The 41,337-nt window shown below is 42.9% G+C and carries 40 protein-coding genes; 8 read left to right on the top strand and 32 right to left on the bottom strand.

Annotation, left to right across the window (positions count from 1 at the left end; translation table 11 throughout):
- Nucleotides 1–412: 412 nt before the first annotated feature.
- From BW716_RS18295 to BW716_RS18260, 8 genes are all read right to left on the bottom strand, one after another.
- Complete coding sequence (locus BW716_RS18295; RefSeq protein ID WP_083724600.1) at nt 413–1,222, bottom strand: SDR family NAD(P)-dependent oxidoreductase; 810 nt, start codon at nt 1,220–1,222, stop codon at nt 413–415.
- A gap of 149 nt (nt 1,223–1,371) precedes the next feature.
- The gene (locus BW716_RS18290) at nt 1,372–2,205 is read right to left on the bottom strand and encodes an SDR family NAD(P)-dependent oxidoreductase (protein WP_083724598.1); all 834 of its coding nucleotides are present in this window, start codon (nt 2,203–2,205) and stop codon (nt 1,372–1,374) included.
- A 382-nt stretch (nt 2,206–2,587) separates the two neighbouring features.
- On the bottom strand, nt 2,588–3,490 hold the full coding sequence (locus BW716_RS18285) for an AraC family transcriptional regulator (protein ID WP_083724596.1): 903 nt from the start codon (nt 3,488–3,490) through the stop codon (nt 2,588–2,590).
- Entirely contained in the window at nt 3,450–3,902 is a 453-nt protein-coding gene (locus BW716_RS18280) for an ADP-ribosylglycohydrolase family protein (protein WP_083724594.1), read from the bottom strand. Before BW716_RS18280 ends, BW716_RS18285 begins: the two co-directional genes overlap by 41 nt.
- Nucleotides 3,903–4,061: 159 nt before the next feature.
- A complete protein-coding gene (locus tag BW716_RS18275; protein ID WP_083724592.1) occupies nt 4,062–6,605 on the bottom strand; it encodes a polynucleotide kinase-phosphatase in 2,544 nt (847 codons plus the stop codon).
- A gap of 6 nt (nt 6,606–6,611) precedes the next feature.
- The gene (locus tag BW716_RS18270; protein ID WP_083724590.1) at nt 6,612–7,970 is read right to left on the bottom strand and encodes a 3' terminal RNA ribose 2'-O-methyltransferase Hen1; all 1,359 of its coding nucleotides are present in this window, start codon (nt 7,968–7,970) and stop codon (nt 6,612–6,614) included.
- Nucleotides 7,971–8,126: 156 nt separating this feature from the next.
- The gene (locus BW716_RS18265) at nt 8,127–10,808 is read right to left on the bottom strand and encodes a glycosyl hydrolase (protein ID WP_083724588.1); all 2,682 of its coding nucleotides are present in this window, start codon (nt 10,806–10,808) and stop codon (nt 8,127–8,129) included.
- 7 nt (nt 10,809–10,815) lie between these two features.
- Nucleotides 10,816–12,234, bottom strand: a complete 1,419-nt coding sequence (locus BW716_RS18260) for an arylsulfatase (RefSeq protein ID WP_235643831.1) — start codon at nt 12,232–12,234, stop codon at nt 10,816–10,818.
- A gap of 224 nt (nt 12,235–12,458) precedes the next feature.
- On the opposite strand from BW716_RS18260, the gene BW716_RS18255 reads away from it, so the two are divergent.
- A complete protein-coding gene (locus tag BW716_RS18255) occupies nt 12,459–12,929 on the top strand; it encodes a hypothetical protein (protein WP_083724586.1) in 471 nt (156 codons plus the stop codon).
- 17 nt (nt 12,930–12,946) lie between these two features.
- On the opposite strand, the gene BW716_RS18250 is transcribed toward BW716_RS18255, so the two are convergent.
- The 5 genes from BW716_RS18250 to BW716_RS18230 all read right to left on the bottom strand — a co-directional run bounded on the left by BW716_RS18250 (nt 12,947) and on the right by BW716_RS18230 (nt 17,399).
- Entirely contained in the window at nt 12,947–14,482 is a 1,536-nt protein-coding gene (locus tag BW716_RS18250; RefSeq protein WP_083724584.1) for a M1 family metallopeptidase, read from the bottom strand.
- 10 nt (nt 14,483–14,492) lie between these two features.
- Entirely contained in the window at nt 14,493–14,909 is a 417-nt protein-coding gene (locus tag BW716_RS18245; RefSeq protein WP_368677499.1) for a secondary thiamine-phosphate synthase enzyme YjbQ, read from the bottom strand.
- Nucleotides 14,910–14,935: 26 nt separating this feature from the next.
- Entirely contained in the window at nt 14,936–15,352 is a 417-nt protein-coding gene (locus BW716_RS18240) for a hypothetical protein (protein WP_083724580.1), read from the bottom strand.
- A 61-nt stretch (nt 15,353–15,413) separates the two neighbouring features.
- Nucleotides 15,414–16,355 carry a glycosyl hydrolase family 18 protein gene (locus tag BW716_RS18235; protein WP_083724578.1) on the bottom strand — a complete coding sequence of 314 codons (942 nt, stop codon included), beginning with the start codon at nt 16,353–16,355 and terminating at the stop codon, nt 15,414–15,416.
- Nucleotides 16,356–16,493: 138 nt separating this feature from the next.
- Entirely contained in the window at nt 16,494–17,399 is a 906-nt protein-coding gene (locus tag BW716_RS18230; protein WP_143708896.1) for a hypothetical protein, read from the bottom strand.
- 204 nt (nt 17,400–17,603) lie between these two features.
- Here BW716_RS18230 and BW716_RS18225 point away from each other — a divergent pair, with 204 nt between their 5' ends.
- Nucleotides 17,604–19,100 carry a S8 family serine peptidase gene (locus BW716_RS18225; protein WP_083724574.1) on the top strand — a complete coding sequence of 499 codons (1,497 nt, stop codon included), beginning with the start codon at nt 17,604–17,606 and terminating at the stop codon, nt 19,098–19,100.
- Between the two features lie 154 nt (nt 19,101–19,254).
- Complete coding sequence (locus tag BW716_RS18220; RefSeq protein WP_083724572.1) at nt 19,255–20,670, top strand: alpha-L-fucosidase; 1,416 nt, start codon at nt 19,255–19,257, stop codon at nt 20,668–20,670.
- A gap of 66 nt (nt 20,671–20,736) precedes the next feature.
- Here BW716_RS18220 and BW716_RS18215 read toward each other — a convergent pair whose 3' ends face one another.
- Nucleotides 20,737–21,168 carry a response regulator transcription factor gene (locus tag BW716_RS18215; RefSeq protein ID WP_083724570.1) on the bottom strand — a complete coding sequence of 144 codons (432 nt, stop codon included), beginning with the start codon at nt 21,166–21,168 and terminating at the stop codon, nt 20,737–20,739.
- A 208-nt stretch (nt 21,169–21,376) separates the two neighbouring features.
- On the opposite strand from BW716_RS18215, the gene BW716_RS18210 reads away from it, so the two are divergent.
- Nucleotides 21,377–23,386, top strand: coding sequence for an OmpA family protein (locus BW716_RS18210; protein ID WP_083724568.1), 2,010 nt, complete (start codon nt 21,377–21,379; stop codon nt 23,384–23,386).
- 502 nt (nt 23,387–23,888) lie between these two features.
- Nucleotides 23,889–24,578, top strand: a complete 690-nt coding sequence (gpmA, locus tag BW716_RS18205; RefSeq protein WP_083724566.1) for a 2,3-diphosphoglycerate-dependent phosphoglycerate mutase — start codon at nt 23,889–23,891, stop codon at nt 24,576–24,578.
- Here gpmA and BW716_RS18200 read toward each other — a convergent pair.
- The 18 genes from BW716_RS18200 to BW716_RS18115 all read right to left on the bottom strand — a co-directional run bounded on the left by BW716_RS18200 (nt 24,556) and on the right by BW716_RS18115 (nt 38,426).
- Complete coding sequence (locus BW716_RS18200) at nt 24,556–25,176, bottom strand: hypothetical protein (RefSeq protein WP_083724564.1); 621 nt, start codon at nt 25,174–25,176, stop codon at nt 24,556–24,558. The two genes, gpmA and BW716_RS18200, sit on opposite strands and share 23 nt — an antisense overlap.
- Nucleotides 25,177–25,181: 5 nt before the next feature.
- A complete protein-coding gene (locus BW716_RS18195; RefSeq protein WP_083724562.1) occupies nt 25,182–26,165 on the bottom strand; it encodes a hypothetical protein in 984 nt (327 codons plus the stop codon).
- 28 nt (nt 26,166–26,193) lie between these two features.
- The gene (locus BW716_RS18190; RefSeq protein ID WP_235643829.1) at nt 26,194–26,736 is read right to left on the bottom strand and encodes an HAD-IIIA family hydrolase; all 543 of its coding nucleotides are present in this window, start codon (nt 26,734–26,736) and stop codon (nt 26,194–26,196) included.
- Nucleotides 26,733–27,425, bottom strand: a complete 693-nt coding sequence (locus BW716_RS18185; RefSeq protein ID WP_179091176.1) for a nucleotidyltransferase family protein — start codon at nt 27,423–27,425, stop codon at nt 26,733–26,735. The genes BW716_RS18190 and BW716_RS18185 overlap by 4 nt, the downstream gene beginning before the upstream one ends.
- Nucleotides 27,422–28,000, bottom strand: a complete 579-nt coding sequence (locus BW716_RS18180; RefSeq protein ID WP_083724560.1) for an SIS domain-containing protein — start codon at nt 27,998–28,000, stop codon at nt 27,422–27,424. Before BW716_RS18180 ends, BW716_RS18185 begins: the two co-directional genes overlap by 4 nt.
- Before the next feature lie 11 nt (nt 28,001–28,011).
- The gene (locus BW716_RS18175) at nt 28,012–29,028 is read right to left on the bottom strand and encodes a dehydrogenase (protein WP_083724558.1); all 1,017 of its coding nucleotides are present in this window, start codon (nt 29,026–29,028) and stop codon (nt 28,012–28,014) included.
- A 70-nt stretch (nt 29,029–29,098) separates the two neighbouring features.
- Entirely contained in the window at nt 29,099–30,229 is a 1,131-nt protein-coding gene (locus BW716_RS18170; RefSeq protein WP_083724556.1) for a glycosyltransferase, read from the bottom strand.
- A 6-nt stretch (nt 30,230–30,235) separates the two neighbouring features.
- Nucleotides 30,236–31,183, bottom strand: a complete 948-nt coding sequence (locus BW716_RS18165; RefSeq protein WP_083724555.1) for a glycosyltransferase family 2 protein — start codon at nt 31,181–31,183, stop codon at nt 30,236–30,238.
- A gap of 24 nt (nt 31,184–31,207) precedes the next feature.
- Entirely contained in the window at nt 31,208–31,738 is a 531-nt protein-coding gene (locus BW716_RS18160) for a DUF4199 domain-containing protein (protein WP_083724553.1), read from the bottom strand.
- Nucleotides 31,739–31,755: 17 nt separating this feature from the next.
- The gene (locus tag BW716_RS18155; protein WP_083724551.1) at nt 31,756–33,057 is read right to left on the bottom strand and encodes a dihydroorotase; all 1,302 of its coding nucleotides are present in this window, start codon (nt 33,055–33,057) and stop codon (nt 31,756–31,758) included.
- Nucleotides 33,058–33,549: 492 nt separating this feature from the next.
- On the bottom strand, nt 33,550–33,930 hold the full coding sequence (locus tag BW716_RS18150; RefSeq protein WP_083724549.1) for a hypothetical protein: 381 nt from the start codon (nt 33,928–33,930) through the stop codon (nt 33,550–33,552).
- The gene (locus tag BW716_RS18145; protein WP_083724547.1) at nt 33,912–34,136 is read right to left on the bottom strand and encodes a hypothetical protein; all 225 of its coding nucleotides are present in this window, start codon (nt 34,134–34,136) and stop codon (nt 33,912–33,914) included. The genes BW716_RS18150 and BW716_RS18145 overlap by 19 nt, the downstream gene beginning before the upstream one ends.
- Nucleotides 34,137–34,239: 103 nt before the next feature.
- A complete protein-coding gene (locus BW716_RS18140) occupies nt 34,240–35,001 on the bottom strand; it encodes an SDR family NAD(P)-dependent oxidoreductase (protein WP_083724545.1) in 762 nt (253 codons plus the stop codon).
- 286 nt (nt 35,002–35,287) lie between these two features.
- Nucleotides 35,288–35,959 (bottom strand): BON domain-containing protein, encoded by a 672-nt coding sequence (locus BW716_RS18135; RefSeq protein ID WP_083724543.1) that lies wholly within the window; start codon nt 35,957–35,959, stop codon nt 35,288–35,290.
- A gap of 203 nt (nt 35,960–36,162) precedes the next feature.
- The gene (locus tag BW716_RS18130; RefSeq protein ID WP_083724541.1) at nt 36,163–36,546 is read right to left on the bottom strand and encodes a hypothetical protein; all 384 of its coding nucleotides are present in this window, start codon (nt 36,544–36,546) and stop codon (nt 36,163–36,165) included.
- A 142-nt stretch (nt 36,547–36,688) separates the two neighbouring features.
- The gene (locus BW716_RS18125) at nt 36,689–37,402 is read right to left on the bottom strand and encodes a DUF6629 family protein (protein ID WP_083724539.1); all 714 of its coding nucleotides are present in this window, start codon (nt 37,400–37,402) and stop codon (nt 36,689–36,691) included.
- Between the two features lie 98 nt (nt 37,403–37,500).
- On the bottom strand, nt 37,501–37,656 hold the full coding sequence (locus tag BW716_RS36795; RefSeq protein WP_179091175.1) for a hypothetical protein: 156 nt from the start codon (nt 37,654–37,656) through the stop codon (nt 37,501–37,503).
- Between the two features lie 92 nt (nt 37,657–37,748).
- Nucleotides 37,749–38,426, bottom strand: coding sequence for a BON domain-containing protein (locus tag BW716_RS18115; RefSeq protein ID WP_083724535.1), 678 nt, complete (start codon nt 38,424–38,426; stop codon nt 37,749–37,751).
- A gap of 335 nt (nt 38,427–38,761) precedes the next feature.
- Here BW716_RS18115 and BW716_RS18110 point away from each other — a divergent pair, with 335 nt between their 5' ends.
- The 3 genes from BW716_RS18110 to BW716_RS18100 all read left to right on the top strand — a co-directional run.
- Nucleotides 38,762–39,586 carry an ABC transporter permease gene (locus BW716_RS18110; protein WP_235643827.1) on the top strand — a complete coding sequence of 275 codons (825 nt, stop codon included), beginning with the start codon at nt 38,762–38,764 and terminating at the stop codon, nt 39,584–39,586.
- Between the two features lie 15 nt (nt 39,587–39,601).
- Entirely contained in the window at nt 39,602–40,375 is a 774-nt protein-coding gene (locus tag BW716_RS18105) for an ABC transporter ATP-binding protein (RefSeq protein ID WP_083724531.1), read from the top strand.
- Nucleotides 40,372–41,337: MlaD family protein (locus tag BW716_RS18100; RefSeq protein WP_143708895.1), on the top strand; the 966-nt coding region annotated here is incomplete at its 3' end. The genes BW716_RS18105 and BW716_RS18100, both read left to right, overlap by 4 nt.

Below are 41,337 nucleotides of genomic sequence, written 5' to 3'. Positions count from 1 at the left end.
TTTTGGAGGGGAGGTTGAGGAGGAGGTTTTTGGTGGTAAAAAAAATGCTCCGGGTGTTTTGCCCGGAGCTTTAATTTGACGCGTCCGCGTCACAGCTATTTTTGATGGAGCAACCCAGTTAGGCGATACTAACTGAAGGTTTCCATGAATATACTGTAGATTCCATGAATACCTCCTTTTCTTTGATGAGTTATGAAGTTAAGTAATTTTTACGTTTCAACAAAGCCCCACTTTTGTGTCATTTTAATACAAAGAAGGCGCTTTTACTTTTGGTAAATTCGGTAAAAGCGTCTCTCTTTTAATCAATAACTAAAAACCTTTTAGTAATCAAATATTAAAAACTTTTCAGTAATCAATAATTAAAAAAAGGGGTTAGTAATCAACAATTTAAAGTCTTTTTAGTAATCAATTATTAAAAGGTTGTATTTATAGTGAGCTCCTTCCATTCACTGATCTCATCGAGAATGCTTTGCAACTTCTCTGGTACTAGCTCTGCAGCATCTTTACCAATTAAGAAATTCAATGGTGGATGATCACTCTTTGCCATTTCAATAATAGCTGCTACCCCTTTTTCAGGATCGCCGGGTTGCTTACCATCGAGGTCTGCATGCCATTGAATAGAATCCTTTACAGATTGGTATTTACTTTCTGTTACACTCAGATCAGCACCCAGGAAGTTGGTTCTGAAATAACCTGGTAATACAACGGTGGCTTTCACACCAAATTCTTTGATCTCTTCTCGCAGGCCTTCTGTCAATCCAACTACTGCGAATTTAGTAGAGCAGTAGATCGCCCATCCTGGGAAACCTCCAAGCATACCGGCTACAGACGCGATATTGATAATATGGCCAGAGCGTTGCTCACGCAAATGCGGCATTACCTGTCTGATTACATTCAGTAAACCAAAGACGTTTATATTGAAATTTTCTCTGGCGTCTTTATCACTTACTTCTTCTAATGCACCTACTTGCCCGTATCCGGCATTGTTTACGACTACATCTATTTTACCAAATGTGCTGATCGTCTTTTCTATTGCGGCCTTTACACTTTCTTCTGAAGTAAGTGATACCGTGAGCGGCAGGAAATCATTTCCAGAAAATTCGCCTAAGGAAGCTGCATCACGTGAGGTGGCTGCTACTTTATAGCCTTTTGCTAATAACTGGGAGACTAAGATGCGGCCAAAACCTTTGGAGGCACCTGTTACAAACCATACTCTATTCATATAATAATAGGTTGATTGTGTTAAAGATTCGGGGATTTGAAAGCGGATGTTAATAATCTGTTGATTGTGTTAAGGATTCAGTGGCTTTGAAAGCTGCTGTCAGTAATCAGTTGACTTCGCTAATGATTCAGCCCTTTTGAAAGCTCCTATCAATAATCTGTTGACTTCGTTAAGGATTCAGTGGCTTTGAAAGCTGCTGTCAATTGTTCCATCTTATTCAGGCCCCGCTGATAAGCATCACTGCCTAATAAAAGGTACACTGGCGGTTCCGGCATATTTACCAATTGCATCATTGTTGCCGCAGCCTTTTCCGGATCACCAGCCTGTTCTCCATCCATGCCGGCATACTTTGCATGAGAATTCCTGATCGCAGTATAATCAGCAATTGGCGTATCTGTCATCACTAATGACTCAGCAGTGAGGAAACTGGTGCGGAATGCACCTGGTGCTACAAGGGTAACATGTATGCCGAACTCTTTTACATCTTGTGCCAAAACATCTGTCAAACCTGTAATGGCATATTTAGTTGCTGCATAAACAGACCAACCGGTATTCCCTGTTATACCAGCAATAGAAGATATATTAATGATATGCCCGCTTCTTTTTTGACGCATGAAAGGCAATACATGCCTGATCACATTCAGCGTACCAAATACATTGATATCAAAGCTGGTGCGCGTCACCGCATCAGATAATTCTTCTATACTGCCACCGATGCCATAACCGGCATTGTTTACAGCTACATCTATCTGTCCGAATTTGTCAACGGTAGATTGAATAGCGCTTGCTACGCTCCTGTCATCAGACAGATCTACCTCTAAAGGGAGGAAGTTACTATTATCATTGCCCACAGCTGCTGCTAAAGCCGCAGCATTGCGGGAGGTAGCTGCCACAGACTGGCCAGCCGCAAGTAATTGCTTTACCAAACTTAGGCCTAATCCTTTGGAGGCTCCTGTTACAAACCAGGTCTTTTTGTTGTCCATATCTTGCTCGTTTTGATAGGACAAAATTAGATTATGCAGGGTTGCTGATTATTACAAGGTTCAAACCATTGGTTACAAAATTCAAACAACGAGGCATGAGGTGGTTAAAAGCATCAAATAGTGCGGTAACGAGAAGACGTATTTATGGAATACTTTTTAAAGATATTCTATAAAACATGATATCAGGAGGATGTACTGCTGGCATACCTCTTAAAGATATTTTATACAAACCGGGTAAGAAGAAAAGGTAAATTATATTTATATTTCTTAAAGGTGTTTTATACCACCCGATAAGAAGACAAAACTACGGTTATGCCTCTTAAAGGTGTTTTATACAACCCGATAAGAAGACAAAACTACGGTTATGCCTCTTAAAGCTGCTTTATACAACCCGATAAGAAGAAGGCGTACTACTTGTATGTTTTTTAAAGAAATTATTAAAGTGTGCCGGTTCCTCAAAGCCAAGACTATAACTAATCTCCGCAATGTTCCAGTTAGTATGTTTCAGCAGCGCTTTAGCTTCGCCCAGTAATCGTTCTGCAATATGATCAGTAGTCGTCTTGCCAGTAGTCTCCCGGATGGCCCTATTCAGGTGGTTTACATGGACCGCCAGTTTATCAGCAAAATCCCGGGCAGAGCGCAAAGTGAAGCGTTGGTGAGGTGTTTCTATTGGAAATTGTCTTTCCAACAGTTCGGTGAAGATCGCTGTAATGCGGGCATTTGCATCTGTATGCTGGTAAAGCATTTCTGATGGCTGCATTTTCAGGGCATAATGAATCATCTCTGTAACATAGTTGCGCAGCAGGTCGTACTTATATTTATAATCAGAGTTGATTTCTTCCAGCATCTTTTTAAAGATGGCGCTCACATGCTTATCCTGGGTTTTGTTTAGCATGTAGGCAGGTTTACTGCCCAGCGCAAACATAGGAAGTTCATTGATATTGGTACGTAATGATTCCGTGAAAAAGGATTCTTTGAAGATGCAAAAGTAGCCAGCCCTTTCATTCTGTAAGGATTCGTAAGTATAAGGTACATTGGGATTGAAGAACATCAATGCGGTCCCGTCTGCTTCGATACTTTTATCTGCGTAATGATAGACGGTACGGCCCCTGATCAGGCTGATTTTATAAAAATCCCTGCGGGCGTAGTGGATGGGTGTAGCGCCTGGGCTTAAGGTATCTTCTATCCGGAATACATTAAAATGCCCGATATCCTGTTTCAGGTTATCAGGTAGCCAGTTAAATTTATGCTGGTAGAATTCTTCGAGTGTTTCCCTGTTTGCCATGGGGCGAAGTTACGAAATTCAAACAGATTCGATGATACTTTGCATTTAGGGGTATTCTGGTAAGGTTTGAAGCTTTGACAAAAGCGAAACCGGGAATACCGGCTTCCAGGTCTTTGAGAGCTTTTAATGTACTGGCGCCAAGGCCACTTAATCTTCCTTGTTTGTAATATAATAGAAAATGAGCCGCCAATACGGCAGGCTCAATTTTCCTGTACATCCCTAAAATCTCACACGTTGCTAGTGTGAGTTGTGTATCGTCTGTCAACTTCCAACTTCGATCAGGTTCTGGCTTTTTGCCCCAGTACCAGGTTGTTTTGTCATCTTTTAAATTGTCAAACTCCCAGGCACTCCCCCATGCATCGCCGATGGCTCCTCCGATAATACAGGCTTTAAATCGATCTGCTATTTGCATAGTTTATAATCTCGGATCTACTGGTTCAATTTTCAGTGTCAATACACTAAATATTTATTGATATTCTTTGCGCAACAGTCCTTATAACCTAAGATCTACTAATTCACTGTAAAAGGACAATACTCCAAATACGTATTGCCCCTCATTGCTCAGTGGTCCTTACAATCTTGGATCTACTGGTTCACTCTCCAACGCCAACACCCCAAACACACATTGATGCACTTTCGTCAACGGTGCCTTCGCCACAAACCTTTCCAACGCTTCTACCCCAAGTGCAAACTCCTTCTGCGCTAATATACGCTTCGTACTCAACCCCCTTTCTTTCAATCGGGTCAGGTTCTTCTCCAACGTATACTCAGGACCATAAATAATTCGCAAATACTCCCTTCCTCTTACCTTGACTGCCGGCTGCACAAAGAACTTATCATTCATAGTGATGAAATTATATGGTTTTACAACCATCCCCTCTCCTCCATTATTCGTCATTCCTTCCCACCATTTGATCACCTCTGCCAAACTGCTATCATCCCCCAATTCTACCACTCTATATTTAGTAGCAATGATAGGATTCCCCTCACCACCTGCAAACGCCGCCAACTGCTCCATATGCCACTCATGGTCCTTGTCAAAATAGGTATTGCCTTCTGTCGCCAACAAATGGAATGGCGCCAGCTGGTAATCTTCCATACCATTTACTTCCCAGCAATATTGTCTATAGGCCGTAGCAAACTGATCGACCATCACCGCCCTCTCCCTATACTCTCTCAGCAAAGGCAATGCAGCAGGATTAGTAGCTGCTTTTTCCAAACTCGCTACTGCTCCTTCCATCGCATATCTGCCGGCAGCACCTGTCGCTCCATATTGATTACGAAGTAACTGCTGCGCCTTGAGGTTCCATGGCATGAGCTCACAATCCAGCACCATCCAGTCCGTATTGAAAGCTTCCCATCCACCACGCGCTGTGATCACATCAGCGATCTTTTTCAGAAAAGCCTGCTCTATGACCTCATCATCAAAAAATACACGACCAGTACGGGTATAGACAATCCCAATGCTATCCTCCTGTATACCAAAGCGTCGTTTTACCACTTCCGGCTCCTTACACACCACCACCACCGCACGTGATCCCATGTGTTTCTCTTCGCAAATGACCTTGCTTACCCCTTCACCTATAAAATACTTAAACGCCTCACCAGGATGTTCCAGATAATCAGGCAAAGGACTGGTGGCAGTTGGAGACATTGTAGGAGGCAGGTACACCAGCCACTTAGGATTCACTCCCCAACGGCTTATGATCTCCAACGCTGATGCGGCATTGCCTTCACGGATCCCGATCCTTTTCATCAATCGGGTGTCCACTAATTGTTTGCCAATGACATCACTGATATCAAGTACATTATCATGCTCCTGCTGTAAGCTCAACTCATTCATTGACTCCTGGATCGGCCTTGATGGCACCGCATATTCCTGCGCTGCAGGTACGCTCACCAATTCCCTTTCAGGATAACGCAAAGCCGTGAGACTTCCGCCGAATACACAACCCGAATCTATATCTATTGTATTGTTAAACCATTCAGGACGTATCACTGGTGTATGCCCATACACCACGGCTGCTTTACCATTGTAATTAGCCGCCCAGTTATACCGCACAGGCAATCCAAATTCATCTGTTTCGCCGGTGGTCTCACCGTACAGACAAAATTCTCTCACTGCCCCGGAACCTCTGCCCTGCATGGTCTCCTTGAGACCCGCATGCGCTACCACCAGGTTACCATGATCGAGGACGTAGTGACTCACCAATCCATCCAGGAACACTTTTACTTTTTCTATCCATTCAGGATCGGCGCCTTCCAGCTGTGCCGCCGTACGTTCCAATCCATGCTGCAACTGTACATTTTTACCATTCAGGTATTTGAGCAGTTTGTTGTCGTGGTTACCCGGTACACAGAGTGCCCCCATTTCTGCTGTCGCCTGCATCACCAATTTCAATACTGCTGGTGAAGCAGGCCCTCTATCGACCAGATCACCAAGGAATACGATCTTTCTACCATTGGTCGCTGTGATGCGATGAGCTTCTTTATCGACGCTGTGACCAAGGTTAGTGAGCAGTGTACACAGCTCGTCATAACAACCATGTACGTCACCGATAATATCGAAAGGCCCTTCCTCCTGCTTCAGGTCATTGTAGAGTGGTTCTCTTATTATTTCGGTAATGCTGTCTACCGATTCCGGGGTACGGAATTCAAAATGCCTCCTGAATCCTTCTTCCCTGATTTTGTGAACACCGCTTTTCAGGGCAGCCATCTGGCTCTTGATCACACGGGGTGGCAGGTTTCTGTCAGTACGGGTTCTATTCCTGTCCTGACATACCCGGTCTGACATATTCAATATGATCGCAACGGGCAGTATGTGGTATTCTCTTGCCAGTGCCACCAGTTGCTTTCTGTATTGTGCATTTACATTGGTCGCATCTACGACCGTGAGCAGGCCTCTCTTCAGCCTTTTGGCAATGATGAAGTGCAACAGTTCAAATGCATCTTCGGATATATCGGGTGTATTTTCATCATTGCTGAGCATCAACCTGCAGGCGTCACTGCTGACGATCTCTGAAGGCCTGAACCATTTTTTTGCAAAAAAACTTTTCCCTGATCCTGATGCGCCTACTAATACTACCAGGGAGAGTTCCGGAAAATTTAATGTCATAATTCGTTATTGTTTAGAGAATACAACCATCTGGCTGGGTGCGCCTACTGCTTCGATCTCCTCTCCCAGTGGCTTTATTTCATAAGTATATTTATATGCGTCACGGATGTGCTCACACCATGCCTGGAATTCCTCGCGGGTCCATTCAAATCGGTGATCACTGTGTCGCTTCATTGTTTCATCTTCTGTAAAGGTGATGTTCCAATCCTTGTTGGGCGTGGTAAGCACGATGGTATCAGGTAGTATCTCATTGAATACATTCTTTTCCAATGCCAGCAGCCTATCTTCGTCCAGGTGTTCGATCACCTCTACCAGCGTTGCTACTTCGTAACCCTGTAAACGCCTGTCCCTGTAAGTGAGGGAGCCATGCAGCAGGTTAATACGTTTACGCTGTGTGTCGATCATCTTGTCCAGCTTGAGTCTTCTGGCAGCAACTTCAAGACTACGTGAAGATACGTCCATACCTGTGATGCGTTGCAGCTGTTTATTTTCCAGCAACAGTTTTATGAGACGACCTTCCCCACAACCCAGATCTACGACAGATCTGACCTGTAGACGGGCGATTTCGTCGCTGACAGCTTTCAATCTTATATCATGTAGGGTTTGTTTGGATTCTTTTTCAACTACAGGAGTATCTTCCGATACGGTGATTGCTGCCAATGCTTCGTTGGAGAGTTTTTGCTGATAACGGAGGTAACGGCGAACAATCAGTTCTTTGGCAGGATGCTCTTCCAGCCAGCCTTTCCCTTTGTTCATGAGTTTTGTGATCTCTTCCTCATTTACCCAGTAGTGCTTTTCATTGTCCATTACAGGAATGAGCACGTATAAGTGGGAGAGCAATGCCTGCAGGGTAACGGTATTTTTCAGGGTGACTGTAAAATACCGGCTTTCGCCCCATTCGGGAAAATGCGGATCCAGCGGGTGTTGGATAGCAGTCAGTTCATAGCCCAGCGGAAGAAAGAGTTGTTGCAATACTTCTTCGCCACCTTTTACTGAGAGGACGGAAAGTTGTACTTCGAGTTGCAGGGGGATGCTCACCAGTTCTGGTTTTGCTTTACAATTTCCGTTCAATGCGGAGCTAAATCCCTTAGAGATGGCACTGGTCATGAAAGAAGAGGCAACATAGGGGCGGTCATTTACATATTGATCCAATGCAAAGGGGTTGCCATCACTGTTCCTGACTAGTCCGACGGGGTCCATATCCAGCAATATTGCGCAGGTACATCTTTCATCGCTAACTTCCGGGTAGAAGACGTGGGCTTTACCGTTTACTACCTCGACAGATTGTACTTTGCCGGGGTGCTTGTGTAACAGAAACCCAAGGTCAGTGGCGGGGTAGCGTGAGTTGGTGATAGTTAATAACATATTTGCAATATAAATTATGTTGGCAAATATCTGAAGGATGTGTGAAGGGTATTTGCGCAGGAGAGAAAAATTTGAAGGAGATAAAAAAGCGGGCATTTCAATGAATGCTTCACATTCATTGAAATGCCCGCTGAATAATCCTGAATTAACCTAAGTTTAGTTATAAGGCGTGATCGTCACCTTGCCTTCTAACCCGGAAGGCTGTATACTCCAATTAGAAGCATCAAAATCTTTATAATTAATATTGACGAAATTAATTTCATGATATTGCCGCCATGGTATATGATGCCGATCCATATACCTGATATGATTAGCCATGAGGTTCGCCACTTCTATACGAATATCATTTTTTCCTGCACGCAGGTATTTGCCGATCCTAAGTGTAAATGGAATGCTCCACATGATACCCGCATCCTGTCCATTGATCCAGATATGCGCACTTTCATTCACTTTGTCAAATTGCAAAAGATATTCTCTGGAATTTTTTGCCGGTAACAGAAGACTTGTTGTGTATATCCCTATTCCGGAGAATGAAGTAACAGCAGTATCTGGTAATGTAGTCCAGTCCACTAAGCTATCCAATTTTACAGCAGGCGGAATGAACGGTCCGCCATCTTTGAATTCCAATTGCCATGGACCTTGCAGCGTAAGCGGTTTGCCAGCATTTTCAAGGTATCTCCATGCCGCATAGCTTCCCTTGGAAGCCCCACCTTCTGCCTTTAGGATAATTGATTCTCCCGATGCCAGTTGTAATTTCAAATGAGTAGTACTATCTGTATTCTCTATCTGCGCAAGACCAGTATCACCATGCAATGGATCCAGCATAAAGACACGTGATACACGGCGATTGACAGGAATAGACCGGTCAATTTTATTAGCCGTATGATTCACGATATAATAATAAGTATCCTCCCCATCCTTCCTGCGAATGAATTTCAATCCTGCATCTGTAAGCGCTTCACGGCGAATTCCAATTGAATGTAAGGCCCCTTCTACATCAGCAGTAATAATGATATTCTTCCTGCCTGCTAATGACTTCAACAATAATTGAAATTCTTTTCTACGCGTACCCAGCTCATTCATACCCGGTACATCCTCTGGCAATGCCAGAAAGATCACAGGAGTTCCATGCTGCGCAAGCGCAATAATCTTTTGCAATGTAGTCAGGGGCATCAAATGCGCCTTCGGAATTATCAATGCTTTGTAACCATTGGTTTTGGCTATCCAATTATCCGACACAAAATCCAGTGTATACCCTCTGCCATGCAAATTCATTACCTGTTTATAAAAATCCGTCGGATACAACCACTTATCTATATGATGTACTGACAATGGCATTTCCATCCCCTCCGCATCATTCCATATGTCATACACCGGCCAGTACACCAACAAATCATTATCCGGCTTGCCTGCCTGTAGTACTGACTGCACGCGGGTTATATACTCATTCAATCCGGGCAGATGCGACCACCAGCTATTAGCAGGTACAAAATTCACAGATGCATAAAACAACCACCCGGGAAAAGGCACCTTCTTCGGAGAATACGTAGTACCATGATAAAATACATGATTTACGCCAGCCAGAAAAGCCTGCTCCACTTCTGGTTTACATTGTGACAACGATGTTTTGAAATGCTCTGTCAACCATGTAAATGTCTCGCTTGAAATAAGCGGATGACCCGCTATATGACCCGCTGATGTAGCAAACTGCATCATTATCGGATCAGGACTTACATTTCTGATATCCGCACTATCCCTCCGTAAACCCGGAATTGGAAAATAGGTAGAGCCAAATGTCTCACACTCCGGAATATCCACTGTTGCATATAAATCAATCAGATTACCCGGTGATCCATGGGCCTGGTTTTTAGTGATACGATGATAATCATGCGCCCACTGTGTCCATGGCTTTGTAAAATTATCCAACAGCAACTCCGCCATCGTTTCCCTGTAATCTGATTTGATCCGGGCAATGGTATCTGAGCTCCTATTATCTGTGAACTCACGAATAAAACGAGTTAAATCGTACCCCCTTCGACGCTTAAACTCTGGTAAAAATGAAGGCGTCCAGTCAGCCCCATATACCTCATAACTATCATTATAAAATGCCCGAATATCGGGGACCTCTTGTTGGAAAGCATTATCAAAACGATGCAGGTATAATTGAACTGCCTCCCCCGATAAATGGTCAAGGGTATAACCCTCCCCTCCGGGCGCCGCACGTTTTACTTTCTGTTTCGTATGACTGCTGTACAATGCATAGACCGTGAGATTGCCTGCGGGATGCTCCCAATGGAGATGCCCATCCTGCACTTTGTCTATAATAGGAACAGGTGTAACTCCTTGATAAGCTACCAAGGCCTGCAAAGTACCGATACCCGTATCGATTTTTTCAGGAACCGTTGATAACACCCGCACCTCCATCTTCGCCGCTGCATGCGCCAAATCTATCTGTGGCCCGCCAAAAGGCCAGCCAGTGCCAGTAGTGAGGTCTACTCCCATATGTAACCGGGTCGCCTGCGTAGTCGTTATTTTCAATAAATGTATCCATTGCGGAGACAAAAAATCCACATACTTTGACTCAAACCCTTTCGCCCCATAGATAGGTGCGATTTCCACCCCACCAAAACCTACCTGATTATAAGTTGTCAATGCATTCGTCAGCCCCACACTATCTACAGCACTCCCCATCCACCACCAGCGGGTCCAGGGTTTGGTTTCCTTGTGAACAGAAGGCCATACAGGGTAAGTCCCCTTAAAATCCGGGTGTTGCGCAGTTGCCTTTAAGCCGCAAAGAAGCAGGCCAATGGTAGCCAGCCGGTAAATACGTGGATGCATATATAGTTTATTTCTCGGTATCAGACCAGTCAAATTCCTTGTTTTCGGCCGGGGTTTTCGCCTTTGCCATGATAGCTTTCAGGCTCTTTACTTTTGCCGGGTTTTCGGCAGCAAGGTCTTTTGTCTCTCCAATATCGTCAACTATATTGTACAATTCAAATCTTTCCCCCTTTCCTTTATATTTAAACCGGATTAATTTCCAGTCCCCCTGCAATACGGCTTCCTGGATATACCCTTCGTTAAACTGCCAGTATAAATAATCATGCACTTTGTCCGGCTTTTTATCTTCCAGTGCCGAAGCGTAGTTCAGGCCATCTATACCATGCAGGGTCTTTGACTTTGTCAATGCGCTGAATGTAGGCAGGATATCCCAAAACGCCCATTCCTCATCACTCACCTTCCCGGCAGGAATATGCCCCGGCGCACGCACCAGCAAAGGCACCCGGATCCCTCCTTCGTACAGATCACGCTTCAGCCCCTTCAACGGACCATTGCTGTTAAAGTACTCAGGATCAGCACCTCCCTCTTTGTGAGGACCATTATCACTGGTAAAGAAGATGTAAGTATTGTCATCCAACCCTAATTGTTTGATAAGTGCCTGAATCTGACCCACATTCTGATCCAGTTTGGTAACCATGGCTGCAAATGCAGCATGCGGATTTTGCTGACTACGATAAGTGCCCCCATTCTGTGCATACGGTGTTTCAGGCCCCAGTTTAGAGCTACCATCTGGGTTCAGCCATTGCTGCAGGTCCTTTTTGGGAGGATCCAGTTCGGCATGCGGCACTGTAATAGAAAGATATAAAAAGAACGGTTTGTCCTTATTTTCATTGATAAATGAATAAGCATGCTCCATAATCTCATCGTGGGTATACACGGTGGTATCATGTTTTATCTTACTGATCTTACCGGCTTTCACCTGATAGAGGTAGTTCGTATAATAATCATGTGCATGCCCCTGATTGAGGTAGCCATAAAATTCGTCGAAGCCTTTAATCTCTGGTGAACCCGTCGTTCCCATTTCGCCTAAGCCCCATTTTCCAAACATACCGGTGGCATAGCCATTTTGCTGCAACACCTGAGCCAGGGTGCTATCCTGCGGCCGTAATGGCAACCGGGTATTACCCCTAATATAGGAATGCCCCATATTCTTGCCCGTTAGTAAGGCACAACGACTGGGTGCACATACCGTATTGCCGGAATAAAAGCGGGTAAACCGAATTCCCTCTGTCCCCAGGTTATCAATATTAGGCGTGGGAATCGGGCTCCTGGGGTTAAAAGATGTGAGGTTCCCATAGCCCAGATCATCTGCCAGGATAAATATGATATTTGGTCGGTCCGAATGTTTCTTTTGCTGTGCCATGGCGGTTATGGAGGTGGTAAGCAACCACCCTGACAACAGGATCCTGTAAAAGCGACGTTGCATAGTTTCTTATTTTCTGGTGACTAATGTACAAAAACCTACCAAATCGATAGACTAATAATTTATGAGCGGTTACCCCCCAGAATTGTAAATAATTTGATTAGAAAGGTACCGTATCAGATACTTTTTTTATATTTGATATATTTTCGTTTCAATTGTCTTAAATTCATATCGCCCTCAGTGTCAAGGTTTATAGAGGTTATGTGAATGATTTAAATCAATAGAAAATGATGGTGAGATACTATGCAATATTTGGAGATGGAAGTTACAGTCCTTTACATTCACTGGAATCAATTTCCATACTCCCGGAATATTCCTACATACTGATGACAACGGATACACTGAAACCAAACGGCTATGTGGAATCTACGACTTATCAATTTGTAGACAAAAAAGGAGATGTGGAATTGCTTCGGATCAACAACTGGGAATTGCTGTACATCAGTCCATGGACGCATAGTTCCGACGGTCTACGCTACTGCCTGTACAATCATATGACCAAAACTGCCCACGAGTTTTTTGGCGAAGAAACAGGCCTTCACTTTTTTAAACACGATCTGTTTCCAAAACTCAGAGAGCTATCCATTATCTCCGATTACAATCAATACTTACTTAGTGAGAAAGTAGATCTGCTGGAGGTGGAGCTGACTGAGTTAAGTAGAAGACTGTATGAACTGGAAAAGGTGCTGCGGAAGTAAAGTTGATCCTTTCGGAATCAAAAGCTCATATCTGCCAGCAGATTCGTATCCGGATCCAACCAAATACCGGCAGGCTTTGTCACTGCTGGTATTATGACGGTGGTAATCTTATCTTTCACTAATATTGTCTGCACAGGCTTTGATTTATCCAGCGTATATTCCAGCGGAAACTCAAACAAAGGTGTCTGCTGTTGAATCACTTCCAACTTTACCGCATGAGTATTTTCATTATAACTCATGTTCACCTGCAGCTTCGGTATAGCTGTCGTATATAACCATTGCGTAAAGAAGCCTTTCAGATCCTGCCCACTTATTTTCTCCATCTCCTTTCTGAAATCATCTGTACTTGCATTGCGCCCGTTATAGTCTTTAAAATACTGGCGAATACCTTTCCAGAAAAGCTCATCCCCCAACTTTCTTCTTAACATATGTAATACCCACCCTCCTCTTTCATAGCTATTCGCATTCAGCAACTGCATGTAATTACTATGTACGGTCGTATCTACTACAGGTGTCTTTCTATTTTTTGTAAATTCAATGATCTTCGCCTTGTCTTCTTTCAAAGAAGCCCGAAGGGTATCCACCCCATAAGTATGCTCCATATATAACAGTGTCATATAAGTAGCAAAACCTTCGCTCAGCCATAAATGCCGCCAGTCTGTCTCTGTGATCGCATCGCCAAACCACTGATGGGCAATTTCATGCGCGAGTAAAGATTCCAGGCCGGGATATTCCGGTGAATTCTCTGCGTAAAAGATTGCACCGGCATTTTCCATTCCTCCAAAGATCGTCTTCGATTGAATATTCGCCAGCTTTTCAAACTGGAAAGGACCTACCTGCTGAATGAAATAAGGCAAAATATTCGTGGCCCTTGCATATCCCTGATGACTGGAATCTTCATGGAAAACATAACTGTAAACAGGGATCTTCCCTACATCGCCGGAATGCGTCACTGAAAAATCTGCTGCTGCAATAGCCATTACTTTTATAGGTAGTGGCACCTTCTCATCATATACAGTTCTCTTTAACTGACCAGGTAGATTGGTTGCTGAAACCCGCACACCATTTGCTACCACGGTATAATGATCAGGCGCAGTAACAGTAAACGTCGCCGTAGCCTTATCAGATGGGTGATCTATACAAGGTAGCCACTGATGCGCTCTGTCAGGCCAATGATCTGTAAAGAATGTTCTATCTCCGTATTTATTTTTAGAAATGAACAGGCCATCTTTGGGAATACCGGTATACACTACTGTATACGCTCCTTTATCACCTGCTTTCGCATTCACTTTTATATAGAGGGCATTAAAACCCTGTTCGTACTGCAACAATTTATTATCCGCATGCACCCCACTCACATTCATTCCCGCCAGATCAATCCTGAGGCGGGTTGTATTTTGCAAATACTTTACTGCAATCGTCACCTTCCCTTCTATCTGATTCGTCGTATCATTCAGCGTCAGATCAATATCATAATGCTGTACGTCTACCTGCTGAGCCTTCGCTCCTGTGAACCATAAGGTACACAGACAAAGAAAAAATCCATTCTTCATAATAGATAATTTATTCTCCCCAAACTGTTATCACTAAACTTCTCGCCCCGCCATAATCCCGGTGTTCACACAAGTAAATACCCTGCCATGTACCTAAATTAAACCGGCCATTGGTGACCGGTATCATCACCGAACTGCCCAACATCGCGGCTTTCAGGTGTGCTGGCATATCGTCCGGTCCTTCATCGTTGTGCTCGTAATCCGGGTCATTCTCAGGCACGGCTTTATTAAAGTAAGTTTCGAAATCTATTCTTACCGTTGGGTCAGCATTTTCATTGATGGTCAATGAAGCAGAAGTATGCTGGATAAATACCTGGCACATGCCCGTCTTCAACTCCCTTAGTTGCGGAATAGCCTGCAATACTTCGGAAGTGATCAGATGAAATCCACGGGCTCTGGCGCGTAGTTGTATCGATGCCTGGTACATTTTCATGCACCGAAATTAAGTTATTACTACTTTACTTTTATATACTTCTCTATGATTTCATGATCTACACCTGCGCCCTCTACCTTTTCAATACCTTTCTGTATCAGGGTATCGCCATGTAGACTCACCCTAAAAGTAAAGACGCCCCCCTCCCAGTCTTTGTTATTATAAAAGTCAAGGTGTTCTGTATACTGGTCACCACTCAGCGTATACCGGCCTCCACCGGCATCGAAAGTACCGCCGTGGTTTAAGAAGGCAAAATGCGTGTCGTTGATTATCTTGATCATCTCCTGATCTTTGGTGTAGTCCGTTACAGTTGTATCGCCCTTGGCAATGGAGGCGTGAGATAAGAGTTTCCAGGTGCCATTTAACCAACTGGCGCTGGAATTTGATGCGGGCTGACAGGCAAATAATAACGTGGAAAAAAGCAATAAATATTTCATACTACAATATAATAAAAAGAGCCTGTATCAAGAAACACGATTACAAGCTCTTTTTAGAAAATTACTGCTTCAAATGCCGGATGATATGCTGCGTATAACTCACATCTTTTGTAATATTTCCATTTGCATCTGTATGATGATAACTACATCCAAACACAAACTCCATCATACCCGAACCCGGGAATGCAATCCTCAATGTATCGGCAATCTTCAACTCCTCTCCTGTAGGTGTAGCCTGGCCTGCAGTGATCGCACAACCCTGTCCAACACCTATTAATACATTTTTTACATCTCCAATCGCCGCACCGTAAGACTTTACAATACTCCGTACCTGTTTCGCTGAATTCCAGTAAGACATCGTCATTACATAATCAATATACTTGTTTGTACGTTTGATCTGCGCAATGTTATAATTGTTATAATCCACTACTGACAAGATCCTGCCTGTCTTTGAATCAGGTCCCAGATATTTACCCAAAGCAATTACGGCACTATCTATATTCTTCGTAGTCGCGCCATTATATTCCAGGTCCAGATCTACCCCATCCAGCTGCCATTTGTCCAGTGAGTCTTTTACGATCAGCGCCATTTTAGCCGCTTCTGTACCAGATAAATTGACCATATTGCCGGAGAAAGATGTACATACAATGCGGATACCCTTTTGCTGCAATGCATGTGCTTTCGTCAATACATCATTCCAATCGTTGTAACCAGATACTCCTCTGTGCTCAAATTCCCAGCTACCATCGGATGTTTTACCTATCCCAAGTGTAAATATATTCACCACATCCACGCTATCCGGAATAGCGTCCAAAGGCCCTACATCATTGCGGTCATAGCAGCAACCACCCCAGTATTCCACCATGAGCGGGCGGGCGGTCAAAGTATTAGGTGTATCGATATCCACCGGATTCGTAGTCGTCGTATGCTCCTTTTTACAATAGGCCATCAGGAAAATAAGGAAGAACAACAGTCGTGGAAAATTAACAGAATTACGTTTCATGGTACAGTACCTTTTTTGAATAAATAAAAAAGAGCTAACGCCAGCTTTATGCTGGTATTAGCTCTTATGCTTTGGAAAAAGAATTGTAACCAATGAAAACGCAACGCGCAAAATATTTATGCGAAGCGATTCAAAAAATTATTTTATAGGAATAGATTTTGTCTTTGTAACAATGTCATCTTCCGTGAGCTCACTATAATGTATAATCACATTCCCAGGTTTCTTCGGGTCTTTCTGAATCACCTTCACCCCCTGCTCCCACTGATTACAATGGGTAGAGATCACAGGCACCGCATTTATCCACTGCCCGTTTTTCAATGTAAATACATGGTAGCCACTCCAGCAGCTGGTCCACCATTGCGGGTTAATGCCAATCTCATCCTTCCCGTCATTATTAAGGTCACCCAGTATATCAACGCCTCCATTCAGACAGTTGACTAACCTGATTTCCGGAATTGCTTTATTTGAAAAACGGATATAAGAAGTACAACTATCATCCAGACAAGACATCTCCCGGGTAGTATCGATAGGCGCAGGCACCAGGTAAGCATATTCCTTTACACCGTCCCCATCCGCATCACAAAGTACGGCCCCTTTGGCCTTCCACTTTCTTTTCTCCACATTCGCATCTGTAGTAAGGTCGCTTTCGACGGTGATCTTCCACACATTGGCTATCTGATGAAATACGAGATAAGATGCATAGGTTTTAGTAGTACCATTGGTAGTAACCGCCTTGTCAAAACTACATTTCACATCGCCGTTATCCAGGGTTTCTGTTTTAACGGGGCCGGCAATCTGCTGATCTAAACCAGGGTACTTTTTAAAGATGGAAAGTTTGCCGGCAATGCAATCCTGCTTTTTCATTTTGGTGCCATAAAACAAAACTTCACTATCATAAAAAAAGGTGAGTGTTCCAATATCCTGTTTGTTGTTGGCTGTATTCCATTCAAGCACTAACGTAGCTGGATCTTTGGCCTGTTGGGCATTTGCGTAGTAATAAGACAGGCATAACAGGCAAAGGAGTAAACGAACGAAAAATTTCACTTGACTTAATTTATCCATGTAAAGTACAAATAAATTAAATAGGAAAAAATGTACTGCATTGAAATTTCAAACAATTAATGTACATTCACTTACCCTTGAAACCCGTGGCATCAGAATAACCACCAATAGCGCTATCTGTGTTTTTTGAAGACCTATACAAAAGAGACCAGGACCAAAATTCAATAATTGTTAAACCAAAACTACATGAAGAAAAATCTATTGCCATTTTCATTCCCCCTCTTGCTGTTACTGTTGCTGGCATCCTGCTCCAAAGACTCTCAGGAAGTCAAACTCGCCAAAGGGCTTGCCACCACCCCAAAACAAGACAGAGGATTTTTGATTCTTACTGAGCAAAATGTCGATCAGAACGACATCTCAACAGCACTTTCTAATCTCGGCGTAAAGCGTTTTGTATTCAAAGAATCCAATAAGGAATTGGGGCTCATTCGTGTACAAACTCCTGATCCGTCCTTTCCTGAAAAAGCAAGGAAAGTAGCTGGTGTACAATCTGTATCAATTGACCTGGTACAGAACTGGCGCCTGCCGGAGCGTAATTTCCGCTCTTCTATTCCTTACAGCACAAACGCCCCGTCTACTGTCAATGCTAAATCAAGTGCCAGTGCCCTTACAGACAGATACAGCTTTCTGCAATGGGGTCTACAGGCAGTACATGCCCCCGAAGCATGGGCCAAAGGTTACAAAGGCGCTGGTGTAAAGGTAGCCGTACTCGATGGCGGTTTCCTGCTCAACAACCCTGAAATCAAGCCTAACATTATTCTTACCCACAGTTTTGTGGAAGGTGAAGAAGTACAGTACCATGGCGAAGAAGGCTTTAGCCACGGTAGCCACGTAGCCGGTACCATCGCCGCTGTGAAAGATTCCAATGGCGTAGCCGGTGTAGCTCCGGAAGCTAAACTGATACTCGTAAAAGTATTGTCCGACGCTGGTTCAGGAGCCTTTTCCAGCTTCATCGACGGCATCTTCTATGCCACCAACCATGGTGCTAAGGTCATCAACATGAGCATTGGTGGTGAACTGCCCCTCAAGACTTTCGTAGATGACAACGGTACGCCCGACGATCCATCTGACGATTACGTAGTGGAATATGACCGCGATGTAAAAGAACTGATCACCGCTATCAACAGAGCCACCCTGTACGCCACCCTGAAGGGTACTACACTGATCGCTGCTGCTGGTAACGATGGGTACAACTACGATGTAGAAAAACGCTTTATCACCTACCCTGCAGCAGCATTAGGTGTACTGGCTATTTCCTCTACCGGGCCGCTGGGTTGGGGTATTAACCAGGATACGTCTCTCTACATCCCTTCTATCTTTACCAACTATGGTAAGAACTTTATTCACTATGCCGCTCCAGGCGGTAACTACACGCTGCCTCCAAATACCACCGTTGTGAACGTAGGAGGTATCATCAACTACGAATACATATTCGACTTTGTCTTCAATATCGGTTACTGGGATGAAGCTTCTGCCACCTATTACTATGGCTGGGCAGCTGGTACCAGTATGGCTTCGCCACATGCTGCGGCTGTAGCTGCGCTGATTTACAACAAGTATCCGTACGCCAATCCATTGCTGGTAGATCTGATCCTGAAAGCATCGTCTACTGATTATGGTACTCCGGGTAAGGATAAGTACTTCGGTGATGGTGAAGTAAACGCCGCGAAGGCAGTCCGCTAAAGACTAACCATTTACATATATACGCCCAAATGAAAACGCTTTTGCCACTGGCAGAAGCGTTTTTTTCTTTTAATATCAATATCAGGTAAAATATGCGCACTCAAACCGTGAAGATTCCGCATATTACAGCCTGAAATAAAAACAGGTCGAATACATGAAGAAAACAATCGTTGCTTGCTCCGTTTTATTTGCAGCTATGCTGTCTGTAAAACAAGCAACAGCCCAGGAAACTGATGGCTTGCACCACATGTCCAAGGAGTATGTAGCTCCTACCGATCCGCTTGTGATCCGTAAACTGGATAAATGGCAGGACCAACGCTTTGGCTTATTTATGCACTGGGGTCCCTATACCCTTTGGGAAGAAGTAGAAAGCTGGAGCATTTGCCCTGATGACTGGGTAGTGAGAAAAGGCCCTTACTCCGCTGATTACAACGTATATCGCGAAGCTTATGAGAAATTACCGAATGAATTCAACCCGGTAGATTTTAACCCGCAAAAGTGGGCAGATGCCGCTAAGAACGCCGGTATGCGCTATGTGGTATTTACCACCAAACACCACGATGGTTTCTGTATGTTCGATACCAAACAAACGGACTACAAGATCACCGCTCCGAATGTACCTTTCTCAAAGAATCCAAAAGCGAATATCGCAAAGGAGATCTTCGATACTTTCCGCAAGGACAGTTTCATGATTGGTGCTTATTTTTCCAAACCGGACTGGCATAGCCAGGATTTCTGGTGGAAATACTACCCGGTAATGGGTCGTAACACGAACTATAATATCAAAATGTACCCTGAGAAATGGGCTGCATTTAAAGAATATACTTACCGCCAGATCGAAGAACTGATGACCAACTACGGTAAGATCGACATTCTCTGGCTGGACGGCGGTTGGGTAAGACCAGGTGGCAAACAGGAAATTGACATGCCTAAGATCGCTGCCATGGGTCGTAAAAATCAGCCAGGCCTGATCGTGGTAGACAGGGAAGTACCCGGTGAATTCGAGAACTACGCAACACCTGAACAAACGCTTCCTGAAAAACCACTCCCTTATCCATGGGAAACCTGTATGTCTATGGGCGACAGCTGGACGTATACCCATACCGACCAGATGAAGTCTTCCCTGAAACTGGTGACCCTGCTGGTAAAGATCGTATCAAGAGGTGGTAACTTCCTGCTGAACATTGGCCCTAGCGCGAAAGGCGACTGGACACCACAGGCTTACGAAAGATTGGCCGACATCGGTGCCTGGATGAAGATCAACGGCGAAGGCATTCACGCTTCCCGTCCGGTAGCACCCTACTCTGATAACAATGTGTACTATACACAAGCGAAAGACAGCTCTGCTACTTACGCCTTCTTCACGTCCGACAGCGATGTGGTGAAATTGCCTGAAACAGTGGCATTCGCGATCGAAGCACCTGCTAAGATCAAACGTGTTTCCCTGCTGGGTACCAAAGCTAAACTTAGCTGGAAACTCAACAACGGCAAACTTGAAATTAAAATACCTAAGAATTTACAACAACAAAGTGGCCTGAAATACGCCGCTGCGTTCAAAGTAGAAGCTTAATAAAAGGGGGGATTCTTCAAAGAGAATTCAATCATTTTTCAAAAAAAGAGCTGGCCGCAAAGGATATTAATATACACCTTTGTGGCCGGCTCTTCTCTTTTTCCAGAGCTGGTCCAGCATCTCCTGCCGTACCGTAGCGCTCATATACTTCTCTCCGTTTAGTACTGTTTTTACTGCATACTCCATCTCTTCTTTCTTCGCACTCTTACTCAGGTAACCATCTGCTCCCGCCAGTAGATTGTCAATCGCAAATGTCCTTTCATCGGCTGCTGTATACACCATGACCCTGATCTCAGGGCATTTCGCTTTGACTGGTCCCAATACTTCGGGGTGCAAATCGGTAATTAACAGATCCACACACCGGGAATCCAATAGGGTCATTGCTGCATCGAGGGTATCGGCAGTTTCAATCCGGGTGGGCTGTGGCATCGTTGCTATGATCTGTTTGAGTCCATAACTGAATATAGATGGGTCTAAGGCTATCAAAATAGTTTTCATCAATAAAGACTATGATTACATCTAGTAAAATTATCATATTATAAATTCCACATTTGTAGTACTTATACTACAGACTTATAGAATATCTACTATGTGATGAAGATCAGTCCATTGGTACTTTTGCAATGCGATATGAGATGAAAGGTTACAGTTTAGCCTATGTGAAAACCGATCCTATGTGATCAATTTTTAACCGTTCTCCCTGTATATGGATAAAAAGATTGCGCTGTTCAGCATAATGCTGCTCTCTGCCACCCTTTCGAATGCACAATATGTTTTAAAAGAAGCGGATAAACAGGCATCCTTGTATAATTATTCTGCTGCGATTCCTTTATATAAGAAAGCATTCAGCAAAAAAGTAACAGTCAGAGCCATTCGTGGAGTTGCTGATAGTTATCAGTTACTGAATGACTATACTGCTGCTGAACCCTGGTATAATAAACTGGTCGCGCTTCCAGAACATACTGCCAACGATGAGCTGCATTATGCAAAAGTGTTGATCAATAATGCAAAATATGCTGATGCGAAAGTAGCACTTGAAGGCTACCTTGGTAAACAACCGAATGACCCGCTGGCGATCAGCATGAAACAAGGTTGTGACAGCGCCGTGAAGTGGAAAGTGAAACCGGTGAAAGGGGATTTCGAGAACCTGAAAGCCATGAATACACAGTGGTCCGATTGGGGTACTGGCTTCAGAAACGGTAGGTTTGTATTTGCATCAGATCGCCCATATGATTCTTTGCGTCATGATCGCCTGTTTAATAATTCGAACATCAGCAGAAAGAAATACGGTTTTACCGGCCGTAGTTATCTGCACCTGTACGAAAGCGATGGGTTTGACAGTAGTACGACCCGCCTGCTTTCCCGCAATGTAAATGGGGATTATCACAGTGCGAAAGCAACGTATACCGCCGATGGCAATACCATGTATTATGCAGTGACGAATCTCGTAAAAAAGAAAGGTCGTTTTGCAGAGCAGTTATATACCTTAAATGTAGAACTGAAAGCGTCTAAATGGAACAACACCAATGGTAACTGGGAAATAGACAGCTTTCCATATAATGAGATCTTTGATTATAGTGTAGGTGATCCTTTTATCAGTGCTGATGGACGTACACTTTACTTTGTGGCTGATTTTGGTACACGTGGTTTAGGTGGTACGGATATTTACTACTGTACAAGAGGGAAAGACGGCAAGTGGGAAACACCTGTAAACATGGGCCCATCCATCAATACAGCGGGTAGTGAGCGCACACCGTTTATGGATAGTACGGGTGTGTTTTACTTTGCAACTGATGGCAGACCGGGTGTAGGTGGATTGGATATTTTCTCTGCAAAGCAGGTAAATGGTACCTGGGTGCCTGTAAATATGGGCTATCCCGTAAACAGTGCACAGGATGATTTCGCCCCTGCTTATAATACAGGCAAGACGATGTACTTCTCTTCCAACAGGCCAGGAGGGTATGGTAATGATGATATTTACCGCTTTACACCATGGAAGATCCTCGTGTTTAGCCTGGAAGGTAAGGCATTTGACAAAGCGACGAAAGGGCCACTCAGAAATGCTACTGTAGCACTCGCTAACAAGGCCACCGGCAATGTGTTGACGGCAGAGACAGATAATGAAGGTCACTACAAATTTGTACTGGATAGTTTGTCTGATTATGTTTTGAATGCAACGAGAGTGACTTATAATCCTGCTGAAAATAGTTTTGTGACTACAAATGGATTGACAGAATCACAGGTGATACACCAGGATGTGTGGTTACAGAAAATTGAGATCAAACAGGTGGCGGCGCCGGAAAAGAAACCTTTGATCATTGCGAAAGCAAATGTGAAGGGGCATAAAATAGACCTCGGTAACCGTTTCAATCCTGCGAATGTATATTTCGATCTGGGTAAAGCGAATGTACGACCAGATGCGGGAAAAGAGTTGGACAAGCTGATTGCGTTGATGAAGGAGAATCCAAACTGGAAAGTGGCGATGGGTTTCCATACGGATAGCCGGTCAGATGACAATTACAACATGAAATTATCACAGAAAAGAGCAGCTTCTGTATTAGCATATTTCGTATCCAAGGGCATTGCAAAAGAACGTATGACTGCAACTGGATATGGTGAAACGAGATTAATTAACCGTTGTGCAAACGGTGTGCATTGTTCGGAACAGGAACACCAGGCCAATAGAAGGACTGAATTTGAAGTGTTTGATAGATAGGCCCTGGTGTTTAGTAATAGGCGGTTCAATGAAATCATTGAACCGCTTTTTTCTTTGAAAGTGGTTCTCATTCCCCGTTGGTGAATTCCCTTTTTCATGAATGTTTTATTCTAGTTTCCCTGAATGGGTAGTATAAGCAACATTGTATTGCGTCCTCATCTGGTATTGTTTCTATAAATCTGGCATTGTTACCTTCAAAAAAGGCATGGCCCCATCTTTGTTTACTTATAAGACAGGATAATTCTCAAACCCTGATTAATTTCTACTGCAGCAGCGCTTGCATCTGCATTTCCGGGAGTCGGTTCTTTCCTCCTGCTGGGCTGTAAAGCTACTGTTTGGTTAATTTGACTTTCCGGAAATACAGAGCAGGCGCTGCAGCTTTTAACCTTGTTCGATGATGAATTTGCCTGAGCAGCAGTTAAAGGTATTAGAAGCAGCAAAAGATAAACTTAGAGAGGTGTTCGGCCATAAAAAATAGCATCATTTTTGCGCACTTTTATGCATGCAAAAATTAGTACTCCTACGCCACGGCGAAAGCCTCTGGAACCTGGAAAACAGGTTTACCGGATGGACAGATGTCGACTTATCCCAAACCGGTATAGAACAAGCCATACATGCAGGAAAATTACTCGCTGATAGTGGATTTCATTTTGACCTCGCATTTACCTCTGTGCTCAAAAGAGCAATTAAGACACTTCATCTGGCATTAGAATCTCTCAATCAGTTGTACATTCCTGAAGAGAAATCATGGCGTTTAAATGAGCGTTTCTATGGTGCTTTGCAAGGGTTAAATAAAGCTGAAACTGTGCAGCAATATGGTGAAGAACAGGTACACAAGTGGAGAAGAGATCCACACGAACACCCGCCAAAATTAGTGCAAACAGATGCTCGTTTCCCCGGAAATGACCCAAGGTATAAAGATCTGTTACCTACTGAATTGCCCTTTACAGAAAATCTCAGTGAAACCATGGATCGGGTACTGCCCTATTGGACGAATACCATCATTCCAGCATTGAAACAGAAAAAGCAAGTGCTCATAGTGGCTCATGGCAATAGCTTAAGGGCACTGATACAGTATATCGATCACTTATCTGATGAGGAAGTGACGAATTTAGATATTCCTACAGGAACACCGTGGGTGTATGAGTTGAATGATGACCTGAGCAGGATCAGGCATTACTATCTGAAGTAGGATCATCTGCTTTTGATGCTACCCCGTTTTTAAACATGATTAATTCTAAGGACCTGAGTGGAGTCATTGTATAGCCAACTTTTTCAACCATAGATTGGTGAAGAGGCTCAAACTCAGGCAGGGAAGCTATTTCATTACTAAACCTGTTATAATCCAGATAAGATTGATAATTATGAATTGTTTGTTGATTGGCGTTCTTTCCTGTTAAATATTGGTATACCCTGCTATCCCAGATAGCATAACTGGAAGGATTGATAAAGTGTAATATTTTTGAAACTCCTACCAGTGAGTTATTAAAACAGGCGCTCAATTCTTCTAAATCTGCTTCCGATAATGATTTCCCGTCCTTCGCCCTGTTCAAAATATAGACAACTTCCTCCCATTTATCAGATTTAAAATTAAAGATTCGTGGCATCCATCCGTAGGTAAAATGAATTCCTATTACCACATCATGTTTGGTAATTTCCTGTAGATCTGCAAAATATTTCAGGAATTCAGGATAAGCGATCAGATAAGATTTGTCTGTTGTAAAGACTACTTTTTTCTCATCCTCAATCAGTTTTTCAAGTGGAATTCTTTCTTTAATTATATCGTACATAACCGTTATTTCGGCTTCTTCTTCGATGACTGCTGCTGCTTTTGCAACGTCTCTTCGTTCATCTCCTCCGTAGTTTTCGGATTCGTCAAATCCTTCTTCTTCATATCCAACGGTTGCCCCACCGGATACTTTCCTAACTGCAACGCATCATGAAACACCTTATCTATATGCACCCACTTTCCTCCTTTCCACTTAAGCCCTTCATAATCCAGATCCGGCACATACGTCGAAGGTTTCCCTTTCTGATTCGTCTCAGAGATCAAATGATCATACACGATCATATCCATCTCCGCGTTATAACTCAAACTAATCGTCGCCTCCTTCTTATACTCCAATATAAACCTGTTCTTCAGCGGCTTCGGCACCGTATCCTCCGCAAAACTAAAGAATGGTCCGCCAAACACAGGCTTGCCATCCTTAAATGACAACATCTCTATCATCTTCTTCTGACTCCTCAAATTATTCGCATCCCAACCAAACAAGGTATAATAATCCGTATTAAAGAACCTGCGTTGCAATATCTTATAATACAAGCATCCATACCAGTTCTTATTATCCGTAATGGTATCCGTATTCAATATATAATCAGACGCATCGAACAGCGGGAACAACTTCAGCTTTCCATCCTCTGTACGCATCTGTATCGCCCCATAATGATGGAAAAAAGTATTCTCCCGCTCCACTCCCCATGTAAAAATGCGGAATGTGCTATCCTGCGGATATTGAATGGAAACCGTTGTAATTGAATCAAAAGGGAAATAAAAAGAATTCGGGGTCTTCAGCGCCTGCACCAGTTTCGGGATGAAACGATCACTGGCATTCTGCCGGGAATCTTCATCCCTGCCACGTAAAATAAGGTCAGATAAGTATTTGAGGGAGTCCTGCTGCGCGTTCAACGATGCTGCGTCAGTCGCACTGATTCTTTGCCCCCGTACAGTAGCAGCCACAAACAGCAGACAGGATAACCCAATTATGCGCACTTTCATCATAGCCTTATTTACGTTATATGAAACAAATTTATTGTATGATCTTCGAAAATTCCAATAAATTGTCACACTTAAAATCGATCATCGGATCAGGAAATGCCTGTTCCGGTTTTGTAGAAGGGATAAATACCGTCTTCATTCCCAACTGCTTCCCAAATTTCATATCTCCCATGGTATTCCCTACCATCACAGATTTACTGAAATCTATTTCAGGAAATGCTGCCCTTGCCTGCATCGCCATACCTGGCTGCGGCTTACGGCAGGGACTGTCATTATTCACATCCGGACAGTGGTAAATGGCATCTATCCTCCCCCCGTGTGTACGGATTTCGGATAGCATATGCCTATGAATGTCTTCTAACCCTTCTTCTGTCAGCAATCCTCTTCCTATACAACGCTGGTTCGTCGTGATCACAATACGGCCAAAACGGGCATTTAACACAGGCATCGCCGCCAGCACACCTTCCGAAAACCGGAACATATCCCATTGCAGCACATACCCATCTTTGATCTCCTCATTCATGACCCCATCGCGGTCCAGGAACAACGTCCAGCTATTATCAATTGCTATCATGCCAGTTCTTGCTGCGCCCGCTCATAATCAGCCGGTACGCCAATGTCTATAAAATAAGAATCACTCTCAAAGCCGTACACTTTACCGCTTTGCACCTGTGCTTCCAGTACATCTTTTTCAAAGGAGAATTTCTTTGGCAGATCCAGACTTTCCAGGTACTCCCTGTTCGCCACATAAATACCGCCATTGATCAGCCCTTCTTCACAATATTCCTTTTCGAGGAAAGCAGTGATCCTTTTATTGTCATCCAGCTTTACACTGCCGTAACGATCAAATTGCTTCATCGGTTTCAGTGCCAGTGACAACGCACTCCCCTTTTCTTCGTGAAAGTTTGAATAGTCAAACAGGTCTACATTAAAAAGGGTATCTCCATTCATGATGAAGAACGCGTCTTCTTCCAGTTCTTCCAGTGCATTCATGATCGCTCCACCGGTACCCAGCGGTTCTTCCTCGATCACAAAATCCACCTTCATCGTCCATTCGTTGGCCTCAATGTATTCTATCACCTGTTCTGACAGGTGTCCCAATGATAATACCACATGCGTCATCCCTTCTTTGAGCAGGTAGCGCAGCAGGTAATCTATAAAAGGAACATCGCCCACGGGGGCCATGCATTTAGGCTTATCTGCCACCACACTACGCAACCGGGTACCCAGCCCTCCTGCTAATACAATACATTCTGTAATCATGATCCGAAAAGGTTATTTTCTACAATTTCACAAATGATATGCCCAATAGTAATATGCGACTCCTGGATACGCGGCGTATCAGAAGAAGGCACGTTCAGCAGGTAGTCGCTTCCATCTTTCATTTTACCACCAGATTGCCCTGTCATGCTTACCACGATCATTCCTTTGGACTTGGCCACCTTGATGGCTTCCAGGATATTGGCAGAATTGCCTGAGGTAGAAATGCCGACAAATACATCACCTGCCTGACCAATACCACGCAGCATGCGGGCATACACTTCATTGTAACCATAGTCATTGCCGACAGCTGTCAGGAATGAGGTATTACAATGCAGTGCTTCGGAATACAGTGGTGTCCTGTCTTTATAAAAACGTCCGGAAAATTCAGCGGCCAGGTGTTGCGCATCTGCAGCACTACCACCATTTCCCGCAAATAATACTTTATGATTTTGCTGGAAGCAACCCGTCATCACACTAGCTACCTGTGCGATGGTTCTCACTAATTCTTCGTCGTTGATAATCGCCTGTTTTACCGCGATGCTTTCCTGTATAGTCTTAATTATTTTCTCTGTCATTGTTGCTATATTTAAATAGTCCAGGTGTTCACTCCCTGATGCGTAAAATGATAACGTTTTACCTGGCCACCAAAGGCATTCAGGGCATCGACTACGGCATAACGTGTATTCCGTGGACAGTAAAATATCATAAAGCCACCGCCACCAGCACCGGAGATCTTGCCTCCTGAAGCACCGGCAAGTTTGGCCGCCTCGTAAATTTCGTCTAATTGTGTGTTGGAAATACCTTTGGCCATGTTTTTCTTATGTTGAAAACCATAGTCCAGGATCTCTCCGATTTTATCGATCTCACCTCTCAGCAGTGCTTCTTTCATCATCACTGACTGCTCTTTCAGGTGGTGCATGGCTTCAATGCTGGATTCTTTCTTATCCGTTACATTCTTCTGTTGCTCAGAGATAATGCTGCTGGACAAACGGCTGGTAGAAGTATAGTACAATACCAGGTTATTCTCCAGTTCATCGAGGTATTTTTGCTTAATGCGCAGGGGATTCACGATCACCTTATCGCCGTAAAATTCCATGAAGTTCACACCGCCAAAGGTCGCGGCATACTGATCCTGTTTACCACCAGCCTGTTGCAGGTCTTCTCTTTCGATGCAGTAAGCCAGGTGTGCCATATCATATTCACCCAGCGGCAGTTTCAGCCACTGTGCAAATGCGCCCAGCACCGCCACCACCAGTGTGGAAGAGGTACCCAAACCGGAACCGGCCGGAGCATCTACAAAGGTCGTGAGTTTAAAACCCGATGGGACACCATAATCTTTCGCTACACGGTTGATGACACCTTTCAGAATATCCAGTTTACCATTATAGGCAAGGGGGAATACAGCTTCGCATTCCAGTTGTTCTTTTCTGTCTGCCGACTCAAAGATGACTTTGTTTTCAGCAATCGGCTCGATGGCAGCTCTGGCGTATAAAGAGATAGTTGCGTTCAGGATAGCGCCACCAAACATATCAGAATATGGACTTACATCGGTACCACCGCCTGCCAGTCCCAGGCGTAATGGTGCTTTACTACGATAGATCATGTTTAAATAATATGGACCAGCAAGATAAATGATTCCTGTGGCCGAAATTTTAAAAAACCGTTAAAATATCTTACAAACCTGTCAGGCGGAGAATTTCATTTGCCAGTCTGTCCCAGGAATACTTTTGCTTTTCTATGTGAACAGCCGCTGTCATATCGGCTTCCCTGTTGCCAACATAGTATTTTTCTATGGCGGCAGCGATATCTGCAGGATCCGGTTCGCATTGGAAACCCACTACATTGTCTGGCACCATTTCGACTAATCCTCCTACCCTTGTTACCACCATTGGTTTTTCGAAGTGGTAAGCGATCTGTGAAATACCGCTCTGTGTAGCGCTTTTATAAGGTTGCACTACCAGGTCGGCAGCACAGAAGTAGTTTTTAACAGCGTCGTTTGGAATAAAATCGGTGTGCATGAGTATGCGGTCACCCAATTGTAGTTTGGCGAGCAACTCCTTGTAAGGGGCTGCGTCTTCGTAGTATTCACCTGCTACGATGAGGTGTACATCCAGCTTTTTCATTCTTTCGTCGGCCATGGCCTGCATGAGCAGATCGAGGCCTTTGTACTGGCGGATAAAGCCGAAAAAGAGAATGTACTTTTTGTTTTCATCCAGCCTCAATACCGCTTTGGCCGCCGGTTTGGAAATCGGCGTACCATAGTTGTCATAAATAGGATGAGGTATGAGTGATACCGGTTTATCCGGTTCAAACACCTTGAGATCGTCCAGCACGGATTGGCTCATGGCGATGAAGGCATCCACCGGTTTCAGGAAGTATTTAGTAAAAGCCACATCGCCCGGACGTTTTTCATGGGGCACCACGTTGTCGAGGATAGACAAGGCTTTGGTATTTCCTTTTTTACCTAAACGCAGCAGGGAACCCAGGGCAGGGCCCATGAGTGGTAACCAGAATTTGGCAATGATCAGGTCTGGCTTCATTTTGCGGATTTGCCTGCCCACTTTCAACCAGTTCAACGGATTGATAGAATTAATCCTTCTGGTGATATTCAGGTGAGGCGGCGCCGCTTCAGTAGCATATTGACTTTTGCCGGGGAAAATAAATTTCGGGTATTGCAGGGTAAAGGTCCAGATCTCTACATCTGCGTCCTTTTGCAGTTCTTCAGCCAGTCTTTCATTGTAGGCGGCAAGACCTCCACGATAAGGCCAGGCGGGTCCCAGGATAAGTATCTTCTTTCTTCCCATCAGCAATTATTTCGTTCGGTCTAAAGTAGTTTCAACGAGGTAGTCGTTTCGTTCCACGGCATTTCTCGTCACCAGTTCACCAATGAAACCGGCGAGGAACAGCTGAGATCCAATGATCATGGCCAGCAGTGCCAGATAGAAGATCGGGCGTTCAGTCATTTTAAACACATCGTTGAAGATCTTTTCGTAGCCAAGATATCCTGCGATGACGAAACCGATCATAAAACACAAGGTACCCATCGCGCCAAAGAGGTGCATAGGGCGCTTGCCAAACTTCCCGATGAACATGATGGTAGCCAGGTCGAGGAAGCCGTTGATAAAGCGTTCAAGGCCAAACTTTGATACACCGTATTTACGGGCGCGGTGTTCCACCACCTTCTCTCCGATATTGCGGAAACCGTTCCATTTCGCAATAACCGGGATGTAGCGGTGCATTTCACCATATACTTCTATGCTCTTTATCACTTTTTTACGGTAGGATTTCAGGCCGCAGTTCATGTCGTGCAGCTTGACACCACTCATTCTGGTAGTGGTCCAGTTGTATAATTTAGAAGGGAGGTTTTTGGTCAGGGCGCTATCATAGCGTTTCTTTTTCCAGCCGCTCACGATGTCGAAGCCGCCTTCCTTGATCATGCTATACAGCTCTGGTATTTCGTCAGGACTATCCTGCAGATCGGCGTCCATGGTGATGATGACATCGCCTTTGGCCATTTTGAAGCCTTCGTTGAGGGCGGCAGATTTGCCATAGTTGCGCTGGAACTTGATACCTTTGATATTGGCATTGGCAGCGGCCAGGGTCTGGATCACCTCCCAGGAATTGTCAGTACTACCATCATCTACCATCCACACTTCATAGGAAAACTGGTTCTCCTTCATGACACGGTCTATCCATGCTGCCAGTTCCGGCAGTGATTCATCTTCGTTTTTTAAGGGAACGATTACGGAAATATCCATCTTAAGTTACTATGTGTTAAATGGTTACTTTCTACGAACGATCAGGGAAAGTATCGCAGAAAGGATGAATGATTTAATCAGCTTTTGCAGATAATTTATGACACTGCCTGCAATTGTCACGCCATATTCACCTGTTTCCGCCTCTTTTAGTTCCCTGTTGTAATCGGATTCAGAGTAACCCAGTGCTTTGTAAAGGTTTTTCATATCCCTCACATCGGCGATATGTGCCTGTTTCATCTGTTCTACCAGTGAAGGATCGATAAAATTGAATAGGACATAGGTAAAAATGACCCCAATCAGCAGGGAAATTACGAAAGTGGTAAAGATAGGCTGCAGGACGGTCTTAAAATCTATTTTTCCCCCATAGGCTTTTCTACGTTCCAGGCCGGCCAGGAGGGCGCAGATGGCGGTAACTGCAAGTTCGATGCCGCCAAAAAGGAGGCTTTGCAGTTTGATTGGGTTGGTGAAATAGAAGATCAGTCCGACGGCAACGACGGATAATCCTGCTATCAGGCCCCATTTAACGCCCTGGTTGGGAGAAGATGCATTACTCATACTCAAAATGACATTTATTATAGTTGGGCATTGGTGCCGGTGGTTTGGGCAGATATGCCAGTGATCTGGGCATTGGTACCACTAATGATCCCTTTTACAGACCCTTTTAACCGGGCGCCAAGATACGCCGAATTTTTGGACCTGCTCGCCAGATGTGCAGGGGTCAGCGTCCATTCTTCCTCCGGATCAAAGATGGTGAGGTTAGCTACCGCACCTACAGCCACACTGTGAGCAGGGAGGTTAAAGATCTTGCGTGGCTGAATGGCCAGCATATCGATCAGTTTTTCCAGCGGCACTTCCGGCAGGTATTGACGGAGTACGCCAAAGGCGCTTTCCAGGCCAATCATCCCATTCTTAGCATATTCAAATTCAAGGACTTTGGCATCCCAGTCCTGTGGCAGGTGGTGGGTGGCAAAGCAGTCGATCAGACCATCTTTCACCGCTTGTTGCAGGGCTATTACATCATCCTTGCCGCGGAGGGGTGGATTGACCTTGAGGTTGGAATCGTAAGATTCCAGTTGATTGTCAGTGAGTGACAGGTGGTATGGAGTAACGGAGCAGGTCACTTTTATGCCTTTCTTCTTTGCTTCGGATATGAGCTGGATAGATTTGGCGGTACTTACCCCGGTAAAGTGAATTTTGGAATCGGTGTATGCTGCCAGTTCCAGGTCCCGCTGAATGATCAGTTCTTCAGCGATGGCCGGTTTTCCGGGCATACCCAGCTGTGTGCTGTAGATGCCTTCGTTCATGAGGCCGTGCGCAGAGATACTCAGGTCATCAGGCAGTTGTATAATAGTGCCGTCGACGGCCTTTACGTATTGGAGGGCTTTGAGCATGATGCCTGGGCTCTGGATAGGTTTCAGGCCATCCGAGAAAGCCACAGCGCCAGCTTCGCGCATTTCGTACATCTCTGCCAGTGAAGTGCCTTCGATGTTTTTGGTAACCGCGCCTATGGGGAGCACCTGAACACCGGTGTGGCGGGTACGGCTGATGACGTACTCGATTTGCGGCTTGGTGTGCAGCGCGGGTTGGGTATTGGGTACGATGAGTACAGTGGTATACCCACCTTTTGCAGCAGCGGCGGCGCCACTTTGAAGGTCTTCTTTGTATTCCTGACCGGGATCAGAAAAGTGAGCGAATACATCGGTCCATCCTGGAGACACGGAGAGGTTTTTACCTTCTACGATCCGGGCATTGGGCGCAGAGATGTTGTTTCCAATCTGGCTGATGATGCCATTTTCGATTAAAATGTCCTGTTGCTGGCCATGGTTGGGAGCACCTGGAGCTGTGATCTGTACGTTTTTGAGTAATATATGCATGCTATACTAACTGAGTCTAAACCGTTCTGAAATACCGGGGACAAAAGTAATAGAATTTCGGGGTAAGGAGTGCAGGCGGGGATAAAAAAGGCTATTGGGGTGTGGGATGCACCTTTCAAGGTGTTGCATCCTGCTAAGTCCCCTCCTACTGTGGGAGAAAGTTGTTTTCAAGCTGTATAGGCAGGCAGGGGCCAGGCTTCAGGGCATAGATTCCTGGAATCGGCTATGGCCGGATGGTGGTATAAATACCCATTTACGCTTAGAAGAGCGTTTTTCATGTGATATGTAATATGGAGGCTGACAATGCTGTGAAACCAGTTATTGAGTGAGGTCACAGTGGTGATATCCATCTTTATTGCGATAATGAGTGGTAAGATTGAGTAAGGTCACGCAGGTGATATCCACCACTATTGCGATAATGAGTGGTAAGATTGAGTAAGGGTCACGCAGGTGATATCCATCATCATTAATAACCCGATATACAATACCTGATCAATGGGCAAAGAAATATTTTTTAACAAAAGCATGCTGCTGATTTTCTGTCATCCTATCAGCTTGCATGGATTCGATCTTTTTATTATCAAAATGATGATCTGTTTTCAACACATTTACCAGCTCAGTTTTAGCCTCAGTAGGGCCAAAAATTAACACCTCATCATAGCTTTCTATGACAGCAGCTATCTCTTTATAATAAGCAGATTCTTCATGCTGCTCTTTATGGTGCATTGCTTTTTCACCTTTATGCAAAGTCTCCTTCTTTTCCTCGTGGGTAAATTTTGAATTGATAGTTTTAATTTTCATTTCGCTACCTATCATTTCCATCAGGTTGGCACTTGCATGATCCATCCAGATACCTATATATTTTTTTTCCATAACTTTTCTACTTTTGAATAATTTGAAACAAATTCGTTTAGCAATGTATTGTAGTCGTCTAAATTGCCAACGGTGATAACCGGCTTCGCTACATTTGGAATTGTAACAGGCATCTCAATAATGTATTTAGATAATTCCGGAAAATCCTGGTGAATACCCATTGTGGTATTCATAATGGCATTATTAATTTCATTTTCTGTTTTCATATTTTTATCATTTATTTAAGTAAAACCCCTTCAGGAAATTATAATTTAGAAAGCGATCTTTTTTTGTAATTTAAACTGTGGAATAACAGGTTTTCAAAAATATTTATTGTGCACACATTCCACCATCAATTACCTGTGTAGTACCAGTAATAAACTGACTGTCATCGCTGGCAAGAAACAATACCAATTTTGCAATTTCGATAGGCTCAGCATAACGACCCAATGGGATAGCAGCCTCAAATTTCTTCTTTATTTCTTCGCCATGACCGGAGGATGCACCTTCTTCTATCGAACGCATCATCCGGTTGTTTACCGGCGACGGATGAATAGAATTAACCCTGATATGCAGGGGCGCCGCTTCAATAGCTGTTGTTCTCATAATACCGACAACAGCATGTTTACTGGTTACATAGGCACTTAAACCAGCAAAGCCCAATAGCCCTGCTACTGATGACGTCAGGATAATGCTTCCGCCTGTATTCATTTGGGGTAAGGCATATTTATTGCCCAGCCATATTCCTTTTACATTTACGGCAATTACTTTGTCAAAAATAGCTTCAGGATAATCTGTAATGGGTTTCACCACGCCTTCAATACCGGCGTTGTTAAAAAAAACGTCAATCTTTCCAAATACACTTACCGCTTCATTGATGTAACGTTCCACATCAACTGCCTTTGACACATCAGCAGTACAATATTTCACCTGGTCACTGTTTAATTCCTCCACACAATTTTTCAATGCGTCTTCCGAAAGGTCAACCAGCAATACTTTTGCGCCTTCTTCTAATAACAATTTTGCCGTTACTTTTCCTATACTGCCTGCGCCACCGGTTATAACCGCAACTTTATTTTCTAACTTTTTCATATTGTTTTGTGTTTCTAATATCTGTTATATCAATTCCTGTTCATTCAATCTCAAAATGATCCATTGACTGGTAGCAGCAGTACAACATTTTGAAACCGTTGAGGAAATTAATAGCATTTCATACTACTTACCTGTATATTTTTTAAATCAATATACTACACGGCTTGCAGAAGTAGATACTTTGAATTTGCGTTGAACATGGAATAAATGGAATTTAAAAGGTGGTATATTTTTCCATAATGAATAAAAACGGTGGAAAATAACGCTTCCACCGTATTAATATTTTTTAGTCGACAAGCATAAATTCATAGTCAACAACTAATTCATTTTTTACATCCAGGATACCAGGTGTTTTCCAGGCGATACGGCCTGCTTCATCTCTCTGGTACCAGGAATTGACCGTTCCTGTTAATGTAACAGTTGTTCCAGATACAGATACGTTAATATCATTATCCTTTACGGACCAGTTTCTGGCAATGGCATCTTCAACTTTCTTCTTTTCAATCACATCGTGGCTTTCCAGTTTGATTTGAATGTTGTTGGTTACACCTTTCACACCAGTTAGATAACTGACAGCATTTTGTGCTGCTTCTCTCTGGTAATGCCATGGTAATTCACCTTCTAATGTAACCCACCCCTCTTCTACTTTTACCATTACCTTGTCTTTAGGAATTGCCCAGTTATGTTTCAATGCAACCAAGACTTCACTGGCTACTTCACTATCTGTTTTAATCCATGAGTTTGGAAATTTAACAGCGATTTTTTCAACCAGCGCTTTTACCCCGATTACTTTTTTGGCAGCATTTTCGGCTTCCAATTTCTTAGCGTAGCTATCTACTGTTCCTGTTAAAGAAACAATACCGTCTTTGGCTGTAACACCAATTTCTGCTACATTCAATAATGGCTCCCATTTGATGGCATTTTGAACATCTCTTTGTAATTCTGCATTATTTTTCATTTCGGAATAATTATGGATTGCAGCGAAAATGTTGCAACACCACAAAGGTGAAGATTTGGGTACTTTAAACTGTTATACAGTTATTAAAATAAGTTGCATGATTCACACATTATTTTGAATTTCATGTCGCTTAAAATAGTATTGCAGAATTCTGTAGTGGAGACGTGTTGGCGGATCTGAATGAGCAACACATCAAAGAAAATTTATATTTTTCTTCCATTCTCCATACATTCAATTTCTGTTTTCTCCTTTTTAATGTCCTGACGAATAAAACTAAACAGGCTCATGTAAAAATTAGCTACCCAGACCAATGAAAACCCCGCAATCAAATATCCACGCCAGTCATCCATCAGTAATTTATACCCTGTTAAAAGAAGGATTGCTATAGCTATATAATGGCTAAAGCAATATTCACAGGTAAACAGGTAAAAAAGCTTTCGCACTAATAAAGTTCTGGCTGTTTTACTTTTTTTACTGCAATAGTCTCTTGGTTCCCTGAATACCTCTTCATGTGTAACTGTCCATGCTATGCAGGCAACGGGTATTGCCAACAAAAAAAGCCATGCTGTTTGCAAAAAAATAGTCATACCAGTGTTGGTTTCTTTTGATAAATAAGATAATCAGTATATTTTCTCCCCTATTTTTACCAGCGTAAATGCGATAATGATAAAGCAATCGAAAAAAAGTGGGAACCAACATTACCTTGATCTGCTACCTTCCAAAAGTGTATTATTTCTTATTTTTCAATTTCTGCACTTTAAAAACAGGCATCGGTGCTGCGTACAAGGATTTGCCGGCCGTATAATTCCTATCCATTTCTGTCATAATTGCATATACTGCTATGCTGATGATAGATGCAAAAAAGCACCAGACAGAAAGTATATAGTGTTCATAAAACATTGCAGAAATAATATATGAAATCAAAATCGCCAAACCCAGCATCCATATTCTTTTAATGGGTGAAAAGAAAGGAGAAACAACGGTGGCAAGTGCATATAATACAATACCATATTTTCTGAGTGATGGAGGAAAATCTAATTTATATGCAATGTGGTACCCAACAATATCAGCCTTAACCGGATATTTTATTAAACACCAGGCAAAATATACCCCTACTATTAATCCTGCAGCAACTAAGTAACGCCCCATCCGCTTTCGGCCGGCTTCTTCTTCCAGCAGTAATATGGCAACCGGCACCCAAATAGGCCAGACCACCTGTGCAAAAAAAAGGAAAATATAGGTGAAGGAAACCTGGGTTGCCAAATATGCCGGATTGGGTAAGGATAGCCATAGTACTCCTTCTGCTGATTGCTGTACCGCAAAAATAAGGGGTATGGCCGCAAACATAATCTGAGAGGAATGTTTCACTTTTTTAAAAGTGGCCACTCCAATAATGGCAAGCACAACACCTGCGCTAAAACTTGCAGTGGCTGAAAAGCACATAGGATTTTTTTTTGCTGAATTAATTTAAACAACCAATTAGTTCATTAATATGCTACCCTTCAGCCCTCTCCGGAAAAGGATTGGTTGATGGCAGTTGGTTATGTTTTTTGTGTGTGCCTGACTGAAAAAGCTTTAATAGATTTATCAAGGTCTTTTTCAAGTGTATTGATCAGGCCTTTATTATTAGCAGTCAGGGTTTTCTTTACTGAAACAATCAGCTTTTCTTTCAATTCTTTAATCTCTTTCTTTTTCATGATATATAATTTGATTTGAATATAGTATTCAACTTGTAATGTATTTAATGAATTAAAAAAACCGGTAAGCATTCTTCCCGTTTTTCTTAATGTCATTCATCCATTAATGAATAATTATAATAAACCACCAGTTCATTATCTACTGACCATACGCCAGGTGCATTAAAGGTAATCCGTCCTGCTTCAGTTTTCTGGTACCAGGAATCCACAGTACCTGTCAATGTAGCCTTATGCCCAGATACCTTAACATTAATGTCATTTTCATAAATTGACCAGTTACGTTTAAGTGCGCTTTCTATATCTGCTTTAACAATGGCTGCATTTAAATCAGATTTAATTTTGATATTGTTTGAAACCCCCGTTACCCCTAACAGATTCTTTACAGCATCATTAGCAGCTGTTCTTTCATAATGCCATTGAAATTCTCCTTCCAATGTAACCCATCCTTTTTCTACTTTTACTTTCACATTGTCGTTTGGCACACGCCAGTTCCATTTAAAAGCATTTAATATTTCGGAAGCAATCTCATTGTCATCATTTGGAGCATAAGAGCTACTGAATTTAACCTCAATTTTTTCAACAACTGCCATAACACCAGCTACATTCTTTGCAGCATCTTCAGCTTCAGATTTTTTAGTATAATTATCTACCACACCGGTAAGTGTTACTACACCATCTTTTACGATTACGCCAATTTCTGTTGCGCTCAATAAAGGCTCCCATTTGATGGCATCCTGAACATCCTTCTGTAAGTCTGTGTTATTTTTCATTTTATTAAAATTGAAATTGCAAATGAATCTTACAATTATGTAAGGTCAGTTTATATCGTACAGCACTCCTTTACTGTCATTATTCTCTCGTATTCACGGCTGCAAGAGGAGTGATTTGGTTTATTATTAAGTAAAGGTCGGTCTATCCGGACTGGAAAGTATTACACAATAAAAAGAATGAGTTGTATTATTCACACATTTGAATGACTGTGTTACGTATTATAAGTAACTTGGATTTTTTAAGCATTAATAAAGGTTTGCCAGGGAACCGTTCTAACAGCGATTCTAAAATGGGTAGATCATAAAGTAAAAGGAATGGTGAAATTAATAAATATTTGAAACGATCAAACAACGTCATGGAATCAGAAATACCTGTAACCTCCAAACCGGAAAAATTTTTACTATCCAAAAAAGCAGATTCATTCTTCAGGGATATCTATAACGTTTATATATTCATTTTACAGTATTTTAAGGAACTCTTTTCAGTACCATTTGAATGGAAGGAATTAATCAACCAATGTTACCAGGTTGGTTATAGATCATTACCCCTTATTTCTTTAACAGGTTTTATAACCGGTACTGTATTTACAAAGCAATCCCGCCCGTCCCTGTCAGAGTTTGGGGCTACCTCATGGCTTCCCTCATTAATATCAATTGCCATCATCCGTGCGCTTGCTCCTTTGGTTACGGCTTTGATTGCCGCAGGAAAAGTAGGTTCTAATATGGGAGCCGAATTGGGCTCCATGAAAGTAACCGAACAAATTGATGCAATGGAAGTATCAGGTACCAATCCATTTAATTATTTAGTTGTAACAAGAATCACAGCTATCACTTTAATGCTTCCTATATTGGTGATTTACACCGCCCTGATCGGGATGCTGGGTTCTTATCTAAACATTCATCAAAATGAGTTGACAAGTTTTCCTGCCTTTATCAGCAGCGCTTTTAAAACAATTTCATTTCTTGATATTTCCGCTTCCGTTTTCAAAGCACTCTGTTATGGTTTTACTATTGGTGTAGCTGGCTGTTACCAGGGATATTATGCACAGAATGGAACCAAGGGCGTAGGAACTGCTGCAAATGTAGCAGTAGTGCTTTCGATGTTTATGATTTTTGTGGAAGAAATGGTAATTGTACAGGTTGTAAATGCATTTAGATAAAATGAATAGCGAGTTATGGATGAATCAGCAACAAATAATAATGACACAGTAATTTCTATCAAAGATTTAAAGAAATCCTTTGATACTAACATTGTACTGAACGGGATAGATATCGATATTTTAAAAGGAGAAAATCTTGCAGTGCTGGGTCGTTCCGGAAGTGGAAAATCCGTACTGATAAAAATAATCTCCGGCCTGCTAAAACCTGATAGCGGTACGGTAAAAGTACTAGGTCAGGAAGTGGATAAATTAAGGGGAAAGGCATTACAGGCACTGAGATTAAAAATTGGCTTCTCTTTTCAAAGCAGTGCTTTGTACGACAGTATGACCGTCAGAGAAAATCTCGCGTTTCCACTGGTAAGAAATAAACGCAACTTAAAAACAAAGGAGGTGAATGAAGCCATTGAATCGGTGTTGAATGATGTGGATTTATTACAAACCATCAATCAAATGCCCGCTGAACTTTCCGGAGGGCAGAGAAAACGCATCGGCATTGCCCGTACTTTGATAATGAAGCCGGAGATAATGTTGTATGATGAGCCTACATCGGGGCTTGATCCCCTGACCTGCATAGATATAAATACCCTGATTGTTAAGGTTCAACAACAATACAATGCCAGCTCAATTATTATTACACATGACTTAACCTGTGCGAAAGCTACTGCCGATAAAGTCACCATGATAGTAGATGGCAGGTTTTTGACACCCGGAAGTTTTAACGAAATATTCAATGAAAAGAATACAAATGCAAAATCTTTTTATGATTACAATTTTATTAACGACAAATGACTACATTAAAAAATAACCGTCCCATAATTGTTGGGATATTTATACTGCTGGGCCTTGCGATATTAGTGGTTACCATTTTCACCTTAGGGGGACAGAAAAAAACATTCGTAAAATCGTATACCATATATGCGGTTTTTAATGATGTAGGAGGTTTAATAAAAGGCGGCAATGTTTGGTTTTCTGGTGTAAAAGTGGGTACAGTCAAGAACATCTCATTCTATCAAAATTCGCAGGTGCTGGTTACGATGAACATTGAGAAAGCAGCTCAATCACATATCCATAAAGATGCAATGGCAAAAATCGGTTCAGATGGACTGATAGGCAATAAAATAGTAATTATTTATGGCGGTAGTGAAAACATGCCCCAGGCCGAGGCAAATGATCTTCTACATGTCGAAAACATAGCTGGCACTGATGATATGCTGGCAACCTTACAGGCCAACAATAAAAATCTATTGGAAATAACAAACGATTTTAAGAGTATAAGTAAAAAGATCGATAGTGGGAAAGGAACATTGGCTACATTATTAAATGATCCTGCAATGGCCAATAAGCTTTCCAACACATTTGACAATTTACAGGCTACCGCATCAAATTTTAAAGCCGTTTCTATAAACAGTAAAGATGTTTTATTAAATCTCAAAGATTTTGCCGGCAAAATCAATAAGCCGGGTAATTCAATAAATGATGTGGTTACAGATACAGTCATGTATGCTTCTATTAAAGGGACATTATTCCAATTGAAAAAAGCAGCGGATGCGGTGACAATATTTACAGGCAACCTCGAAAAAGTAAGTGCAAGACTGAACCAGGATAACAATGTAGCAGGGGTGTTATTGAACGATTCACTGGCAGCCGCCTCCATTAAAATCACTTTAAAGAACCTGGAAACCAGCAGTCAGAAATTAGATGCAGACCTTGAGGCATTGCAACACAATTTTTTATTGAAGTTGTTTACACTT

The sequence above is a fragment of the [Flexibacter] sp. ATCC 35208 genome (genome assembly GCF_001975825.1).
Classification (GTDB): Bacteria; Bacteroidota; Bacteroidia; order Chitinophagales; family Chitinophagaceae; genus Chitinophaga.
The sequence above is the reverse complement of the archived record's forward strand: the minus strand, read 5'-3'. Positions and strand labels throughout refer to the sequence as shown.

Excerpts from the sequence above, each read along its gene's own strand:
- BW716_RS18190 (WP_235643829.1), bottom strand. The coding sequence starts at position 26,736 with ATGATAGCAATTGATAATAGCTGGACGTTGTTCCTGGACCGCGATGGG.
- BW716_RS18240 (WP_083724580.1), bottom strand. The coding sequence starts at position 15,352 with ATGAAATATTTATTGCTTTTTTCCACGTTATTATTTGCCTGTCAGCCC.
- BW716_RS18150 (WP_083724549.1), bottom strand. The coding sequence starts at position 33,930 with ATGGAAAAAAAATATATAGGTATCTGGATGGATCATGCAAGTGCCAAC.
- BW716_RS18180 (WP_083724560.1), bottom strand. The coding sequence starts at position 28,000 with ATGACAGAGAAAATAATTAAGACTATACAGGAAAGCATCGCGGTAAAA.
- gpmA (WP_083724566.1), top strand. The coding sequence starts at position 23,889 with ATGCAAAAATTAGTACTCCTACGCCACGGCGAAAGCCTCTGGAACCTG.
- BW716_RS36795 (WP_179091175.1), bottom strand. The coding sequence starts at position 37,656 with ATGAAAAAGAAAGAGATTAAAGAATTGAAAGAAAAGCTGATTGTTTCA.
- BW716_RS18255 (WP_083724586.1), top strand. The coding sequence starts at position 12,459 with ATGATGGTGAGATACTATGCAATATTTGGAGATGGAAGTTACAGTCCT.
- BW716_RS18215 (WP_083724570.1), bottom strand. The coding sequence starts at position 21,168 with ATGAAAACTATTTTGATAGCCTTAGACCCATCTATATTCAGTTATGGA.
- BW716_RS18225 (WP_083724574.1), top strand. The coding sequence starts at position 17,604 with ATGAAGAAAAATCTATTGCCATTTTCATTCCCCCTCTTGCTGTTACTG.
- BW716_RS18270 (WP_083724590.1), bottom strand. The coding sequence starts at position 7,970 with ATGTTATTAACTATCACCAACTCACGCTACCCCGCCACTGACCTTGGG.
- BW716_RS18165 (WP_083724555.1), bottom strand. The coding sequence starts at position 31,183 with ATGGATATTTCCGTAATCGTTCCCTTAAAAAACGAAGATGAATCACTG.
- BW716_RS18285 (WP_083724596.1), bottom strand. The coding sequence starts at position 3,490 with ATGGCAAACAGGGAAACACTCGAAGAATTCTACCAGCATAAATTTAAC.
- BW716_RS18195 (WP_083724562.1), bottom strand. The coding sequence starts at position 26,165 with ATGATGAAAGTGCGCATAATTGGGTTATCCTGTCTGCTGTTTGTGGCT.
- BW716_RS18275 (WP_083724592.1), bottom strand. The coding sequence starts at position 6,605 with ATGACATTAAATTTTCCGGAACTCTCCCTGGTAGTATTAGTAGGCGCA.
- BW716_RS18245 (WP_368677499.1), bottom strand. The coding sequence starts at position 14,909 with ATGTACCAGGCATCGATACAACTACGCGCCAGAGCCCGTGGATTTCAT.
- BW716_RS18145 (WP_083724547.1), bottom strand. The coding sequence starts at position 34,136 with ATGAAAACAGAAAATGAAATTAATAATGCCATTATGAATACCACAATG.
- BW716_RS18235 (WP_083724578.1), bottom strand. The coding sequence starts at position 16,355 with ATGAAACGTAATTCTGTTAATTTTCCACGACTGTTGTTCTTCCTTATT.
- BW716_RS18210 (WP_083724568.1), top strand. The coding sequence starts at position 21,377 with ATGGATAAAAAGATTGCGCTGTTCAGCATAATGCTGCTCTCTGCCACC.
- BW716_RS18185 (WP_179091176.1), bottom strand. The coding sequence starts at position 27,425 with ATGATTACAGAATGTATTGTATTAGCAGGAGGGCTGGGTACCCGGTTG.
- BW716_RS18135 (WP_083724543.1), bottom strand. The coding sequence starts at position 35,959 with ATGAAAAATAATGCAGAATTACAAAGAGATGTTCAAAATGCCATCAAA.
- BW716_RS18290 (WP_083724598.1), bottom strand. The coding sequence starts at position 2,205 with ATGGACAACAAAAAGACCTGGTTTGTAACAGGAGCCTCCAAAGGATTA.
- BW716_RS18295 (WP_083724600.1), bottom strand. The coding sequence starts at position 1,222 with ATGAATAGAGTATGGTTTGTAACAGGTGCCTCCAAAGGTTTTGGCCGC.
- BW716_RS18170 (WP_083724556.1), bottom strand. The coding sequence starts at position 30,229 with ATGGGAAGAAAGAAGATACTTATCCTGGGACCCGCCTGGCCTTATCGT.
- BW716_RS18130 (WP_083724541.1), bottom strand. The coding sequence starts at position 36,546 with ATGACTATTTTTTTGCAAACAGCATGGCTTTTTTTGTTGGCAATACCC.
- BW716_RS18220 (WP_083724572.1), top strand. The coding sequence starts at position 19,255 with ATGAAGAAAACAATCGTTGCTTGCTCCGTTTTATTTGCAGCTATGCTG.
- BW716_RS18115 (WP_083724535.1), bottom strand. The coding sequence starts at position 38,426 with ATGAAAAATAACACAGACTTACAGAAGGATGTTCAGGATGCCATCAAA.
- BW716_RS18175 (WP_083724558.1), bottom strand. The coding sequence starts at position 29,028 with ATGATCTATCGTAGTAAAGCACCATTACGCCTGGGACTGGCAGGCGGT.
- BW716_RS18250 (WP_083724584.1), bottom strand. The coding sequence starts at position 14,482 with ATGAAGAATGGATTTTTTCTTTGTCTGTGTACCTTATGGTTCACAGGA.
- BW716_RS18260 (WP_235643831.1), bottom strand. The coding sequence starts at position 12,234 with ATGCAACGTCGCTTTTACAGGATCCTGTTGTCAGGGTGGTTGCTTACC.
- BW716_RS18155 (WP_083724551.1), bottom strand. The coding sequence starts at position 33,057 with ATGCATATATTACTCAAAAACGTACAGATCACAGCTCCAGGTGCTCCC.
- BW716_RS18140 (WP_083724545.1), bottom strand. The coding sequence starts at position 35,001 with ATGAAAAAGTTAGAAAATAAAGTTGCGGTTATAACCGGTGGCGCAGGC.
- BW716_RS18280 (WP_083724594.1), bottom strand. The coding sequence starts at position 3,902 with ATGCAAATAGCAGATCGATTTAAAGCCTGTATTATCGGAGGAGCCATC.
- BW716_RS18125 (WP_083724539.1), bottom strand. The coding sequence starts at position 37,402 with ATGTGCTTTTCAGCCACTGCAAGTTTTAGCGCAGGTGTTGTGCTTGCC.
- BW716_RS18105 (WP_083724531.1), top strand. The coding sequence starts at position 39,602 with ATGGATGAATCAGCAACAAATAATAATGACACAGTAATTTCTATCAAA.
- BW716_RS18265 (WP_083724588.1), bottom strand. The coding sequence starts at position 10,808 with ATGCATCCACGTATTTACCGGCTGGCTACCATTGGCCTGCTTCTTTGC.
- BW716_RS18160 (WP_083724553.1), bottom strand. The coding sequence starts at position 31,738 with ATGAGTAATGCATCTTCTCCCAACCAGGGCGTTAAATGGGGCCTGATA.
- BW716_RS18200 (WP_083724564.1), bottom strand. The coding sequence starts at position 25,176 with ATGTACGATATAATTAAAGAAAGAATTCCACTTGAAAAACTGATTGAG.